The 57,671-nt window shown below is 48.0% G+C and carries 40 protein-coding genes and 4 pseudogenes (1 of these 44 running past the window's edge); 19 read left to right on the top strand and 25 right to left on the bottom strand.

The genetic code is table 11. The features are described from left to right. Window positions 1-39, top strand: the 3' end of a protein-coding gene (locus tag AAC853_RS08635) for an AMP-binding enzyme (protein ID WP_340614296.1). It extends 843 nt beyond the left edge of the window; only the last 39 of its 882 coding nucleotides appear in the window; its start codon lies off the left edge, out of view; the stop codon is at window positions 37-39. Here the strand turns inward: AAC853_RS08635 and AAC853_RS17825 are convergent. Continuing rightward, a complete protein-coding gene (locus AAC853_RS17825) occupies window positions 20-289 on the bottom strand; it encodes a hypothetical protein (protein ID WP_422824200.1) in 270 nt (89 codons plus the stop codon). The two genes, AAC853_RS08635 and AAC853_RS17825, sit on opposite strands and share 20 nt — an antisense overlap. A gap of 42 nt (window positions 290-331) precedes the next feature. Here AAC853_RS17825 and AAC853_RS08625 point away from each other — a divergent pair, with 42 nt between their 5' ends. The 10 genes from AAC853_RS08625 to AAC853_RS08580 all read left to right on the top strand — a co-directional run bounded on the left by AAC853_RS08625 (window position 332) and on the right by AAC853_RS08580 (window position 28,033). Beyond that, entirely contained in the window at window positions 332-577 is a 246-nt protein-coding gene (locus AAC853_RS08625) for a hypothetical protein (protein WP_340614294.1), read from the top strand. Window positions 578-619: 42 nt separating this feature from the next. Further along, a complete protein-coding gene (locus AAC853_RS08620; protein WP_340614293.1) occupies window positions 620-886 on the top strand; it encodes a hypothetical protein in 267 nt (88 codons plus the stop codon). Between the two features lie 252 nt (window positions 887-1,138). Beyond that, on the top strand, window positions 1,139-1,369 hold the full coding sequence (locus AAC853_RS08615) for a hypothetical protein (protein WP_340614292.1): 231 nt from the start codon (window positions 1,139-1,141) through the stop codon (window positions 1,367-1,369). A gap of 88 nt (window positions 1,370-1,457) precedes the next feature. Beyond that, window positions 1,458-1,640, top strand: coding sequence for a hypothetical protein (locus tag AAC853_RS08610; protein WP_340614291.1), 183 nt, complete (start codon window positions 1,458-1,460; stop codon window positions 1,638-1,640). Between the two features lie 3 nt (window positions 1,641-1,643). After that, on the top strand, window positions 1,644-1,853 hold the full coding sequence (locus AAC853_RS08605) for a hypothetical protein (protein WP_340614290.1): 210 nt from the start codon (window positions 1,644-1,646) through the stop codon (window positions 1,851-1,853). Next, window positions 1,847-2,833: an AMP-binding protein gene (locus AAC853_RS08600; RefSeq protein ID WP_340614289.1), complete on the top strand. Its 987-nt coding sequence runs from the start codon at window positions 1,847-1,849 to the stop codon at window positions 2,831-2,833. Before AAC853_RS08605 ends, AAC853_RS08600 begins: the two co-directional genes overlap by 7 nt. Beyond that, window positions 2,715-6,836 (top strand): amino acid adenylation domain-containing protein, encoded by a 4,122-nt coding sequence (locus tag AAC853_RS17970; protein WP_340614288.1) that lies wholly within the window; start codon window positions 2,715-2,717, stop codon window positions 6,834-6,836. The genes AAC853_RS08600 and AAC853_RS17970 overlap by 119 nt, the downstream gene beginning before the upstream one ends. Further along, the gene (locus AAC853_RS08590) at window positions 6,754-16,077 is read left to right on the top strand and encodes a non-ribosomal peptide synthetase (RefSeq protein ID WP_340614287.1); all 9,324 of its coding nucleotides are present in this window, start codon (window positions 6,754-6,756) and stop codon (window positions 16,075-16,077) included. Before AAC853_RS17970 ends, AAC853_RS08590 begins: the two co-directional genes overlap by 83 nt. Before the next feature lie 4 nt (window positions 16,078-16,081). Beyond that, window positions 16,082-16,453, top strand: coding sequence for a phosphopantetheine-binding protein (locus AAC853_RS17965; protein WP_340614286.1), 372 nt, complete (start codon window positions 16,082-16,084; stop codon window positions 16,451-16,453). A gap of 87 nt (window positions 16,454-16,540) precedes the next feature. Beyond that, window positions 16,541-28,033 carry an amino acid adenylation domain-containing protein gene (locus AAC853_RS08580; RefSeq protein ID WP_340614285.1) on the top strand — a complete coding sequence of 3,831 codons (11,493 nt, stop codon included), beginning with the start codon at window positions 16,541-16,543 and terminating at the stop codon, window positions 28,031-28,033. Window positions 28,034-28,237: 204 nt separating this feature from the next. On the opposite strand, the gene sfnG is transcribed toward AAC853_RS08580, so the two are convergent. Continuing rightward, a complete protein-coding gene (gene sfnG / locus AAC853_RS08575; RefSeq protein WP_340614284.1) occupies window positions 28,238-29,320 on the bottom strand; it encodes a dimethylsulfone monooxygenase SfnG in 1,083 nt (360 codons plus the stop codon). A 651-nt stretch (window positions 29,321-29,971) separates the two neighbouring features. On the opposite strand from sfnG, the gene AAC853_RS08570 reads away from it, so the two are divergent. From AAC853_RS08570 to fghA, 3 genes are all read left to right on the top strand, one after another. Continuing rightward, window positions 29,972-31,081: an S-(hydroxymethyl)glutathione dehydrogenase/class III alcohol dehydrogenase gene (locus AAC853_RS08570; protein WP_340614283.1), complete on the top strand. Its 1,110-nt coding sequence runs from the start codon at window positions 29,972-29,974 to the stop codon at window positions 31,079-31,081. A 155-nt stretch (window positions 31,082-31,236) separates the two neighbouring features. Next, window positions 31,237-32,136: an IS982 family transposase gene (locus tag AAC853_RS08565; RefSeq protein ID WP_338882532.1), complete on the top strand. Its 900-nt coding sequence runs from the start codon at window positions 31,237-31,239 to the stop codon at window positions 32,134-32,136. A 64-nt stretch (window positions 32,137-32,200) separates the two neighbouring features. After that, window positions 32,201-33,064 (top strand): S-formylglutathione hydrolase, encoded by an 864-nt coding sequence (gene fghA / locus AAC853_RS08560; protein WP_340614437.1) that lies wholly within the window; start codon window positions 32,201-32,203, stop codon window positions 33,062-33,064. Between the two features lie 23 nt (window positions 33,065-33,087). Here the strand turns inward: fghA and AAC853_RS08555 are convergent, their stop codons facing one another. Then, on the bottom strand, window positions 33,088-33,996 hold the full coding sequence (locus tag AAC853_RS08555) for an alpha/beta fold hydrolase (RefSeq protein ID WP_340614436.1): 909 nt from the start codon (window positions 33,994-33,996) through the stop codon (window positions 33,088-33,090). A gap of 33 nt (window positions 33,997-34,029) precedes the next feature. Beyond that, on the bottom strand, window positions 34,030-35,379 hold the full coding sequence (gene xseA / locus AAC853_RS08550) for an exodeoxyribonuclease VII large subunit (RefSeq protein WP_340614282.1): 1,350 nt from the start codon (window positions 35,377-35,379) through the stop codon (window positions 34,030-34,032). Window positions 35,380-35,552: 173 nt separating this feature from the next. On the opposite strand from xseA, the gene guaB reads away from it, so the two are divergent. The 3 genes from guaB (at window position 35,553) to AAC853_RS08535 (ending at window position 40,093) form a co-directional block, all read left to right on the top strand. Then, a complete protein-coding gene (guaB, locus tag AAC853_RS08545; protein WP_338885381.1) occupies window positions 35,553-37,019 on the top strand; it encodes an IMP dehydrogenase in 1,467 nt (488 codons plus the stop codon). An 81-nt stretch (window positions 37,020-37,100) separates the two neighbouring features. Next, window positions 37,101-38,678 (top strand): glutamine-hydrolyzing GMP synthase, encoded by a 1,578-nt coding sequence (gene guaA, locus AAC853_RS08540; protein ID WP_340614281.1) that lies wholly within the window; start codon window positions 37,101-37,103, stop codon window positions 38,676-38,678. 218 nt (window positions 38,679-38,896) lie between these two features. Further along, window positions 38,897-40,093, top strand: coding sequence for a tyrosine-type recombinase/integrase (locus tag AAC853_RS08535; protein WP_004243389.1), 1,197 nt, complete (start codon window positions 38,897-38,899; stop codon window positions 40,091-40,093). 195 nt (window positions 40,094-40,288) lie between these two features. Here the strand turns inward: AAC853_RS08535 and AAC853_RS08530 are convergent, their stop codons facing one another. From AAC853_RS08530 to AAC853_RS08520, 3 genes are read right to left on the bottom strand one after another with little or no spacing between them, the layout of a single operon-like run. After that, window positions 40,289-40,486 carry a hypothetical protein gene (locus tag AAC853_RS08530; RefSeq protein ID WP_340614280.1) on the bottom strand — a complete coding sequence of 66 codons (198 nt, stop codon included), beginning with the start codon at window positions 40,484-40,486 and terminating at the stop codon, window positions 40,289-40,291. Between the two features lie 2 nt (window positions 40,487-40,488). After that, window positions 40,489-41,130, bottom strand: a complete 642-nt coding sequence (locus tag AAC853_RS08525) for an MT-A70 family methyltransferase (RefSeq protein ID WP_340614279.1) — start codon at window positions 41,128-41,130, stop codon at window positions 40,489-40,491. After that, on the bottom strand, window positions 41,127-41,600 hold the full coding sequence (locus tag AAC853_RS08520) for a class I SAM-dependent methyltransferase (protein ID WP_340614278.1): 474 nt from the start codon (window positions 41,598-41,600) through the stop codon (window positions 41,127-41,129). Before AAC853_RS08520 ends, AAC853_RS08525 begins: the two co-directional genes overlap by 4 nt. Window positions 41,601-41,830: 230 nt before the next feature. Here AAC853_RS08520 and AAC853_RS08515 point away from each other — a divergent pair, with 230 nt between their 5' ends. Beyond that, a complete protein-coding gene (locus AAC853_RS08515) occupies window positions 41,831-42,871 on the top strand; it encodes an IS630 family transposase (protein ID WP_340613247.1) in 1,041 nt (346 codons plus the stop codon). After that, window positions 42,868-44,115 (top strand): hypothetical protein, encoded by a 1,248-nt coding sequence (locus AAC853_RS08510; protein WP_340614277.1) that lies wholly within the window; start codon window positions 42,868-42,870, stop codon window positions 44,113-44,115. The genes AAC853_RS08515 and AAC853_RS08510 overlap by 4 nt, the downstream gene beginning before the upstream one ends. 64 nt (window positions 44,116-44,179) lie before the next feature. Here AAC853_RS08510 and AAC853_RS08505 read toward each other — a convergent pair whose 3' ends face one another. The 18 genes and pseudogenes from AAC853_RS08505 to AAC853_RS08420 form a co-directional block, all read right to left on the bottom strand. Further along, window positions 44,180-45,706 (bottom strand): hypothetical protein, encoded by a 1,527-nt coding sequence (locus AAC853_RS08505; protein ID WP_340614276.1) that lies wholly within the window; start codon window positions 45,704-45,706, stop codon window positions 44,180-44,182. 1 nt (window position 45,707) lies between these two features. Next, the gene (locus AAC853_RS08500) at window positions 45,708-46,628 is read right to left on the bottom strand and encodes a glycosyltransferase family 2 protein (protein WP_340614275.1); all 921 of its coding nucleotides are present in this window, start codon (window positions 46,626-46,628) and stop codon (window positions 45,708-45,710) included. Continuing rightward, window positions 46,628-46,990, bottom strand: a complete 363-nt coding sequence (locus AAC853_RS08495; protein WP_340614274.1) for a GtrA family protein — start codon at window positions 46,988-46,990, stop codon at window positions 46,628-46,630. The genes AAC853_RS08500 and AAC853_RS08495 overlap by 1 nt, the downstream gene beginning before the upstream one ends. Before the next feature lie 92 nt (window positions 46,991-47,082). Next, window positions 47,083-48,120: an IS630 family transposase gene (locus AAC853_RS08490; protein ID WP_340614273.1), complete on the bottom strand. Its 1,038-nt coding sequence runs from the start codon at window positions 48,118-48,120 to the stop codon at window positions 47,083-47,085. 69 nt (window positions 48,121-48,189) lie between these two features. Further along, entirely contained in the window at window positions 48,190-49,404 is a 1,215-nt protein-coding gene (locus tag AAC853_RS08485) for a gp53-like domain-containing protein (protein ID WP_340614272.1), read from the bottom strand. Between the two features lies 1 nt (window position 49,405). Then, a complete protein-coding gene (locus AAC853_RS08480; protein ID WP_338885326.1) occupies window positions 49,406-50,059 on the bottom strand; it encodes a DUF2612 domain-containing protein in 654 nt (217 codons plus the stop codon). After that, a pseudogene (locus AAC853_RS08475) lies at window positions 50,056-51,243 on the bottom strand (baseplate J/gp47 family protein). Before AAC853_RS08475 ends, AAC853_RS08480 begins: the two are co-directional and overlap by 4 nt. Beyond that, window positions 51,236-51,580 (bottom strand): contractile injection system sheath initiator, encoded by a 345-nt coding sequence (locus tag AAC853_RS08470; protein WP_338885324.1) that lies wholly within the window; start codon window positions 51,578-51,580, stop codon window positions 51,236-51,238. The pseudogene AAC853_RS08475 and the gene AAC853_RS08470 overlap by 8 nt, the downstream one beginning before the upstream one ends. Then, a pseudogene (locus AAC853_RS08465) lies at window positions 51,577-52,276 on the bottom strand (Gp138 family membrane-puncturing spike protein). Before AAC853_RS08465 ends, AAC853_RS08470 begins: the two are co-directional and overlap by 4 nt. Before the next feature lie 2 nt (window positions 52,277-52,278). Then, a complete protein-coding gene (locus AAC853_RS08460; RefSeq protein WP_340614271.1) occupies window positions 52,279-53,094 on the bottom strand; it encodes a baseplate hub protein in 816 nt (271 codons plus the stop codon). A gap of 92 nt (window positions 53,095-53,186) precedes the next feature. After that, window positions 53,187-53,369, bottom strand: a complete 183-nt coding sequence (locus AAC853_RS08455) for a phage baseplate plug family protein (protein ID WP_340614270.1) — start codon at window positions 53,367-53,369, stop codon at window positions 53,187-53,189. 12 nt (window positions 53,370-53,381) lie between these two features. Next, a pseudogene (locus AAC853_RS08450) lies at window positions 53,382-54,535 on the bottom strand (IS3 family transposase). Window positions 54,536-54,638: 103 nt separating this feature from the next. After that, a complete protein-coding gene (locus AAC853_RS08445; protein ID WP_340614269.1) occupies window positions 54,639-54,854 on the bottom strand; it encodes a hypothetical protein in 216 nt (71 codons plus the stop codon). Next, window positions 54,854-55,169, bottom strand: a pseudogene (locus AAC853_RS08440) (phage holin, lambda family). Before AAC853_RS08440 ends, AAC853_RS08445 begins: the two are co-directional and overlap by 1 nt. Before the next feature lie 283 nt (window positions 55,170-55,452). After that, the gene (locus AAC853_RS08435; protein WP_340614268.1) at window positions 55,453-55,836 is read right to left on the bottom strand and encodes a hypothetical protein; all 384 of its coding nucleotides are present in this window, start codon (window positions 55,834-55,836) and stop codon (window positions 55,453-55,455) included. 68 nt (window positions 55,837-55,904) lie between these two features. Continuing rightward, window positions 55,905-56,948: a DNA-methyltransferase gene (locus AAC853_RS08430; protein ID WP_340614267.1), complete on the bottom strand. Its 1,044-nt coding sequence runs from the start codon at window positions 56,946-56,948 to the stop codon at window positions 55,905-55,907. A 91-nt stretch (window positions 56,949-57,039) separates the two neighbouring features. Next, window positions 57,040-57,255 (bottom strand): hypothetical protein, encoded by a 216-nt coding sequence (locus AAC853_RS08425; protein ID WP_340614266.1) that lies wholly within the window; start codon window positions 57,253-57,255, stop codon window positions 57,040-57,042. 181 nt (window positions 57,256-57,436) lie between these two features. After that, window positions 57,437-57,671, bottom strand: a 235-nt coding sequence (locus tag AAC853_RS08420) for a hypothetical protein (protein ID WP_340614264.1), incomplete at its 5' end; no start/stop codon positions are given.

The raw sequence follows: 57,671 nt of genomic DNA, 5'->3' as shown, positions 1-57,671 counted from the left end.
CCCGATTTATCGGCAGTCGTTACCCGCAATGGGATATGAAGCGCCACATTGGTGAGACAGAAATCGCTCTGGCGCAAATTTGGCAAAAACTATTGGGATTGAAACAAGCAGCCGCCATGACCATTTCTTTGAACTCGGCGGCCATTCGCTGATGATTGTCAGCCTGATCGAAGAGCTGCGCAATCTGGGCTGGCAACTCCATGTTCGCAGTGTGTTCGCTGCCCCACCATCCTGACGATATGGCACAGGCAATATCCAGCGTGATATCAAATCCTTTCGTGCCACCCAATCTAAAGCATCCCTGAAAGATTGTACGGCCATCACGCCTGATATGCTGCCACTGGTTTCACTGTCCCAAATTGAGATTGATGCCATCGTTGCTAACCAACTCCTCGGCGGGGTCAGCAATGTACAGGATATTTATCCACTGGCACCGTTACAGGAAGGGATCCTGTTCCATCATCTGCGCCAAACACAAGGTGATGCTTATCTGCTACAAAGCCTGCTTGCCTTTGAAACTCGCGAACGTCTTGACACCTTTTCTGGCCGCTTTGCAGCACAGTTATTGACGCCATGATATCCTGCGCACCGCAATTTATTGGCAAGGACTGGATAAGCCGTGCAGGTGGTCTGGCGTCAGGCACCGCCTGTATCGATGAACAACCCGATGACACGGACGATAACGTCCAGTCACAGTTACTGGCTCACACCGATCCACGTCAGCATCGTATTCAATTTGAACCAGGCGCCCCTCTTTGCTGCCGATATCGCCCATGATCCGGCACAGGATGAATGGTTGCTGGCGCTGCGCTTCCATCATCTGGTCAGTGACCATATGACACTTGAGCTGATTTTTGCCGAAATTGCCCAAATACAAGCAGGGTAAGCTGAAACATTGCCACCGCTGCCCTACCGCAACTTTATCGCCCAAACTTTAAGTGTGCCAGGGCAGAGCATGAAGCTTATTTCCGTACCAACTGGCGGATATTGACGAACCCACTGCCCCCTTTGGCATACTCAAATGCAAACGATAACCGCAGATCATCGAACATCCGCTATCGCTTGACCGGCTCTGGCAAAGCATTCCGCGACTCAAGCGCGTCGTCTGGGATGTCAGTCCTGCCAGTGTGTCTGTTCCATGTGGCCTGGGCACGCAAGTGCTGGCTCACTGACCAGCGGCCGCGATGATGTGGTTATTGGCTCCGTACTATCAGGCCGTCTGCAAGGGGTGCAGGGGCTTCCCGAAATACTGGGGATGTTTATCAATACCCTGCCCCTGCGTTCCCTGGATCGATACACGTGTACAAGACATTGTGCAGGAACCTATCACAATTTGACCACTTGCTGGAACATGAACAAGCTCCATTAGCACTGGCCAACAGCAGTGGCGTGGCGCAACCATGCCGCTGTTCAGTACCTTGCTGAATTACCGTCATAGCCAGACGTAACGCCGCTAGATGCCAATTGAAATGCTGGAAGGCATACGGGTGCGCCCCGTTTCGGCTGAAGAACAGACTAACTATCCTATTACCCTGTCAGTCGATGACTTTGGGGATGATTTCCAACTGACCGCACAGACCGTCACGGATATTGATCCGAACGTATCAATACCTATCTGGCCACAGCTATCAGCGGTTTGATCGATGCCTTGGTTCATCACCCGCAACAAGCGCTTCGGGCTATCCCTATCTTACCGGCAAGCAGAACGGCAACAAGTGCTGGTAACTTCAACGCCACTCAAGCCGATTTCCCGCAAAATGCAGTTTATCCACCACCTGTTTGAAACCCAGGCTGCCCATCATCCCGACACGATTGCCGTCGTCTTTGTTTGGCAGAACGCTGAGCTATGGTGAACTTAAACGCCGTGCCAATCAGCTTAGCCCATTACCTGATTGCATTGGGGGTACGTCCAGATGATCGGGTTGCCCTCTGTGTCGAACGCAGTCTGGAAATGGTGATTGGCTTACTGGCTATTCTTAAGGCCGGTGGCGCCTATGTCCCACTCAACCCAGACTACCCGACTGAACGGCTGGCCTATATGCTCAATGATGCCGCACCGGTGGTGTTATTGACCCTGAAAACCCAACTCAACAAGCTGTCCAATACCGTACCGACGGTCTTACTTGATCCTTTATTTGACCGTAAGCAGCCGATATGGGCCACCCAGCCAACGAATAATCCTGACGCACTGGCATTGGGGCTGACATCCCGTCATCTGGCCTATGTGATTTACACGTCAGGTTCAACCGGACAACCCAAAGGCGTGATGGTTGAGCACCGCAATGTCGTTAGCCTTATCATCAATAATGGCTTTGCCGATATAGGACCTGACGACTGTATTGCCCATTGCGCCAATGTCTCATTTGATGCCGCCACCTGGGAGGTGTGGGCGGGCCTGGTTCATGGGGCACGTATTCTGCTCATCCCGGAAAAAACCTTGCTGCAACCGACCCTTTTTGGCCAGCGTCTGTCAACGGAAGGGGTCAGTGCCCTCTTTCTGACTACCGCCCTGTTTAACCAATATGCAAACTTGATTGGGCCGGCCTTATCCGGCTTACGGTATGTCCTGTTTGGCGGGGAACAGGCGGATATTCGTCCGGCCATTCAGGTCAGAACTGAGCATTCCCTCCCAAACATTTACTGCATGTGTATGGACCAACGGAAACTACCACATTTGCCACTAACCTATGAAATTCCCGTTATTGATGATCAAGATGTTGATAGTAAGCTTCCCGATCGGCCACCCGATTGCCAATACCCAGATTTATATTCTGGATACGCAAGGACAACCGGTTCCTGTCGGTGTAGCGGGGGAAATCTATATCGCCGGTGACGGCGTCGCCCGCGGTTATTTGAATCGTCCTGAACTGACCGCCGAACGCTTCCTGACCGATCCATTCTCTTCACAACCCGATGCCCGCATGTACAAAACCGGTGACCTCGGTCGCTGGTTGCCCGATGGCAATATCGAATACCTCGGCCGCAATGATTTTCAGGTCAAACTGCGTGGCTTCCGTATCGAGTTGGGCGAAATCGAAGCCAGACTGACCAATGTGACGGCGTGCGTGAAGCGGTGGTGCTTGTCCCGCGAAGATGAACCCGGACAAAAGCGACTGGTGGCCTACCTGCTACCACAAGAAGGGATTGAACTGGTTCCGGCTGAGTTGCGACAACAACTCGCCCAGCATCTGGCTGACTATATGTTACCCAGTGCCTTTGTCACGCTGGATGCTTTCCCGCTCACCCCCAACGGCAAGCTGGATCGTCAGGCTCTGCCGGCACCGGATTTATCCGCGGTGGTCACGCGCCGCTATGAAGCTCCCGTGGGTGAAACAGAAATCATCCTGGCCGAGATTTGGCAAGATCTGCTCGGACTGGAACATGTCGGCCGTTACGATCATTTCTTCGAACTCGGTGGCCATTCCCTGCTTGCCATCCAATTGGCAGCCCGCATTCGTCAACAATTGGCACGCGAGTTGCCGTTGCAGCAACTCTTTGACCAACCGCTTTTGCGCGATCTGGCTCACTCGCTGGCTGATGCGTCAACCACCACACAGGCCACCATCCCTGTCGCTGACCGTCACCAACCACTGCCCTTGTCCTTTGCTCAACAACGTTTATGGTTCCTCGCTCAGCTCGATCCGGCGGCTAGCCTGGCCTACCATATCCCGATGGCGTTGCGCCTGACCGGACAACTTAATCGCCCAGCCTTAACCCGTGCCCTTGACCTTCTGGTCGCCCGCCATGAAAGCCTGCGTACCCGCTTTGTGCTGGTTTCCGGCCAGCCTTGCCAGCAAATCGATCCGGCTGATAGGGGTTTTGCCCTGTCTTACCACGACTTACGCACATTAACGCCAGATGCCCATAGCAACCATATTGCGGAATTAACGACACTCGAAGCACAGACGCCGTTTGACCTGACTCAAGGCCCGCTGCTGCGGGGGCATTTGCTGCAACTGACTGATGATGAGCATATCTTGTTGCTTACCCAACATCATATTATCTCGGATGGCTGGTCTATCGGTGTGTTACTGCATGAACTCCGCACCCTTTATCGCGCCGCCTTCAGTAACCAGGTTGATCCTTTATCCCCCCTGCCGATCCAGTATGCTGACTATGCGGTCTGGCAGCGTGACAGACTGCAAGAAGCGGCGTTCACGGCACAACGTGATTTCTGGTGCTCCCAGCTTGCCGGCGCACCGGCCTTATTAACGCTGCCGACCGACCGGCCACGTCCAGCAGTACAAACCTATGCGGGCAACCGCGTGCCTGTGCACGTTGATGCAGATTTATTGGCTTCACTGAAAGTGCTTGGACAACGTCACAACACCACGTTGTTTATGACGCTGTTCAGTGCCTGGAGTCTCGTTCTGGCTCGGCTGAGTGGACAGGCGGATATTGTTATCGGCACGCCAGTTGCTAACCGTCCACACCATGAACTGGAAGGATTAATCGGGTTTTTTGTTAATACGCTGGCTTTACGCATTACTTTTCAGGATGGTTTCCGTGTGGCCGATCTGCTGGCCCAAGTGAGGGAGCAAACTTTAGCGGCTTACGCCCATCAGGATCTGCCCTTTGAACAAGTGGTGGAAGTCCTCCAGCCGGAACGCAGCTTGAGTTACAGCCCGCTCTTTCAGGTGATGCTGGCCTTAAACAACACCCCAGCCCAGGAGTTGACCCTACCGGGGCTGCAACTAACGACACTTGATCAAGAACATCGCAGTGCTCATTTTGACTTAACCTTATCACTGACCGAAACCGAAGCTGGCCTGATCGGTGAGCTGGAATATGCCACCGATTTATTCGACACTGCCACCGTTGAGCGGATAGTCGGTTATTTCAACAATGTGCTGGCTGCAATAGTGGCGGATGACACCCAACTTATTGCCACGTTGCCGCTGCTGCCCGTCTCAGAACGGCAACAACTGCTGGTGGATTTTAATGCCACTCAGGCCGATTTCCCGCAAGAGGCGTTGATCCACTCGCTATTTGAAGCCCAAGTCGCACAGCATCCCGACCGCATTGCGATCGTCTATGAAGACCAAACCCTGAGCTACGGTGAGTTAAATCATCGCGCTAATCAGTTGGCTCATTACTTGATGAGTGTCGGCGTGCGGCCGGATGATCAGGTGGCGATTTGTGCTGAACGCAGTCTGGACGCCATCGTGGGCTTGCTGGGTATCCTTAAGGCCGGTGGCGCCTATGTGCCACTCGATCCGGCTTATCCCACCGAACGGCTGGCTTCTATGCTGGACGATGCCGCCCCGGTGGTGTTACTCACCCAGACCGCACAATACGATAGATTGCGTGACAGCGTCACTGCAACGGTGCCTATCATCGTGCTTGATGCGCAGGAAACGTTATTCGAGGCACAACCGATTCACAACCCGCAAGCCCAGACACTGGGGCTAACATCACGCCATCTGGCTTATGTGATTTACACCTCCGGCTCGACGGGGCAACCTAAAGGCGTGATGGTCGAGCACCGCAGTGTCAACCGGCTGGTTATCAACAGCGCGTATGCAGATATCGGCGCCAATCGCGACTGTGTGGCCCATTGTGCCAATATCGCTTTTGATGCCTCGACCTGGGAAATCTGGTCTGCCCTGCTCAACGGGGCACGCCTGCATGTCGTTCCGCAATCCGTTCTGCTCGATCCAGGACGTTTCTGCGAGACACTGATCAAAGGACAAATCACCGCCCTCTGGTTAACGGTGGGCTTGTTCAACGAATATCTCGATAGCCTTAAGCCCCTGTTTGGACAATTACGTTACCTGCTTACCGGTGGCGATGTGCTTGAGCCGAGGAAGATACAACAGGTACAATTGGCTGGGTCCCAACCCGCCCACCTGATAAATGGGTATGGTCCAACAGAAACCACGACCTTTGCTACCACCTACGAGATTACGTCTCCCATTGATGTTACTCGTTCTATTCCTGTCGGCCGCCCGATTGCCAATACCCGAATTTATATTCTGGATGCACATGGCCAGCCCGTTCCTGTCGGTGTGACCGGAGAAATTTATATTGGCGGTATTGGTGTTGCCCGTGGCTATCTGAATCGCCCTGCACTGACCAACGAGCGTTTTCTAGTTGATCCGTTCACGCAGGAACCGGACGCCCGGATGTACAAGACCGGCGATCTTGCCCGCTGGCTGCCCGATGGCAATATTGAATACCTCGGCCGCAATGACTTTCAGGTCAAGTTGCGGGGCTTCCGCATTGAACTGGGCGAAATAGAACTCCAGCTCAGACAATGTCACGGTGTACGCGAAGCCGTAGTATTGGCTCGTGAAGATGAGCCGGATCAGAAGCGTCTGGTGGCCTATTTGCTGCCCCAAACGGGTATCGAACTGGTGCCTGCTGATCTGCGTCATCAACTTAGCCAATATCTCACTGACTATATGTTACCCAGTGCCTTTGTGATATTGGATGCTTTTCCCCTCACCCCTAACGGTAAACTCGACCGTCAGGCCCTGCCAGCTCCCGATTTATCGGCGGTAGTGGCCCGCAACTACGCAGCGCCCATCGGTGAGAGGGAAATCGCTCTGGCGCAGATTTGGCAAAAACTCCTGGGGTTGAAACAAATCAGCCGCCATGACCATTTCTTTGAACTCGGCGGCCATTCGCTGATGATTGTCAGCCTGATTGAGGAGCTGCGCAATCTGGGCTGGCAACTCGAGGTGCGCAGTGTGTTCGCCTCACCTGTCCTTGCCGCTATGGCGCAGGCTATCCAGCAGGGGGGCAGCACCTTTGTCGTGCCCCCTAATCTCATCGCTGAAGATGGCACAACCATTACCCCCGCTATGCTGCCTGGTTTCCCTGTCCCAGATTGAAATTGATGCCATCGTTAATACTGTTCCGGGTGGCGGTGCCAATGTGCAGGATATCTATCCCCTCGCGCCGTTACAGGAAGGGATTTTGTTCCATCATCTGCTACAAACACAGGGGGATAATTATCTGCTGCAAAGCGTGCTCGCGTTCGATACCCGTGAGCGCCTCAATGCCTTTTTAGCGGCGCTACAATTGGTTATCGACCGCCATGATATTCTGCGTACCGCCGTTTGCTGGCGAGAACTGGCACAACCGGTGCAAGTGGTCTGGCGTCAGGCTCCGCTTAAGGTTAACACCTTCACCCCCACTACAACGGGTGACGTTGTCACCCAACTCAAGCGTCATACCGATCCACGCCAGCACCGTATCAATTTAAATCAGGCGCCTCTGTTTGCCGCCGATATCGCCCCAAATCCGGCACAGGATGAATGGCTGCTGGCACTCCGCTTCCATCATCTGGTCAGTGACCATCTGACTCTGGAGCTGATTTTTGCGGAAATCGCGCTTATCTTGCAGGGCAAGACGGAGAGGCTGCCAGCGGTACTGCCTTACCGCAATTTTATCGCCCAAATTCTGGCTACCCCGACCGCTGACCATGAGGCTTATTTCCGCACCCAACTGGAGGATATTGATGAACCCACGGCACCTTTTGGGCTGCTCAAGGTGCATCCTGACAACAACCGCATAACTGAGGCTCGTCTCCCTATCACCCCTGATCTGGCCAAAGCCATTCGCACGCAGGCGCGTCGTTTAGGCGTCAGCCCCAGTGTGCTGTTTCACGTAGCATGGGCACAAGTGCTGGCACAGACCAGTGGCCACGATGACGTGGTGTTTGGCTCCGTGCTATCGGGACGTCTGCAAGGTGGTGCCGGGGCGAACCAAATACTGGGCATGTTTATTAACACCCTGCCCCTGCGCATCTCGCTGGATGGACACACGGTACAAGACATCGTGCAGGATACCTATCACAATCTGACCGCCTTGCTGGAGCATGAACAAGCCCCATTAGTGCTGGCACAACAGTGCAGTGGTGTGGAGCAACCCATGCCGCTGTTCAGTACCTTACTGAATTATCGTCATAGCGCTTTAAATGCAACAGAAGAGGTTGATGCCACTTGGACAGGCATACGTATTTTGTCCGCAGAAGAGAGCACTAACTATCCTATCTCCTTATCAGTCGATGATTTAGGGGACGATTTCCTACTCACTACCTTGACCATAACCGAAATTACGCCAGAACGCATCAACGCCTATCTGGCGACAGCTATCCGCGGTTTGGTCGATGCCTTGGTTCACAACCCGCAACAAGCAATACGGGATATCGCCATCTTACCGGCGGCGGAGCGGCAACAACTGTTGGTGGACTTCAATGCCACTCAAATGGATTTACCACAAGAGGTGTTTATCCACCTGCTGTTTGAAGCGCAGGCCGCACAATGTCCCGACGCGATCGCTGTCGTCTATCAAGACCAGACGCTGAGCTATGGTGAATTAAACCGCCGTGCCAATCAGTTAGCCCATCACCTGATTGGGCTGGGGGTACGTCCCGATGATCGGGTTGCCATTTGTGTCGAACGCAGCCCGGAAATGGTGATTGGCCTGCTGGCTGTCCTTAAGGCGGGAGGGGCTTATGTCCCGCTTTCCCCCACTTATCCGCCCGAACGGCTGGCCTATGTGCTGGATGATGCGACACCAGTGGTATTACTGACCCAGACGTCACTACTTGACAAGCTAGGCAACCGCCTGCCGCTTGTGTTACTTGATGATCTGGTTTTCGACAAGGGTATGGAAGATAACCCTGATCCACAAACGCTAGGGCTGGCTCCACATCATCTGGCCTATGTGATTTATACCTCTGGCTCAACGGGTCAACCCAAAGGCGTCATGGTTGAACACGCCGGGTTCAGAAATTACCTGCAATGGGGGCTGAGTTATTATGTTACGACCAGACCGACCGACAGTATCGTGTCATCCCCGTTTGCGTTTGATGCCACCGTCTCCAGCCTTTATTTACCCCTGCTGTGTGGCGGCAAACTACACCTTATCCGTGAAGGTCAGACGCTGACTGAATTGGTGCCCGCATTGTTATCCCCCTCAATGGCACCCACCACTCTGGTTAATGTCACCCCAACCCATTTCGCGGCAATAGGTAAGGGATTACTGACAGAAAAACGGACGTGTCCTGCCCGTTGCTTCATCGTCGGCGGGGAGGCACTTCCTCAATCCGTCGTCACACTTTGGCGTGATCTGTCACCGGGATCACGCATTATCAACGAATATGGCCCCACTGAAACGGTGGTGGGTTGCATCACGTTTGATACCCGTCATCAGGCAAGTATTGTTGACAACATTCCCATCGGAAAACCGATCGCCAATACCCAGATTTATATCCTGGATGCCCAGGGACAGCCAGTGCCTCTTGGGGTGAACGGTGAGATTTACATTGGCGGTGCGGGTGTGTCCCGCGGTTACTTCAACCGGCCGGAACTGACGGCAGAACGTTTTATTCCCGATCCTTTTTCAACCGCGCCAAATGCCCGCCTGTACAAGACCGGTGACCTCGGTCGTTGGCTGCCCGATGGCAATATCGAATACCTTGGCCGCAATGATTTTCAGGTCAAGATACGTGGTTTCCGCATTGAACTGGGCGAAATTGAAAACCGGCTGGTTGACTGTGAAGGCGTCAGGGAAGCGGTAGTGATCGCCCGCGAAGAGGAAAACGGCGATAAGCGTCTGGTGGCTTACCTTATTCCACAACCGGACGTCACACTCAACCCCACTGAACTGCGCGAACAATTGAGTGCCAGTTTAATGGAATACATGCTCCCCAGCGCCTTTGTCACGCTGGCGTCTTTCCCTCTGACTCCCAATGGCAAACTGGATCGCAAGGCCCTGCCAGCACCGGATTTATCGGCAGTGGTAGCGCAAGATTATGTCGCTCCGGTGGGCGAAATAGAAATCACCTTAGCCCAGATTTGGCAAGCATTGTTAGGCTTAGAACGCGTGGGGCGTCATGATCATTTCTTTGAACTTGGCGGCCATTCCCTGCTTGCTATCCAACTCGTCACACAGATACACCAAAAGTTAGCCCGGGATTTGTCACTACAGCAACTTTTTGACCAACCCGTTTTGATGCATTTAGCACAAACGCTCACTGGTGCTTCGGCAATGGCGCAGATCGTGATCCCCGTTGTTGATCGCAGCCAGCCGTTGCCCCTGTCCTTTGCTCAACAAAGGCTCTGGTTCCTCGGCCAACTCGATCCGGCGGCCAGCCTGGCTTATCATATTCCTGTGGCATTGCGCCTGACAGGGGCGCTTCATCGTTCGGCCTTAACCGGTGCATTCAACCAATTAATCACCCGCCATGAAAACTTGCGTACCCGCTTTGTGCTGGTTGACGGCCAACCTTGCCAGCACATTGATCCGGCGGATATTGGCTTCACCCTGCCTTACCAAGATCTGCGCCTATTGGCACCGCAAGCACAAGATAGTCGCATTGCGGAATTAACGGCACTCGAAGCACAGACGCCTTTTGACTTCACCCAAGAACAGCTGATCCGCGGTCACTTGCTGCAATTGGCAGACGAAGAACATGTCTTGTTGCTCACGCAGCATCATATTATTTCTGATGGCTGGTCCATTGGTGTGCTGATCCATGAACTCAGTGTTTTTTACCGTGCCATCCTTGATGGTCAAGATACGCCTTTACCGCCACTGCCCATTCAGTATGCTGATTATACCGTCTGGCAACGTCATTGGCTGCAAGAGGGCGCACTCACGACACAACGTGATTTCTGGTGCACCCAACTGGCAGGAACGCCTGCCTTACTGACGCTCCCGACCGACCGGCCACGCCCGGCAGTACAATCCTTTGTTGGCAGCCGAGTTCCTGTATACGTTAATGCCGATTTATTGGACTCACTGAAAAAACTGGGACTACGCCATCACTCAACGTTGTTTATGACGGTGCTCAGTGCCTGGAGCCTCGTGCTAGCCCGGCTCAGTGGTCAAGATGATATCGTGATCGGCACACCGGTTGCTAATCGTCCGCACCATGAGTTTGAAGGGCTAATCGGTTTCTTCGTTAATACGCTGGCTTTACGCATCACCTTCAATGATGATCTCAGTGTGGCCGATCTGCTTGCCCAAGTTCGGGAGCGGGCGCTGGCCGCTTATGCCCATCAAGATTTGCCCTTTGAGCAGGTAGTTGAAGCGCTACAACCCGAACGCAATCTCAGCTATAGCCCGATTTTTCAGGTGATGTTGGCCTTAAATAACACCCCTGCCCAGTCGCTGGCATTTCCTGATGTCCAATGCGCGCCAATTGAACAAATGCACCCCAGCGCTCACTTTGATTTGACCTTGTCATTGACCGAAACCGAAACTGGTCTGATTGGTGAGCTGGAATATGTCACCGATTTATTCGACACCGTAACTGTTGAACGCATAGCCGGTTATTTCAACAATGTGCTGACCGCCATGGTGGCAGATGAAACACAACGGATTGCCACGTTGCCAATGCTGCCCGCATCAGAACGGCAACAATTGCTGGTGGGCTTCAATGCCACTCAGGTGGACTTCCCACAAGACGCGTTGATCCACCAGCAATTTGAAGCGCAGGCAGCACGGTGTCCTCAAGCGAACGCCGTTGTTTTTGGGGAACAAACGATCAGCTATGGTGAGTTAAACCGCCGTGCCAATCAGTTAGCCCATTACCTGATTGCGCTGGGCGTGCGTCCGGATGATCGAATCGCCATCTGTGTCGAACGCAGTTTGGAGATGGTGGTGGGATTACTGGGTATTCTTAAGGCAGGGGCAGCTTATGTGCCGCTCGATCCGGCCTATCCGGCCGAACGGCTGGCCTATATGTTGGATGATGCTTCTCCCGTGGCGTTGCTTACCCAAGTGTCGTTAGTTGGGACACTCAGCAGCGACCTGCCTACCGTGCTGCTTGACACCGTCTCTCTCGATACCTGCGCAATCAGTGATCCTGATGCCTGTGCACTGGGGTTAACTCCACACCATCTGGCCTATGTTATCTACACCTCTGGCTCCACGGGTCAGCCCAAAGGCGTGATGGTTGAGCACCGTGGGCTGTACAACCTCACTCAGGCACAAATTGAGGCATTCCATATCACAGCCAATACCCGTCTATTGCAATTTGCTTCTTTCAGCTTTGATGCCTGTATCTCTGAAATTGCTACTACACTGTGCCAAGGAGCCTGTCTTGTCCTGGCATCCCGTGAAGCGCTATTACCCGGTGAAGCGCTGATGAATACCTTGAAAACTCAGGCGATCACGCATGTCACCCTACCACCCGTGGCCGCCAGTGCCTTAACGCCGGATGCTGGATTACCCAACCTGACCACTCTGGTGCTGGCCGGTGAGGCTTGCTCATCGTCGTTGATCAAGCGTTGGGCAACAGAGCAGCGGATCATTATCAATGCTTATGGGCCGACGGAATCCACTGTTTGTGCAACTCTCACCCCATGTGATCCCCAGGATGAAAGAGTCCCACCGATAGGCCGGCCTATCGCGAATACACAAATTTATATTCTGGATACACAAGGTCAACCCGTTCCGCTTGGTGTGACGGGCGAAATTTATATTGGCGGGTTGGGTATTGCCCGCGGTTATCTGAATCGCCCTGAACTCACCGTTGAACGCTTCCTGGCCGATCCGTTCTCTTCACAGCCCGATGCCCGCATGTACAAAACTGGCGATCTCGGCCGTTGGCTGCCCGATGGTAATATCGAATACCTCGGCCGCAATGATTTTCAGGTCAAGTTGCGCGGCTTCCGTATCGAACTGGGGGAAATCGAGGCTCGGCTCATGCAGTGTCACGGTGTGCGTGAGGCGGTAGTGCTAGCCCGCGAAGATGAACCCGGCCAGAAACGGTTGGTTGCTTATCTGCGGCCGCTGGAGGGAATTGAACCCGTCCCCACTGAACTACGCCAGCAACTCGCTCAATACCTCGCTGACTATATGCTACCCAGCGCCTTTGTCATTTTAGAGACTTTCCCGCTCACCCCTAACGGTAAACTCGACCGTCAAGCCCTGCCTGCTCCTGATTTATCGGCGGTTGCCACTCGCAGCTACGAAACTCCTATAGGTGAGACAGAAATCGCCTTAGCCCAAATTTGGCAAAAACTTCTGGGGTTGAAACAGGTCAGCCGCCATGACCATTTCTTTGAACTTGGCGGCCATTCGCTGATGATTGTCAGTCTGATCGAAGAGCTGCGCAAGCTGGGCTGGCAACTTGATGTTCGCAGTGTTTTTGTTGCTCCGATCCTCGTTGATATGGCACAAGCTATCCAGCGAGAGGCCAGCATATTTGTCGTACCACCCAATCATATCCCCAAAGATTGTACGGCTATCACGCCCGATATGCTGCCTTTAATCACGCTCTCCCAAGTTGAGATTGATACCCTCGTTGAGCAGATCCCCAGCGGCGCAGGCAATGTACAGGATATCTATCCACTGGCGCCGTTACAGGAAGGCATCCTGTTCCACCATCTGCTACAAACCCAGGGGGATAATTATCTGCAACAAAGCTTACTCGCTTTCAATACCCGTGATCGTCTCGACAGCTTCCTGAAAGCCTTACAGCAAGTTATTAACCGCCATGATATCCTGCGCACGGCAATTTATTGGCAAGGACTGGAACAGCCAGTGCAGGTGGTCTGGCGCCAGGCACAACTGACTATCCGTGAATTCCCCGCTGCCACGACGGACGATATTCCAGCACAATTACTGGCTCACACCGATCCCCGCCAGCACCGCATCAATTTGAACCAGGCGCCCCTCTTTGCCACCGATATCGCCCATGATCCGGCACAAGATGAATGGTTACTGGCGCTGCGCTTCCATCATCTGGTCAGTGACCATCTGACACTGGAGCTGATTTTTGCGGAAATTGCGCTTATCTTGCAGGCAAAGACAGAGAAGTTGCCACCGATATCGCCTTACCGCAACTTTATCGCCCAAACCTTGAATACGCCAACCGCCGAGCATGAAGCTTATTTCCGCGCCCAACTGGCGGATATTGACGAACCCACTGCGCCGTTTGGGGTACTGAATGTCAAAATTGGCAACGACCTTGTCACTAAAGCGCATCTCGCTATCGCACCGGATCTGGCTAAAGCCATTCGTACGCAGGCGCGTCGTTTCGGTGTCAGCCCCAGTGTGTTGTTCCATATTGCGTGGGCACAGGTGCTGGCACAGACCAGCGGCCACGATGACGTGGTGTTTGGTTCCGTGCTGCTGGGTCGGTTGCAAGGCGGTGCGGGAGCGGATCAAATACTGGGGATGTTTATCAATACCCTGCCCTTGCGTATTTCTCTGGACGGGCGCACGGTACAAGACATTGTGCAGGAAACTTATCACAACCTGACCGCCTTGCTGGAGCATGAGCAAGCCCCATTAGTGTTGGCACAACAGTGCAGTGGCGTGGAGCAACCCATGCCGCTGTTTAGCACCTTACTGAATTATCGTCACAGCTTTTCGAATGGAACGGAAGCAGGGGAAACCGAGGCGGCTGAGAACACTTGGGCAGGTATACGTGTTTTGTCGGCAGAAGAGCGGACTAATTATCCTATCTCCTTATCAATCGATGATTTAGGGGAGGATTTCCAATTAACGGCTCTAACCATCACTGAAATTGCACCAGAACAAATCAACGCTTATCTGGCGACGGCTATCAGCGGCTTGATAAATGCCCTGATTCACAATCCGCAACAAGCGATCCGGGATATTTCCATCTTACCGGCAGCAGAGCAGCAACAAATGCTGACCGATTTCAACGCCACCCAAGTTGATTTCCCACAAGCAACGTTGATTCACCAACTCATTGAGGCACAGGCCGCACAGCATCCTGATGCTCTTGCTGTCATCTACGAAGACCAGACACTGAGTTATGGTGAATTAAACCATCGCGCCAATCAGTTGGCCCATTATCTGATTGCGCTGGGCGTGCGGCCGGATGATCGGGTCGCCCTCTGTACTGAGCGCAGTTTGGAGATGGTGGTTGGCTTACTGGCTGTCCTCAAAGCCGGCGGCGCTTATGTGCCACTCGATCCCGCTTATCCGGCTGAACGGTTGGTCTATATGCTGGAAGATGCCGCCCCCGTGGCTTTATTGACCCAATCAGGGCTGGCCCAGTCAGAATGGCTCGCTCAGATTGATACCTTGCCAACCCTCTTGCTGGATGACCATGAACCGCGCCTGGCACTACAATCCGCTGATAATCCAGATGCACAAACACTGGGTTTGGCATCACACCATCTGGCTTATGTTATTTATACTTCTGGTTCAACCGGGCAACCGAAAGGGGTGATGATTGAACACCAAAGCCTGTGCAATTTGATAGCCACCCAGCAACATACCCTGTCACTCACCACCGACAGTCGCGTCTTACAGTTTGCCTCAAACAGCTTCGATGCCAGTGTCTGGGAATGTTGTATGGCTTTAATGGCGGGTGCTCGTCTCTATCTGGCCAAACGAACCCATTTGTTGCCGGGAGCCATACTGTCCAGTTACTTAACAGACCAGGCCATCAGCCATGTTCTCTTGTCACCGACTGCGTTGGCTGCAATGGATTCCCTGCCCGATACCTTGCAAACCCTACTGGTAGGGGGAGAGGCTTGTCCGCCAACCCTGGTCAAACGCTGGTCACCCGGGCGGCAAATGCTTAATGCCTATGGGCCAACGGAAACCACGATCTGTGCCACACTCTACCCTTGTACCTCTTCCGATGAGAGTGCAACAGATAATCCGCCACCGATTGGCCGCCCGATCGCCAATACCCGAATTTATATTCTGGATCCACACGGCCAGCCCGTTCCTCGTGGTGTGGCAGGGGAAATTTATATTGCCGGTGCCGGTGTGGCGCGCGGTTATCTGAACCGACCTGAACTCACCGCCGAGCGCTTCCTGCCCGATCCGTTCTCTTCGCAACCCGATGCCCGCATGTACAAAACTGGCGACCTCGGCCGCTGGCTGCCGGATGGCAATATTGAATACCTTGGCCGTAATGATTTTCAGGTCAAGCTGCGTGGCTTCCGTATCGAACTGGGGGAAATCGAAACCCGACTCAGCCAATGTGATGGTGTGCGCGAAGCAATTGTGTTGGCGCGCGAAGATGAACCCGGCCAGAAACGGCTGGTCGCTTACCTGTTACCGCAGGAAGGGGTTGAATTAGCACCCGGCGGAGCTGCGCCAGCAACTCACCCAACATCTTGCTGACTATATGTTGCCCAGTGCCTTTGTCACGCTCACGGATTTCCCCCTGACCCCCAATGGCAAACTTGACCGTCAGGCCCTGCCTGCGCCGGATCTGGCGGCTGTGGTCACCCAAGGTTACGAACCGCCACAAGGTGGAATAGAAACCGCGTTGGCGCAAATCTGGCAAGACCTGCTAGGACTGGAGCGTGTCAGTCGCTACGACCACTTCTTCGAACTCGGCGGCCACTCGCTGATGGTCGTCAGACTGATAACCCGCATACAAGACAGATTCTTGGTCAATATCCCTCTGACGGCGTTATTCGTCCCCCACATTAATGGAGCAAGCCAACGTCATTCTCTCAGCGCAAATGAATGTCGTAGGGGGAAACGAACTTGAGTCCATCCAAGACGATCTTGACTCACTGTCAGCAGAAGAATTGATGGCCATTTTAAGCGGGAAAGAGACCCGTGGAGGCAGTAAATAATGACGAAGATCAATATGAATATCGATGAGTTGAAACGTGCGGTTCTGGAGAAAAAACTTGAAGAACAACTGAAAGCCCGCGAGGGGCAACAGCAGCCAACCTTCATCAAACCCGCGGACAGGCATCACCCCCTGCCACTTTCTTTTGCCCAGCAGCGGCTGTGGTTTATCAGCCAGCTCGATCCGGCAGCCAGCCAGGCTTATCATCTGCCAGTGTCATTACGCCTCACTGGCCAGCTAAACTACCCTGTGCTGAAAGCAGCATTGGATCGCCTGATTGCCCGTCATGAAAGCCTGCGTACCCGTTTTGTTCTGGTAGCAGGCCAGCCCCGCCAGCATATCGATCCGGCTGATATCGGTTTTGCCCTGTCCTGCCACGACCTGCGCCTGCTCGATCCCGTCTTGCGTACCCAGCGTGTTGCCGAACTCGCCGATAGCGAGGCACAGGCGCCCTTCGATTTTGCCCAAGGCCCGCTGATCCGTGGACAACTACTGCAACTGGCCGACGACGAACATGTGCTGTTGCTGACCCTGCATCACATTATCACTGACGGCTGGTCTGTCGGTGTGTTGGTGCAAGAACTGGTCACCTTTTACCGTGCAGCCCTTGACGGCCAGCCTGATCCTTTGCCTCCCCTGCCGATCCAGTATGCTGATTATGCGGTCTGGCAACAGGAGCAGTTACAAGGCATGGCCTTCACTAAACAACGTGATTTCTGGTGCACCCAGCTTGCTGACGCGCCGGCCTTACTCACCCTCCCAACCGACCGGCCACGTCCGGCAGTACAAACCTATGCGGGCAACCAAGTGCCAGTGCACATTGATGCAAACTTATTGGCTTCACTGAAGGAACTTGGACAGCGTCATCATACTACCTTGTTTATGACGGTGCTCAGTGCCTGGAGTCTGGTACTGGCTCGGCTTAGTGGGCAGAATGATATTGTTATTGGCACCCCCGTCGCTAACCGTCCACACCAGGAACTGGAAGGGTTGATGGGATTCTTTGTTAATACGCTGGCCTTGCGCATTACCTTCAATGATGATCTCAGTGTGGCCGATTTACTGGCCCAGGTGCGGGAGCGGGCGCTGGCCGCCTATAGCCATCAGGATCTGCCCTTCGAGCAGGTGGTGGAAGCGCTCCAGCCGGAACGCAGTTTAAGCTACAATCCGCTCTTTCAGGTGATGCTGGCCTTAAACAACACCCCAGCCCAAGAGTTGACCCTGCCGGGGTTGCAACTGACGACGATTACCCAGAAGCATTATAGTGCACATTTTGACTTAACCTTATCACTGAGTGAAACCGAGGCCGGTCTGGTTGGTGAGCTGGAATATGCCACCGATTTATTCGATGCCGCTACCGTTGAGCGGATAGTCGGTTATTTCAACAACGTGCTGGCTGCAATAGTGGCGGATGACACCCAACGCATTGCCACGTTGCCCCTGCTGCCCACCTCAGAACGGCAACAACTGCTGGTGGACTTTAATGCCACTCAGGCCGATTTCCCGCAAAACGCGTTGATTCACTCGCTGTTTGAAGCCCAGGCGGCACAGCATCCCGACCGCATTGCGGTCATCTATGAAGAGCAGACCCTGAGCTACAGTGAGTTAAATCATCGGGCTAACCAGTTGGCCCATTACTTGATGACTGTCGGCGTGCGGCCGGATGATCGGGTGGCGATGTGTGCTGAACGCAGTCTGGACGCCATCGTGGGTTTGCTGGGCATCCTTAAGGCCGGTGGCGCCTATGTGCCGCTCGATCCAACTTATCCCACCGACCGGCTGGCTTATATGCTGGACGATGCCGCCCCGGTGGTGTTACTCACCCAGACCGCACAATGCGACAGACTGCGCGACAGCGTCCCTGCAACGGTGCCGGTCATCGTGCTTGATGACACAGAAGCGTTGCTGGAAACCCAGCCAACGCACAACCCGCAAGCCCAGACATTGGGGCTGACATCACGCCATCTGGCTTATGTGATTTACACCTCCGGCTCGACGGGACAACCCAAAGGCGTGATGGTCGAACATCGCAATGTCCTGCGTCTTATCATTAACAGTGGCTTTGCTGAGATTGGCCCTGACGACTGTATTGCCCATTGCGCCAATGTTTCATTTGACGCCGCCACCTGGGAAATATGGGCGGGGCTGGTGCATGGGGCGCGTATTGTGCTTATCCCGGAAAAAGTCTTGCTCCAGCCCACACAGTTTGGTCAGTGTCTGTCATCGGAAGGGGTCACTGCCCTGTTCCTGACCACCGCTTTGTTTAACCAATACGCGGAACTCATTGGGCCATCCCTCTCTGGCTTACGTTATGTCCTGTTCGGCGGTGAGCAGGCGGATAACCGCCCGGCTATTCGTCTCAGAACCGAGCATCCCCCCAGACACTTACTGCATGTGTATGGGCCAACCGAGACAACCACGTTTGCCACCACCTATGAAATTCCTGTTATGGAAAACGAGGGTGTTGAAGGTAAAAACAGAAAAATCCCCATAGGTCACCCCATCGCGAATACCCAAATTTATATTTTGGATACGCAGGGTCAACCCGTTCCTATCGGGGTAGCAGGTGAAATCCATATTGCCGGTGACGGCGTAGCCCGCGGTTACCTCAATCGCCCTGAACTGACCGCCGAACGCTTCCTGCCCGATCCGTTTTCTTCAGAGCCCGATGCCCGGATGTACAAAACCGGCGACCTGGCTCGCTGGCTGCCCGATGGCAATATTGAATACCTTGGCCGCAATGACTTTCAGGTCAAGTTACGGGGTTTCCGTATCGAACTGGGGGAAATCGAAGCCAGGCTCACCCAGTGTGACGGCGTACGCGAAGCGGTCGTGCTGGCGCGCGAAGATGAGCCAGGCCAGAAAAAGCTGGTGGCCTATCTGCGGCCACAAGAGGGGGTTGAACTGGTGCCGGCTGAACTGCGCCAGCAACTGACCCAGCATCTTGCTGAATACATGTTGCCCAGTGCGTTTGTCATGTTAGACACGTTCCCGCTCACCCCCAATGGCAAACTTAACCGTCAGGCGCTGCCGGCACCGGATTTATCGGCCGTCGTCGCCCGCATCTATGCCGCGCCCGTTGGTGAGAAAGAAATCGCCCTGGCACAGATTTGGCAAAAACTCTTAGATCTGAAACAAGTCAGCCGCCATGACCATTTCTTTGAACTCGGCGGCCATTCGTTGATGATTGTCAACCTGGTTGAAGAACTGCGCAATTTGGGCTGGCTGCTCGATGTCCGCAGCGTGTTCGCCTCTCCTGTCCTCACTGATATGGCCCAGACTATCCAGCATGACACCCAGGCTTTCGTGGTGCCACCCAACCTGATCCCGGAAGATTGTACGGCCATTACCCCCGATATGTTGCCATTGGTTTCGCTTTCCCAAGCCGAGATCGATGCCATCGTTGATACCGTTTCCGGTGGAGCCTGTAATGTACAGGATATTTATCCATTATCTCCGTTGCAGGAAGGGATCCTGTTCCATCATCTGTTACAAACACAGGGAGATAATTATCTGCTGCGAAGTTTACTCGCTTTCGATACCCGTGATCGCCTCGATAGCTTTCTAACGGCCTTGCAACAGGTTATCAACCGCCATGATATCCTGCGCACCGCTATCTTCTGGCAAGGATTGGAGCGACCGGTTCAAGTAGTTTGGCGTCAAGCACAACTGGATATTAAGATTTTTACCCCAACTGCTGCGCAAGATGATATTTCAGCACAGTTGCAGGCTTACACCGATCCGCGTCAGCACCGTATCAATCTGAATCATGCCCCACTGTTTACCGCCGATATCGCCCATGATCCGCTACAGGATGAATGGCTGTTGGCCCTGCGTTTCCATCATCTGGTCAGTGACCATCTGACACTGGAGATTATTTTAACGGAAATTGCCCAAATCCTACGGGGCAATGCAAAAACACTGCCCACCATGCTGCCCTACCGCAATTTTATTGCCCAAACATTAAGTGTGCCAGTAGCCGAACATGAAGCCTATTTCCGTGATCAACTGGCGGATATTGATGAACCCACTACCCCTTTCGGCATACTTAACGTACCCAGCGATAATAGCGCCATCAACAAACACCGTCTCCCGCTTAACCCTACGTTAGCGAAGGCAATTCGCTCTCAAGCGCGTCGGCTGGGAATCAGTCCCAGTGTGTTGTTCCATGTCGCCTGGGCGCAGGTATTGGCCCACACCAGCGGCCGCGATGATGTGGTATTTGGCTCCGTGCTACTGGGTCGCCTGCAAGGCGGCGCGGGGGCTGATCGCATACTGGGGATGTTTATCAACACCCTGCCCCTGCGTATCTCTCTGGACGGGCGCTCAGTACAAGACATCGTGCAGGAGACCTACCATAATCTGATCACCTTGCTGGAACATGAACAGGCACCGTTAGTGTTGGCACAACGGTGCAGTGGCGTGGAACAACCCATGCCGCTGTTCAGCTCCTTGCTCAATTATCGTCATAGCCCATCTGGCGAAACAGAGGCGGTTGATACCATTTGGACAGGCATACGGACGTTGTCCGCAGAGGAGCACACTAACTATCCCATCACCCTGTCAGTGGATGATTTAGGGAACGGCTTCCAACTCACGGCGCTGACTGTCAGTGAAATTGCACCGGAACGGATCACCACCTATCTGGCGACTGCCATCAGCGGTTTGATCGATGCCCTGGTTCACAATCCGCAACAGAAGATTCGGGATATACCTATCTTACCAGCGGCAGAGCGGCAACAACTGCTCACCGGTTTTAACGCCACTCAAGTTGATTTCCCACAAGAGACACTGCTCCATCAATTAATTGAAGCACAAGTGGCAAAAACACCCAATGCAACCGCCGTCGTTTGTGGCGATCAGCCTCTCAGCTATGAGGCATTGAACCGTCATGCTAATCGTCTGGCGCATCACCTGATTGAACAGGGTGTCCACCATGACGATCGGATAGCCATTTGTGCCGAACGCAGTCTGGAGATGGTGGTGGGGTTACTGGCTATCCTCAAGGCCGGTGGCGCTTATGTGCCACTCGATCCCGCTTATCCCACTGAGCGTTTGACCTATATGCTGGATGATGCGGCGCCGGTGGTTTTACTGACGCAGGCCACGTTATGCGATAAACTTGACAGCACCGTGCCGGTGATCTTGCTGGATAAGATCCTGAATAACCCTGGATCGTTTCTGGCCGCACAACCGGCTGACAACCCAGACGCACAGACGCTGGGGCTGACATCCCGTCATCTGGCCTATGTTATCTACACCTCTGGTTCCACGGGGCAGCCCAAAGGCGTGATGAATGAACACCGCGGTGTGGTTAACCGTTTACTCTGGGCACAGGAGACTTACCAATTAACCCCGCACGATCGCGTCTTACAAAAAACGCCGTTTAGTTTTGATGTTTCTGTTTGGGAATTCTTCCTTCCCCTGATGTCTGGTGCCCAATTAGTGATGGCTCGTCCCGGCGGCCACCAAGAACCACACTATTTATTGGAAGAGATAGAAAACCGTCACATCACGACGATCCATTTTGTGCCGTCCATGTTGCAAATTTTCCTCCATTACATTCCGGCCGGCCGCTGCCTTTCCCTGCGCCAAATTTTATGCAGTGGGGAAGCACTGCCTTATGCCTTGCAACAACACTGTCTGTCCCACTTGCCTCACAGTGCACTGCACAATTTATATGGCCCCACCGAGGCGGCTATTGATGTCACGGCCTGGCAGTGTGTGCCGGATTGCTATATCGGGCACGTGCCGATTGGACAGCCTATTGCCAATATCCAAATCCATATTCTGGATACCCACGGGAAAATCGTTCCAATGGGGGTGGCGGGGGAAATTTATATTGGCGGGGTGGGTGTCGCCCGCGGTTATCTGAATCGCCCTGAACTCACGGCTGAACGCTTCCTGCCCGATCCGTTCTCTTCAAAACCTGATGCCCGTCTGTATAAAACCGGCGACCTCGGCCGCTGGCTGTCCGATGGCAATATCGAATATCTTGGCCGCAATGATTTTCAGGTCAAACTACGGGGCTTCCGCATTGAACTGGGGGAAATCGAAGCCAAACTCAACCAATGTGACGGCGTGCGCGAGGCCGTGGTACTGGCTCGTGAAGATGAGCCAGGCCAGAAACGGCTGGTGGCCTATTTGCGCCCGTTAGAGGGGACTGAACTGGTTCCGGCTAAACTGCGTCAGCAACTGACTCAGCACCTCGCTGATTATATGCTGCCCAGCGCCTTTGTCACTTTAGCGACTTTCCCGCTCACCCCTAACGGTAAACTCGACCGCCAGGCTCTGCCAGCGCCCGATTTATCGGCGGTTGTTGCTCGCGGCTATGAAGCCCCTGTCGGTGAGACAGAAATCGCCTTAGCCCAAATCTGGCAAAAACTTTTGGGATTGAAACAGGTCAGCCGCCATGACCATTTCTTTGAACTCGGCGGCCATTCACTGATGATTGTCAGCCTAACCGAAGAGCTACGTAAGCTGGGCTGGCAACTCGATATTCGCAGCGTATTCTCCTCACCTGTCCTTACCGATATGGCTCAGGCTATCCAGCGTGAGGTCTGCGCCTTTGTCGTGCCACCCAACCGTATCCCCGAAGATTGTACGGCTATCACGCCCGATATGCTGCCTTTAGTCTCTCTTTCTCAGGCTGAGATCGATACCCTCGTTGAGCAGATCCCCGGTGGCGCAGGCAATGTACAGGATATCTATCCACTGGCTCCCTTGCAGGAAGGTATCCTGTTCCATCATTTGTTACAGGCACAAGGGGATAATTATCTGCTGCAAAGTTTACTTGCTTTTGATACCCGTGAGCGCCTGAATGCCTTTTTAGCGGCGCTGCAACACGTCATCGATCGGCATGATATCCTGCGCACCGCCGCTTATTGGCAAGATCTGGCACAACCGGTGCAAGTGGTCTGGCGCCAGGCACCACTGATTGTCCATGAGTTCATCCCTGCCTCGGCGGATGACATTCCAGCGCAGTTACTGGCTCACACCGATCCACGCCAGCACCGTATCAATTTGAACCAGGCTCCTCTCTTTACTGCTGATATCGCCCCTAATCCGGCACAAGATGAATGGTTGCTGGCGCTGCGCTTTCATCATCTGGTCAGTGACCATCTGACACTGGAGCTGATTTTTGCGGAAATTACGCTTATCTTGCAAGGCAAGACGGAGAAGCTGCCAACGGTACTGCCTTATCGTAATTTTATCGCACAAATTTTGAGCGCATCCACCACCGACCACGAGGCTTATTTCCGCGCCCAACTGGCTGATATTAATGAACCCACCGCACCCTTTGGGATACTTAAGGTACAAACTGACAACGACCTTATTACCGAGGGCCATCTCTCTATCGCACCGGATCTGGCCAAAGCCATCCGTACTCAGGCACGCCGTTTCGGTGTCAGCCCCAGTGTGTTGTTTCATGTTGCGTGGGCACAAGTGTTAGCACACACCAGCGGCCGGGATGATGTCGTGTTTGGCTCCGTACTTCTGGGACGTTTGCAAGGTGGCGCGGGATCTGACCAAATATTGGGGATGTTTATCAATACGTTGCCCCTGCGTATATCTCTGGCTGGGCGCACGGTGCAAGACATCGTGCAAGATACCTATCACAACCTGACCACCTTGTTGGAGCATGAGCAGTCTCCATTGGTGCTGGCACAACAGTGCAGTGGCGTGGAGTTACCTATGCCGCTGTTCAGCACGTTGTTCAATTATCGTCATGGCCCTTCGAATGAAACGGCAGAGGGTGAAACCGAGGCAGTTGACACTACTTGGGCAGGCATACGTATTTTGACCGCAAAGGAACGCACTAACTATCCCATCACCCTGTCAGTGGATGATTTGGGGAACGGCTTCCAACTCACGGCGCTGACTGTCAGTGAAATTGCACCGGAACGGATCACCACCTATCTGGCAACTGCCATCAGCGGTTTGGTTGATGCCTTAATTCACAACCCGCAACAAGCGATCCGGGGTATCCCTATCTTACCGGCGGCAGAGCGGCAACAAGTGCTGGCAGATTTCAATACGACTCAAACCGATTTCCCACAAGAGGCGTTGATCCACCAATTGTTTGAGATGCAAACCGCCCAGCATCCCGAAGCGATTGCCGTTGTCTATGAAGACCAGACACTGAGCTATGGTGAGTTAAACCACCGCGCCAATCAGTTGGCCCATTATCTGATTGCATTGGGCGTGCATCCGGATGATCGGGTCGCCCTCTGTGCCGAGCGCAGCCTGGAGATGGTGGTCGGCTTGCTGGCTATCCTCAAAGCGGGCGGAGCTTATGTGCCACTTGATCCGGCCTACCCGTCCGAACGACTGGCCTATATGCAGGAAGATGCCGCTCCGGTGGCTTTACTGACCCAATCAGGGTTGGTCCAGTCAGAGTGGCTCGTTCAGTTTAACACCCTACCCACCGTCTTGCTGGATAACCCTGAACCGTGCCTGTCAACCCAACCCACCAGCAATCCAGACGCGCAGGCATTGGGTTTAGCATCACACCATCTGGCTTATGTTATTTATACTTCCGGTTCGACCGGTCAACCCAAAGGAGTGATGATTGAACACCAAAGCCTGTGCAACTTAATCACCACCCAGCAACATACGTTGGCACTCACCGTCAACAGTCGCGTTTTACAGTTTGCCTCAAACAGTTTCGATGCCTGTATTTGGGAATCTTGCATGGCCTTAATGGCGGGTGCTCGTCTCTATTTGGCCAAACGGGCTGATCTCTTGCCCGGAACCATACTGTCTCACTACTTAACCGAGCAGGCTATCAGCCATGTTCTCTTGTCACCCACTGCGTTAGCCGCGATGGATTCCCTGCCCGATACCTTGCAAACTTTGCTAGTGGGAGGCGAAGCCTGTCCACCAACCCTGGTCAAACGCTGGTCACCCGGGCGGCAAATGCTTAATGCCTATGGACCAACGGAAACCACGGTCTGTGCCACACTCTATCCCTGTGTTGCCACCGCAGAGGATAATCCACCACCGATTGGTCGTCCGATCGCCAATACCCGGATTTATATTCTGGATGCACACGGTCAGCCTGTTCCGCGCGGCGTAACGGGGGAAATTTATATTGCCGGTGCCGGTGTGGCGCGCGGTTATCTGAACCGGCCTGAACTCACCGCCGAGCGCTTCCTGACTGATCCCTTCGTTTCGCAACCAGGCGCCCGTATGTACAAAACCGGTGACCTCGGCCGCTGGCTACCGGATGGCAATATTGAATACCTTGGCCGCAATGATTTTCAGGTCAAGCTACGCGGGTTCCGCATTGAACTGGGAGAAATCGAAGCCAAACTGACGCAATGTGACGGGGTACGTGAGGCGGCGGTGATTGCCCGCGAAGATGAACCCGGCCAAAAACGACTGGTCGCTTACCTGTTACCGCAAGAAGGGAGTGAATTACTACCTGTGGAACTGCGCCAGCAACTCGCCCAATATCTTGCCGACTATATGCTGCCCAGTGCCTTTGTTACGTTAGACACGTTCCCGCTCACCCCTAACGGTAAACTCGACCGTCAGGCGTTACCTGTTCCCGATCAGTCCGCTTTCGCGGTGCGGGGCTATGAGTCTCCCATCGATAAGACCGAAATCACTTTGGCCAAAATCTGGCAAGATTTACTAGGACTGGAGAGGATTAGCCGTCATGACCATTTCTTTGAGCTTGGTGGACATTCACTGCTCGCGGTACAGTTGTTGAATCACATGCGCGAACAAAATATGCAGGTTTCATTGGCCACCCTGTTCGCCCATCCAACCTTATGTGATCTGGCCTTGACTATTAAGGAACCATTCGTCATGCCCGTATCCCCATTTGATGAAAATCCTGTCCCACTCAGTCCGGCAGGCACGTTGCGGCCTTTATTCTTAGTGCACGAAACTTCCGGCGATCCCTTGGTATATTCTCCTTTGGCTACCCTGTTACCCCCTGAACTTCCGGTCTACGCCTTACAGGCACTTGGTATTCATACATTGGAACATCCTCCAGAGTCGCTTGAAGCACTTGCCACCTGCCATATTCAGGCCATTCGCCACCTCCAACCACAAGGGCCTTATCGTCTGATGGGCTGGTCGATTGGCGGAGAGATTGCCTATGAAATAGCCCAACAATTAACCCGTGACGGTGAAACAGTCGAGTTTCTCGGCATGATCGATTCCTATAATCATTCCCACCAAGAGAATAGTGTACCCTCAATCACTGTCGAATCATCGGTAAACGAGGAAGCAAGACGAATAGAACTCATCATTCACACACTGTATACCCAAAAGATGATTGACGATGAGAAAGCGTTGGCAGAGCTGCGCCATCTCAGTAACGTGGAACAGGTACTTAATCACTGTATCGAACGCCAGTGGTTACCGACAGGTATCACACGCGAAGATATTCTTCTGCGTGTCTATACCGCCGAGATAATTTCACAGCTCGGTCGGAGGCATAGCGCGCAAAAATCCGCCTTACCAGTCCACCTCTATACGGCGGAGGAGTTAGTTAACAGCGACAGTTGGCACGGCTGGCATGGCATTGTCGGTCATGATTCAGTGCTCCACCCTATCGGCGGGACGCATTTTTCCATTATGCACCCGCCCCTGCTCAACCAAATCGTGGATTCAATCACTGAAAATTTACCGGATATGCCTTCCTTCGACCCACGGGTTATGATCCAGCAGGGCACGCCATCCGTATCGCCACTCTTTTGCCTGCCGGGTGCCGGCGCTAGCCCGTCCAGCCTGCTCGAACTGGCCCTATCGTTCCCACCACAACTTCCGGTATATGCTTTACAGGCACGTGGGTTCACGATTGAACGTCATTCCCCTTACCGCAGTGTTGAAGGCGCGGCTCGTGCCTATATCCAAAATATCCGGCAAATCCAACCTCATGGCTCTTATCACCTGCTAGGCCACTCTTTTGGCGGCTGGATTGCTTTTGAAATCGCCTTGCAATTGCAAGCGGAAGGAGAGCAGGTATCCGAGCTGATTCTTATCGATACCGATGAGCCTGACCAGCAAGGGAGTGCCCTCAAGTCAGTTGACCGTATTGAGACAATTATGGAGTTGATCGATATCTATAATATGATATTAAATCAGCCGCTTCCGCTCAGCAGGCAAGATTTTGCTAACCTGGCCGCGGATGAACAAATTCAGTATCTGCACAGTGCCCTGATCAAAGCAGGCCTTTTCCCGGCCAAAACACCAGTATCATTGTTGCAAGGGATTGTTCACGTTATGCAGGCTAATCTGAACACCCGTTATATTCCTCGTGATCGTTATGAGGGGCGTGTCCATCTGGTTAATGCCGAGGAAGGCGATAAGGATGAAAGGAGAACTCGTGAAACCCAATGGCGTCTTCTGGTGGCAGAACTCGATACGATCGTTGTGCCCGGCAATCATATGACCCTATTGTCTGCCCCCCATGTCGAGCAATGGGTAACCCGCTTATGGCAGAATATTGAGAAACTTAGTCAGTTGAATGGATGATCTGATATTTCGATCTCACTTCAAGCTTCAAGATACATATTGTTTCTCCCCCGCTTCGCGGGGGGAGTTAATAAGGCAGGCACCCTTGTAGGTTCCGAGCGTTTCTCCCCCGCTTCGCGGGGGAGAAATCACACGCATCCTGAAGTTAAATTGATATATAGCCAATAGATTTCAAACTGTCGTTTAAAATCAATAAATCGTTATTCAATCGGCTTGTTGTTCCAATTCTCTAACAAGTGGAATGACATTTTTGCCAAAATACTCTAGCTCTTCCTGCATATGCAAAAATCCAAGCAACATCAGGTTTACGCCAACTTTTTTATATTCAATAATTCGTTGGGCTATTTGTAATGGCGTGCCAATAAGGTTGGTTTTAAAGCCGTCATTATACTGCACAAGATCTTCAAAAGTTGATTTTGCCCAGTTCCCTTCTTTTTCTGGTGATGCATTTCCCGCATTTTGCACTTCATGATGGAAACTTTTCACCGCGTCAAAATCACTATTATCTAAAATATCCTGTAATACTGAGCGAGCTTCTTTCTCATTATCACGGGCAATAGCAAAACCATTAACGCCTATTTTTACCTGATGATGATTCAATAACGCCTTAGCTCTGATATCGTCGATTTGTTTTTGAATATATTCCACACTGCCGCCATTAGTAAAATACCAATCAGAAACGCGCGCAGCCATGTCTCTGGCAGCTCTGGAACTCCCTCCTTGAAAAATTTCCGGTAAGGGTGTCTGTGGCTTGGGGTTTAAAATATAATCATGAAAACGATAAAAATCACCAGAAAAACTGAACGCAGGTTGTGACCAGATCCCTTTCAAGCAACGAATAAATTCTTCAGAACGTAAATAGCGTTCTTCGTGATCCAACCACGGTTCACCAATCGCTTTAAATTCACCGCGAAACCAACCGCTAACAATATTAACCGCAATACGGGCGCCATAAAGCTGACTGATTGTTGCTATCTGTTTAGCGGCCAACACCGGTTTCCAGGGCCCAGGTAAAAGGGCAGCAATGATTTTCAATTTATTGGTTACCGAAAGCAGATCTTGCGAAAAAGTCATCGATTCATGCTGGTTTTCAGCACCATATCCAGCAGTAAATCTAATTTGGGTCAATGCGTAGTCAAAACCTACACTTTCGGCGATTTGAGCCAGACTGCGATTATAAGTATGATCCCAGTTGGTACGTTGCTGGATTTTACTTATAACCAATCCACCTGAAACATTTGGTACCCAATAAGCAAATTTAATGGGTTGAGAATTGAATTCAGCCATTAAACCTCCATGATTTGAAATCAGAATATAGAGCTACTTGGTAAGAGCGTTTATACCAATCCAACGTCAAGTTGCAGCTTGCAAATTATAAAACGCATCTTGCAAGACGATTGATATATCATCTTCAATGATTTTTATAGAACGATATAAAATGGGTTAGTCGATGGGCTTATTATTAGCAGGTCTCAATAAAAGTTATCATTTTATTTTAAATAATTTACAAAAGACATTATTCCTCTGTTTAAAGTCAATTGACAACGCTATGGTTATATACCAATCCAACCTCAAATTGCAGCTTAGCGGGAAGATATAAGACGCATCTTGAAAGGCGATTGGTATAGGGTTTTTATGAAAATTGTTCACTTAGCATATCCACTTAACCAAACGCTGATAACAAAAAATATTTGATAAAAATCCATACGATAACTTCGATTTTATTTGTAAAAAAATACACAAACTCGCTAATTTTATTAAGATTGAATTAATTTCAGAAGCCGGCAATATTACATAATGATAGTGATATTGATGTGTATAAATATTTTTTATTGATTGATTGGTCATAGCTCAAAAATAAAATCAAACAATACGGATAATATCCAGACAAATAGAAGCATTAAAATATTCTGTACAAAAAAATCAAAGAGGGATTATATGAAATCACGTGCTGCCGTCGCCTTTGGGCCAAACAAGCCACTCGAAATTATCGAAATTGATGTTGCTCCACCAAAAGCCGGTGAAGTAATGATAAAAATCAGCCATACAGGTGTCTGCCATACAGATGCCTTTACCCTTTCAGGTAGCGATCCTGAAGGCATATTCCCCGTTATCCTGGGGCATGAAGGTGCCGGTGTCGTTGTCGAAGTGGGTGAAGGTGTCACAAGTGTCAAACCCGGTGACCATGTCATTCCATTATATGCGGCAGAATGTGGTAAATGTGAGTTCTGTCAGTCTGGGAAAACAAACCTTTGCATCGCAGTCCGTGAAACACAAGGCAAGGGCCTCATGCCAGATGGCACAACACGCTTTTCTTACAATGGACAACCTGTCTATCACTACATGGGGTGTTCTACATTCAGTGAATACACTGTCGTTGCTGAAGTCTCCGTGGCAAAAATAAATCCAACGGCAAACCATGAACAAGTTTGCCTGTTGGGTTGTGGTGTCACTACGGGTATCGGTGCCGTACACAACACAGCCAAAGTGCAACCGGGAGATTCTGTTGCCGTTTTCGGACTGGGTGGGATTGGCCTGGCCGTTGTTCAGGGCGCTCGCCAGGCAAAAGCCAGACGCATTATTGCCATTGATACCAATCCAACTAAATTTGAACTTGCCAGACAATTTGGTGCCACTGATTGCCTCAATCCCAATGACTACGATAAACCTATCCAGCAGGTCATTCTGGAAATGACCCAATGGGGTGTTGATCATACTTTCGAATGTATCGGTAATGTCAATGTCATGCGTGCCGCTCTGGAATGTGCACACCGAGGATGGGGACAATCAGTCATCATCGGTGTCGCGGGTGCTGGACAAGAAATTTCCACCCGACCATTCCAACTTATTACCGGACGTACATGGAAAGGCACCGCTTTCGGGGGCGTAAAAGGACGCAGCCAGTTGCCGGGAATGGTGGAAAAAGCAATGAAAGGTGAAATCGAACTGGCACCTTTCGTTAGCCATACGATGCCTCTGGAATCCATTAATGAGGCTTTCGATCTGATGCATGAAGGTAAATCAATCCGAACAGTCATTTACTACTGATTCAGTTTGGATCGTTGACAGAAAACCGTGTTGCCAGCCAACACGGTATCTGACAAGTAACGCGATGCTCGACTTTTATGATGAGTTGAAATGACATAGCCGCTCCTTTATAACTTTAAGTCGTCAAAAATAGAGAAATAAAGGAACAAAAGGCTATGTCACAGCAAGATTTTATCATTTGGGTGTTTTGTTGGGTAGATGACAATTTAACGCAGTTACAGCAAGGTATGCGATTCAGAAGCCGGGGATATCCGCCTAAACTGAGCGATGCAGAAGCTATCACGATGGAAGTGGTGGGTGAATTTTTAGGGTTTTCAACAGATAAAGGCATTTGGACGTACTTTAATGGCCACTGGCGCGAATGGTTTCCGGGGCTGGGTTCACGCGCCAATTTCGCTAAACAGATTTCGAATCTTTGGGTTGTTAAACAACAACTGCAAGAAAAACTGGCGAGGTTATTGGGCGCGCTCGACAGGCCGGTACATATTATCGACGGATTTCCATTGCCCGTCTGTGGATTCAAAAGAGCAAAAGGCTGTGCCAACTTCAAAGGACAAGCCGATTATGGGTACTGCGCCGCCAAAAACGAAATTTACTACGGCTTCAAAGGACATCTCATGATAGACGAAACCGGCGTGGTAACCGGGTTTACACTGACGCCCGCCAGTGTCAGTGAGCGTGAAGCAATCTGGGATGTGCTCGGCTCGATAAAAGGCTGTTTGCTGGGTGATAAAGGGTATTTAGGCGTTGAATTTAAGCAGGAAATGAGGGTGGAGGGTATTGAAATGATTACCCCGGTGCGAGCCAATATGGATGATCCCCTCCCCAGAAAAACGAGAAGGATCATTAACGCCAAACGCCGTTTAATTGAAACCGTGATTGGTCAACTCGCCGGACAATTTGCTATCGAGAAGTGCTGGGCACGGGATTTGTGGCATTTGAGTAATCGAATTGCCAGAAAACTGCTTTCTCACACGTTGGGTATTTTTGCCAATGTTAAACAAGGTAAAAATCAACGCGACTGGCTTCAACAAGCCAACGTTATAGGGTGTTAAAGTCGAGCATCGCGTGACAAGTAATAAAATAATCACTGTAACAAATAATTTTAGAGAGGAAGTCATGGAAAGAATCGAACATCACGCCTGTTTTGGGGGATGGCAAGATGTCTATCAACATGAATCAAACGTTTTGGGTTGCCAGATGCGTTTCGCAATTTTCTTACCCCCTCAGATTAAAGAAAGAAAATTGCCTGTTCTTTACTGGCTTTCTGGTTTGACCTGCAACGAGCAAAATTTTATTACAAAATCAGGTGCTCAACGTTATGCTGCTGAACAGGGTATCGTTATTGTGGCTCCAGATACCAGCCCACGAGGGGATGAGGTTGCTGACGACCCCGTCTATGATCTTGGCAAAGGTGCTGGCTTTTATCTCAATGCATCGAAATATCCTTGGGTTTCACACTATCGTATGTATGATTATGTTGTTTCAGAACTCCCCAACCTGATTGAGACACACTTCAAAGTAACGAATATACGAGCAATCAGTGGGCACTCAATGGGCGGTCATGGCGCAATGACCATTGCATTGAAAAATCCAGGACGTTATTGCAGTGTGTCAGCATTTTCACCCATTGTGGCCCCTAGCCAGGTTCCATGGGGAATAAAAGCATTCTCAGCCTATCTTGGTGAAGATATATCAGATTGGAAACAATATGATACGGTGGAACTGATTAAGAATGCGAAAGAACCGCTTCCTATCTTGGTAGATCAAGGCCTCAATGACGACTTTTTGGATGAACAGTTACGCCCCCATTTGTTGCAAGATATTTGCGATGAAACCGGTTATCCAGTGACGATAAATCTTCGGCCAGGATATGATCATAGCTACTACTTTATCGCCAGCTTTATTGAAGATCATATCACTTATCATGCCAAAGCAATGCAAAAGTATACTGAGGAAAAAATGAGCCTCAAACCGAGATAAAACCACAATTTTCGTCTCCGGTATTATTTTGTCTCCCGCAAACTAGACCAATCTTGAGTTAAGTTTTTACATAAGTAAGGAGCAACGGCAAAAATACAATCTAGATGGGAACACCTTGGTAAAACACTCACCTTGAGGTATGAAGAACCATAGCGAGTGGCAAATTCTTTCATCGCCGTGGGAGAAAACAACTCATCCTTTTCAGCAACTAAAAAATGTGAAGGTAAAGACAAAGCAGCCAATTGTTTATCTGGATAGCGCGGCGTCAAGGCATTTGCCATATTGACGCTATAGCGCTCAACAAAACCATCCATAGATGCAAGTGCTTCTTCAGAAAAACGGAATTTAACGGCAAAAGTTTGCCCGCAAAACAGCCCCCTACTCAACGTATTTACGATAAACGGCCATCGGCTTATTTCAGCAAAAGGCGGGGCATCATCAGGCTGGCGTTTAAAGTTGGCAAACGGCCCTAGCTCACATGCCAGCATAAATAAGCCATCAACTTTATGTTGCGGGCGATGACGAGTGAAATAATTCAACAACATGCCTGCACCGCTAGAATGACCAAACAAATAGAGACGCGCCAGTGGGAAAAGACGCTTCATCTCCTGAAGCATAATATCTACATCACGCCAAATTCTCTCTGGATAATCCACCGTGCCTCTTACACCGTCAGATTGCCCATGGCCGCGAATATCTACCAGGCAAACGGCCACAGGAGCCATCGTGCTCAATTTCTGGGCGAAAATACCATAGCCAGCCTGACTGTTTACACCACCTCCATGATAGGCTATAACCACTCCCATCACTTGCTCCATAGATTGGTACAAATTATAACTCAGGCCTTCTACGCTTCCTGCAATACAGTTTGTCTCTCTACCTAATATATGAGTGTAATAAGTGATCTTGTCTATGTAGCCGCTAAAATCCATCAATCTGAACTCCTTCTCTATTTTAATTGGATGTTACTTCGCTTTTTTAACCTGTATCACCTGACTCTCAATACAGCCATCTTGCAACCGTGTTTTCAGCATATCACCTGCTTTCACTTGCTTAACCTGTCTCAGTAACTTTCCATCAGGAGCTTCACTAATACTGTAACCGCGGCTCAACGTTGCCAGCGGGCTAACAGCTTCCAGGTGTGAACAAGAAACCGCAAATTTTTCCCGATAACGCCCCAATTGCCGTTCAATGGCTTGTTTCAAACGAAAATCAAATTGCTGGATAGATTGGCTGTGACGCTGGATCCTCTTCTCAGGATGGATTTGCAGCAATCTCTGATTCAACTTCTCATATGAAATTGAATGCTGTTTTAGACAATGTGAAAAACTATCAATCAATTTTTGCCGTAATTCAGCTAAATGATTCTGCTGACGCGCCAGTTGTAAATCAGGACGTTGTTGCTGGAGGCGATGCTGCAATACATTAACTCTTTGTTGTTTTTGAGCAAAGAAATAATCCATTGCCATTTCCAGGCGTTGTTGCAGGGATTGTATTTGTCGCAATAACTCTATTTGATTGCGGCTAACTAACTCTGCTGCCGCAGAAGGTGTTGGCGCGCGTAAATCAGCGACAAAATCCGCAATAGTGACATCGGTTTCATGACCGACAGCACTAACAATGGGAATATGGCTTTGGAATATTGCCCGTGCCACGTGTTCATCATTGAAACACCACAAATCTTCCAAAGATCCGCCCCCTCGCCCGACAATCAAAACATCACACTCTTGTCGTACATTTGCTAGTTCGATTGCCCGAATAATCTGCAATGGCGCTTCGGCTCCCTGAACAGCCGTAGGATAAATGACAATTGGCAAGGCAGGATCACGGCGTTTCAGGATATGCAAAATATCATGCAGTGCTGCCCCACTGATGGAAGTGATAACACCGAGTCGTTTGGCCGGAGAAGGCAATGATTTTTTATGAATTTGATCGAACAAGCCTTCAGTAGAAAGCTTTTGCTTTAACATTTCAAACTGTTGTTGCAGCAAACCATCTCCGGCAGGCTGGATACTTTCTACAATCAGTTGATAGTCACCCCTAGGCTCATACAATGTGATTTGTGCCCGCACCAATACCTGCTGACCATTTTGTGGACGAAACGTTGCCCTCAAATTGTGGCTGCGAAACATGGCCGCACGAACTTGTGCTCGCTCATCTTTTAATGTGAAGTACCAATGCCCTGACGATGGCTGAGAAAAATTGGATATTTCGGCGGATAACCAAATTCTGCCCATTTCCAGCTCAAGCAACTGACGAACAGTCTGGTTTAAACGGCTAACGGAAAAAATTCCAGTATTGATTGGTAGTGACATGTGAGCTAGATCAAATTTTAAAACAATGACTTAATCGATTGATATTAATCCCATCATATTACTAATCAAGAATTTTTTTCAAAAAATGCTGGAGGCAACCGATTTCGGCCTGTATAATGCCGCGGCAATATTTTATCCCTCTTATTGCTCCATAGCCTGGTGAGATATTGCCCATGTTACGAATTAAAAAAGAAGCATTAACTTTTGACGATGTATTGTTGGTTCCTGCCCACTCAACAGTCTTGCCTAACACAGCAGATTTGTCCACTCAATTAACTTCCGCTATTCGCCTGAACATACCTATGCTTTCCGCAGCCATGGATACTGTGACGGAATCTTCACTGGCAATCGCACTGGCACAAGAAGGGGGCATTGGCTTCATTCATAAAAATATGTCAATTGAACGCCAAGCTGAAGAAGTCAGCCGCGTGAAGAAACATGAAAGCGGTGTGGTGACTGATCCTGTCACTGTCACGCCACAAACGACTCTGCGCGAAGTTCATGAACTGGCCAAACGTAATGGTTTTGCGGGTTACCCAGTGGTAACAGGAAAAAACGAACTAGTAGGTATCATTACTGGTCGTGATGTGCGCTTTGTGACTGATCTGGAACAACCTGTAACTGCGGTGATGACGCCTAAAGAGCGTTTGGTGACGGTAAAAGAAGGTGAAGCCCGTGAAGTGGTTTTGCAAAAAATGCACGAGCAACGTGTTGAAAAAGCGCTGGTTGTTGATGATAACTTCCACTTGCTTGGCTTGATTACCGTGAAAGATTTCCAGAAAGCAGAGCGTAAACCAAACGCATGTAAAGACGAACAAGGTCGCCTGCGGGTTGGCGCTGCGGTAGGCGCGGGTTCTGGCAACGAAGAACGTATTGACGCATTGGTTGCTGCGGGGGTAGATGTTCTGCTTATTGACTCCTCCCATGGCCATTCTGAAGGTGTATTGCAGCGTATTCGTGAAACTCGCGCTAAGTATCCTGATCTGCCCATCATCGGCGGTAACGTAGCGACAGGTGAAGGTGCCAAGGCACTAGTAGAAGCAGGTGTGAACGCCGTTAAGGTAGGTATCGGTCCTGGTTCTATTTGTACAACCCGTATCGTTACTGGTGTCGGTGTTCCTCAAATCACGGCCATTGCAGATGCAGTTGAAGCACTGAATGGCACTGGTATTCCTGTTATTGCAGACGGTGGTATCCGTTTCTCTGGTGACATTGCTAAAGCAATTGCGGCGGGTGCATCATGTGTGATGGTTGGTTCCATGCTGGCAGGAACAGAAGAATCTCCAGGTGAAATCGAACTTTACCAAGGCCGTTCTTTCAAATCTTATCGCGGCATGGGCTCTTTGGGCGCAATGTCCAAAGGCTCTTCAGATCGTTACTTCCAATCTGATAATGCGGCTGACAAACTGGTTCCTGAAGGTATTGAAGGTCGTGTGGCTTACAAGGGGCTGCTGAAAACCATCGTTCACCAGCAAATGGGCGGTTTACGTTCTTGTATGGGACTGACGGGTTGTGCAACCATTGATGAACTAAGAACTAAAGCCGAATTCGTTCGTATCAGTGGTGCAGGTATTCAGGAAAGCCACGTTCATGACGTGACAATCACCAAAGAATCACCAAACTATCGTTTAGGTCTGTAATTTTATTCAGAGTGGCTCATCATTGGGCCACTGACTTTTTTTATTTTTTAATCGCCACTTGTTTTTGGAATTCACCTCAAAATGACAACTAATATCCATCAGCATCGCATTCTGATCCTTGATTTTGGCTCGCAGTATACCCAGCTTATTGCTCGCCGCATTCGTGAAATCGGTGTTTATTGTGAACTTTGGACATGGAATGTCACTGAAGAACAAATTCGTGAATTTAATCCGAATGGTATTATCCTTTCTGGTGGACCAGAAAGTACGACTGAGCACAATAGCCCACGTGCGCCGGAGTATGTTTTCAATGCAGGTGTACCTGTGTTGGGTATTTGCTACGGTATGCAAACCATGTCTATGCAATTGGGCGGTCAAGTTTCCAACTCTGATGAGCGTGAATTTGGTTATGCGCAGGTTGAAATCAAGAATCATTGTGAACTATTCCGCGATATCCAAGATGCCCTGAGCGAAACCGGCAAACCACTGCTGGATGTATGGATGAGCCATGGTGACAAAGTAACGGCAATCCCTGCTGACTTTACAACCATTGCCAGCACAGATACTTGCCCGTTTGCTATCATGGCTAACGATGAAAAACGTTTTTATGGCGTACAGTTCCATCCTGAAGTCACCCATACTCACCAAGGCCTGAATATCCTGCAACGTTTTGTACTGGATATTTGTCAATGTGAAGCTTTGTGGACGCCTGCTTCTATCATCGATGATATCGTAGAACGTCTGCGTACGCAGATTGGTGATGACCATGTTATTTTGGCTCTGTCTGGCGGCGTGGATTCTTCGGTCACCGCACTGCTGTTGAACCGTGCAATTGGTAAGCGCTTAACTTGCGTTTTCGTCGATAATGGTTTGCTGCGTTTGAACGAAGCGGATCAAGTGATGGAGATGTTTGCAGGTAAATTTGACCTGAACATCGTGCATGTTAAAGCGGAAGAGCGCTTCCTGTCTGCACTGGCAGGCATTGATGAGCCAGAAGCTAAACGCAAAACTATCGGTCACGTATTTATTGATGTGTTTGACGAAGAAGCATCGAAACAAACTCAGGTGAAATGGTTGGCACAGGGCACGATTTATCCAGATGTCATCGAGTCCGCAGCATCTGCAACTGGCAACGCCCATGTGATTAAATCTCACCACAATGTTGGCGGCCTGCCAGAAGATATGAAACTGGGTTTGGTTGAACCACTGAAAGAATTGTTCAAAGACGAAGTACGCCGTATCGGTCTGGAATTAGGCCTGCCATATGACATGCTGTATCGCCATCCATTCCCAGGACCAGGCCTTGGTGTTCGCGTATTGGGCGAAGTGAAAAAAGAATATTGTGACCTGCTACGCCGTGCTGATGCTATCTTTATCGAAGAACTGCATAAGGCAGATCTGTACCATAAAGTCAGCCAGGCATTTACCGTATTCCTGCCAGTTCGTTCTGTGGGTGTTATGGGAGATGGCCGTAAATACGACTGGGTTGTATCCTTGCGTGCGGTAGAAACTATTGACTTTATGACCGCTCATTGGGCGCATCTGCCATATGACTTCTTGGGCCGTGTCTCGAACAGAATCATTAATGAAATTGATGGTATTTCACGAGTAGTCTATGACATCAGTGGTAAACCGCCAGCAACGATTGAGTGGGAATAAAATACCGTTTATCAGCAATAGTTGATAAAGGTTAAAAAACCAAGAGCCATCAGTAAGTTACTGGTGGCTTTTTTGTTTTCTATGGTTGCTAATGGTTGACAAGAACCGAAAAAAATGACGGTATAGGAGACGGTATCAAAATATAAATTATAAAATTAAGACACTGATACCGTCATAAATTTGCTGTCATTTGACGGTATCAGCATTGAGGTTATAGCATGCTGACCGATACAAAACTAAGAAGTTTAAAGCCACAAGACAAGCTTTATAAAGTGTCTGATCGAGATGGCTTATACGTTGCAGTGACAAAAAGTGGTGTTATTTCATTTAGATATGATTATCGTTTTAATGGAAGGAGAGAAACAGTTACTTTTGGTCGATACAGTGCTGACGGTATTACACTTGCAGAAGCAAGAGCTGAATTAATTGAAGCAAAAAGGCTACTAAACGCAGGTATATCGCCAGCTTCAAAGAAACGTGACGGTATTGAGAGTAAAAAAATAGGGACGGTATTCAAAGACTATACCGTCAATTTCCTTCGTGATGCTCAATATGCCGACTCTACAAGGGCCATGAAAGAAGCAATTATTGAAAAAGAAATCTATCCTGTATTCGGCAAGCTTCAACTAGAAGAGATCACTACACCACGGCTTAGAGCTTTGTGTGAAAAGATAAAGGATAGGGGAGCAAAAGCGACCGCATTACAAGTGCGTGAGATTATTGGCTCTGTTTTTACTTATGCCATAGATAGAGGTTATGAAATTACTAACCCAGCAGATGCAATAAAAGCATCTTCCATAGGGACTTTTCAGGCACGAGAAAGGGCAATGTCGCCGAAAGAAATCGGTATCTTATTTCGTGAACTAGAAAACTATAGTTGTTATCCAACCTTAAAATTGGCCGTTAAGTTTGTCTTGCTAACATTAGTCAGAAAGTCTGAGTTTATTCACGCTACATGGGATGAAATAGACTTTAAAAATAGGCAATGGGTGATCCCTAAAGGGCGAATGAAGGGGAGAAAAGAGCATGTTATTTATCTCTCTGACCAAGCAATGGATATCCTAACCGGTATGAAAGTTTGCGCGATGGGAAGCAATTACTTAATGCCTGGTCGATATGATATTAAAAAGCCACTTTCTAATGCTGCATTGAATAACGTGATTGATGGAACCGTAAAACGTATCAATGAAAAAGGTATTGAGTTCGAACCGGTTACTGTTCACGATTTACGACGTACAGCCAGCACGCTATTGCACGAAGCCGGTTATAACTCAGATTGGATAGAGAAATGTTTAGCACACGTTCAAAATGGCGTTAGAGCCGTTTATAACAAGGCTGAATATGCTGAACAGCGTAGGAAGATGTTACAAGAGTGGGCTGATATGGTGGATGAATGGATAAAAGAGAAAGATTAACGCTCGGTCATTCTTCGCCAAGTGTTTTATAAGCAAGTAGTGACGATAGATAAAGTACACCAACAACAGGCCAGATTGTGGAGTAAAACAGTCTGGTCACAATATCTTTTATATTGTCGCTTTCGTACTTAGACTCTGAAAATAGGTATCCAGCAAGCCATAAGTACACAGCTAATAATGTGAGTAAAATAATCATTAGCCGTTTTTCCTTTTGTACTGAGCATGATCATCACCACACTCTTTAGAGCAGTAAGCGCTGTTCTCTGTTACAGGCTCTTCACGACACCAGATACAAAACCCAGTTAAGCTTTTTACTGGTGGCTCTCTGTTTGCTAATGCGGTGTTGATTTGTAGGGCCGTTAAGTCATTAGCATCATCTGCGATATCAGGCATATTTATTCCTTACAAATAAAATGAGAGTTGATAAGTTCGATACTGTTGTTAGGACATTGATTGCCCCATGCATCCCAACCTTGTGACATGTCACGAGCAAATAGCTCAATGCGATTAACATCACCGTACAATTGTTCAAGACGGTTTTTTACTTCCCACGGCTTTTCGCTATGCTCACCTAAACAACTAAATACGATTTGTTTAACGCTAGCACTAATGCGCTGTAATCCATTGCCTCGAGTAGCGATTAAAACATCTTCACTATTGGCTCTGGTGTAGTTTCCCCCATTCATTTTTGTTTCAGCATCTAATAGTTCAAACAGGTCGTGATAATCAAATAACTCACTGTTTTGAATCGACTTATCAATTCGTTGCCATGCTAAAGGGTTAAACTTAACCCATGTAAAAGCTTTCATTGTGCGGACTTTAAAGCCCCAAGCTTCAGCTAATTTAATAGCCTCGAGTACAAATTTGCCTGTATACCATATGGCAAGAACTGCGTTATCAGATGCAATAGAATGAATAGGGATATGGGTTAAATCGAAGAGGGAAGTTGTCGGATAATGATTTTTAGCAGCACCGTTTGAAACTTTATTTTTGTAATCCCACGGAGGATCACAATAGATAAGGTCGTATTTTTTCATTTAACCTCCTTAAGAAAAGAGATCCCGTGCGTCTTATCATTTTTTCCTACACGTTGTACTGCTGTTGGTTTTTGGTCTGTTAGTGCTAAAATTTGTTTAACAGGTATTTGGGTTTCATTCCATTTGAACAGCAATGTTCCTCCAGGCCTAAGCACTCTAAATGCTTCACTAAACCCTTTACTTAAATCTTCTCTCCATGAGTCTTTATTTAACGAACCGTATTTTTTAAACATCCAACTATTTTTACCAACTCTAATTAAATGAGGTGGGTCAAATAGCACCTGATAAAAGGTATTATCTGGTAATGGAAGGTTTTTAAAATCAGAAATAATATCTGGTGTTATATTTAAAATTCTTCCATCACATAAAATATGTTCTTCAGCTCTAATGTCATTAAATAAAACTCGGTCGTCTTGTTTATCAAAATAAAACATACGAGAGCCACAACACATATCAAGTATCGGTTTCATTCTCTTCCTCTTTAATCATTACCAATAAACCATGACAGCTGTTGCTAAAAATGCACCCCGAACCCCTTTACTTGATTCATGGTAATATGCTGAATAACCAGGCTTGGGAACTGCTTTGAAATAACAAATAAATAAGCTTTCAAAATAGTAGATCACTTGAAGGGAACTCAGTCCAATTTTTGCGATCTGATTAATCGCCAAATCAAAAAAATCCCAAAATGGACTGAGTGATGCGAATCATAGCACCAATACCCCGAAATGAACGACGTCAGATGAAAAAATTTATTCATAAAACCCGAGATAAAGATTACGCCCGCCGACTCATGGCACTCTTGATGTTACATGAAGGTCAGACCGTTTCTTACATCGCCAGAACCCTTCATTGTTCACGTTCTTCCGTCCATCGTTGGATAAATTGGTTAACGTTATATGGGCTGGAAGGATTAAAAAGCTTACCGAGAGGAAGGCCTACTCGATGGAATTTAGCCCCGATTTTTAGCTTGTTGTCGTTCTTATTATCACACTCCCCGCAGGATTTTGACTGTTTGCGTTCACGCTGGAGTATTGAACTTATCACTCAGATAATCAATGAATTATTAGGGGTATCACTGTCGAAAAGTACGCTTTATCGTTACTTTTGTCAGGTGGGTATTGTCTGGCGAAGAGCGGCGCCTACTGTCAAAAAGCCTGATCCGGAGTATGACGAAAAAATGGCAAAAATCACCGAAGCCTTAGCCAACGCATCAGAGCAACATCTTGTTTTTTATGAAGATGAAGTCGATATCGATCTGAATCCTAAAATCGGGGCAGACTGGTGTCTAAAAGGACAACAAAAACGCGTGATGACACCGGGGAAAAACCAAAAGCACTACCTTGCAGGCTGCCTTGATGCCCGAACAGGTCAAGTGACTTATGTCGGTGGTATAAAGAAAAACGCTGATTTATTTATCAATATGTTAGAGAAAATTAATCGTCAGTATCGTCAAGCCAAAAGTATCACGTTGATTTTGGATAATTATGGTATTCACAAAAGCCATAAGGTCAGGGAATGGCTAAAACAAAATCCTCAATTTAACCTGTTATTTTTACCGGTCTATTCGCCATGGCTAAATAAGATTGAACGCTTGTGGCAATCCTTGCATGAAACCGTCACCCGAAATCATTGCTGTCAGTATATGTGGCAACTCTTAGCGTGCGTTGAAGAATTTATGATTGCATTTTCATTCGGGCAACAACCGGGAATGAAAAAAATGAGTGTATCGTTATTATGAAAGTTTATTTATACGTTACCCCAGTTTCAACTGGCGCATATTCATACTCTGATTCTTTGACAAAGTATAATTTTATGACGGGATCAAGCTCTGCTATGAGTTTTATTGATGATGTAAAAATGTCCACAACATACGGATTTTGTTACGATGGGCATGATAAGCTATATCAAATAGATAGATTCAATCAGCAGCCGAATCAAGATGGTAGGTTTGAGCAAATAAGAGTTTACAGTATAAGCAATATGACATTGATTGCTATAATTCCTATGCCTAGGGAACCAGTTAGAGAGGGGTTTATACAGGCCATTGATTATCATCAAGGTATTTTGTATTTTTATACTGGCGGGGCATATCTTGGTACTGAAACATCAAATAAAGCAGTTACAAGTATATATGCGGCAAGTTTAAACGGGCAAATATTATCAGGTGCACAATATTCTGCATTATCATTTGCATCTCGATTTAAAGAGGATGAGAGTTCAGGTTATAAATATGAGGCGCAAGGAATTTCAGTATTAAATGGAAAGATAAAGGTTTTATGCTATGTAAATGGATTTGCAAATATCCTAGAGTCTTCAGATAAGTTAAGTGGTGTTTTTGTAAGGCAGGGTATTGGCGGGAGTTCGTATATAAGGCCTCTGACCTATAGTTCATTTTCAGATCTTAATGTATCTAATGACGACTTGCTATCATCAGGTGATGCAATTGGGACATTAGCAGATAGGATGTTAGATAACTCTGTTTTAGAGTGCTCTTTAGATCGAACAAATTGGGGGGCAATTACATCTCAGTTGGGTATTTCTAATGGTAATATTAGAATTTATAGGGCCAACGCAAACAGGATTTCAGGAGAGGTTAGTCAATCTGATTCTGATAGGATTCCTTATGTTACTAATTTTAGTGTATATAGTGGCGTTACATCGATATTCTTACGGAATTTAACTACCAGAACAAAATCAAAATTATTATATACTGGGGCTTTAATAGCTACTGTTGGGGACGTTATTAATTTTGATAATCACACATACACCACTATATCAATAGCATGCACCAATTCAACCTCATCAAACCCTTGCGCTATAACCACTTATAATCATGGTAATATTAGTTTTCTTATTGATAATAATGTATCAGTAGCGATATCTAATGGTAATTCTATTTTGCAGTTTGTATTCACATCAACAGGCATAAGGGTTGTTGGAACATCAGGAAGCCCAATTGTTAAATATATATTGGCAGAGTAGGGTTACAATTAAATGAAAAATAGAATAGGCACATATTTATATATGCCTATTCTAAATTAAATATCTATTTTATATCTGTAATAATAGGATTATTATATACAAGAAATATAGTATTGTTATATTTCAATATCTCATCAGCTTTGCCAATTTGCTTTTGCGCGCCTTCTACACATATTTTAACATCAGGGCATGTATCACCACCAGTTTGCCCTGGTGTTATTGCTAAGAATTGTCTTTGTGGTTTTCCATCAATAAACTCTTTTGTATGCCAAGTTGTTAAAGTTTGGATTCTAGTCCATTCAAAGTATACATTTCCAGTTTTAGGATTAAAAAATACAGGAGTAACATGTATTTGATCATTTGAAAGCCAATTTACAGACATTCCCATTGAATACCAAAAGCTACCATAACCATAAGTTAGATTATTTTTTAATAAGAATGACATATAATCAGGTATAGGATTTTTATATTCACCACGCATGAATGGCGAATTTATATAACCTACAACTGAGACACAAATAGTTATTATTAATGGTATTAGATATAATTTTGATAATTTTGAACTGATTGATATTATCATTAAAACTATCGGTGCTATATTAACATAAAATCTTTGATGAGGAACCTGATTACCTATTATTGATGATGAGTAAATACCGAGAACTGATAAAGCACAGCAGATTGCTAATAATCTAACTACTCCACCTTTACGTATACAGGAAATTATTGCTATGAAAAACACAGAGACCCAAATAAAAAAGATAGTATAAGCAGTAAAAATTGTAACATTTGTCCATAATGGGAGCATTTTGGCTGTTAAAATTACTGCGTTATGTGCATTTGATAACATTTGGTCAGTAGTTGTTATAGTAAACTTACCTATTGGTAATCCTAATATATGTTGAACAATATTAAATAATGAAACAAAAAAAGCTAATATTATTATCCCAAGATAAAGCATCCTTTTTTTATTTTGATAGAAATTAAATGTTTCTGTTATTAATATAGGTAAAATAAAAGATGGTAAAATCCAAGGATCAGAAGCAGCAGATATAACGGATAAAAAGAAAATTGATATAGCAGGAAATATTTTTCTACTAGAACTAGTTAGTATATATATAGCTAATATTATAAATCCATAAGCATTAGTAGAATTATGCGAAAACGGGTGAGCATAATAATTTGCATATAAGTCGGATGAAATAAATGTTATAGATATTAACGTTAATATTGCTGTTGTTTTCCCATAGATGTGGTTAGTAATTTTAGCAGCACATAAGCATATAGCAATGATAAAAAGTGCGCTTGATAGTACTAAAGGAACAATTCCATTATTATCAAAAATAAAAAACAACAAAAAATTAACAGGGTAGACAGTAAAATACCAGTTATCAAAAGTCGGCTTCCAATGATGGAAGGCTGAAAATCCATAATCCAAAAACTCTTTCCATACAATAGGGCTATTGGCTGCATCAGGATCTGCTATCCATTTTATACTAAATTTTGATGTTAGAAAAATTGTAATTATACAGGAGAGAATACACATTGTATAATAAGTGTAATCTATTATTTTTTTATTTTTTATAGTCATATTATTTATCTCCCTGTTTTATTAAATACTTAGGTCTTTTTTTGCTTTCAACATATATTCTTCCTATATACTCGCCAAGAACACCGATACCAATAAGTTGAATTCCGCCAAGGAATAAAATAGAAACTAGTAAAGATGGGTAACCTGGAACGGGATTCCCCCAAATCAGTTTATCTATAATCATCCATCCGCCATAAACAAATGAAATTGCGCCAACAAATAAGCCAATGTATGTCCACATACGGAGTGGGAAAGTTGAAAAGCTGGTGATCCCCTCTAATGCAAGATTCCAAAGTTTCCAGCCATTAAACTTGGATTCACCAGCGGAACGCTCAGCACGAGAATATTCGACGATATCTACTTTTCCACCCACCCAAGATAGAACACCTTTCATAAATAAGTTGCGTTCAGGAAGCAATTTAATATTCTCAACTGTTTCACGAGACATTAAACGGAAATCACCTACGTTTTCTTCAATCTTTGGTGTGCTGATTTTGTTATGCAATTTATAGAACCACTCTGCTGTTTTGCGTTTCAACCAACCATCAGTAGATCGGTCAGTTCTTTTTGCTAAAACAACATCAGCACCTTGTTTCCATTTTTCTATTAATTGTGGAATAACTTCTATAGGGTCTTGAAGGTCAACATCAATTGGGATTATTGCTTCACCAGTGGCATGATCTAATCCAGCAAAAAGTGCAGGTTCTTTACCAAAATTTCTAGTAAAATTTAATGCTACTACTTGCTCATCAGCTAATGACAACGCATTAATGATATTTTCAGTTGAATCTTTACTGCCATCATTAATAAAAATAATTTCAACATCATATTTTTTTAGTTCTTCATTTTCACGAACCGTTTTATAAAAAATAGGTATCGCTTCTTCTTCATTGAAAACAGGAACAACTAAAGAAATTTTCATTACTCTATTCCTTTAAAGACAAATAATTTTGAGTAGAAAAAACCAAGAACAAGGCTAATTGCTGAAAATGCAACTAAGGTAATTATTGGCATTGCGTTTAGTTTATCGGCTATAAATCCAGTCAGGTAACTTAGAACCCCCATAAAAACTGTGAATGCTATGTATCTTCCACCAGTTGCTTTCCTTTTAAATGTGAACTTGGCGTTAGCAAAGAAGGAGAAAGTGACTGCAATGATGAATGCGATCAGGTTCGCAGTAGCCTGTGTTGAGGAAACTAAATAAACCAAAATGCCGAACACCACCCAATGCAAGAGTGTGTTAATAACACCAACAGAGAAGTATCGTGCAAATAGCTGGAGCATAATTAAATTATCTATAATAAAAATTGATGAGAGAGTTTATCATTAATGTAAATTTAGGTCAGCATTCTATATGTTTGTTTTATTATACCAATCTAACTTGAAGATGCCGGTTTTAAAATCTGAAAATTGTCAGTCAATCGAGTCGTCAGTTCTTTCGCTTTTTCTGGCAAAGTGACATGAAAAAAGTGACGAAGGGTTTCACGGAACGTCTTCGCATTCGGGAAATAGACATTATTACGCACCTGCTCATTCATATACTTCCACAATCGCTCTATCGGATTGAGGTTTGGGCTGTAGGGCGGGAGGTAATGCAATTCAATATTCAGGACATACGCAATATCTTTCACCCACTCTGCCCGGTGATAACCCGCCCCATCCAGAATAATATGGATCCTTTGCGAAAGCGGGTAAGTTTCCCGGATTGCCCCGAAGAAATACGCGATGTTTTTAGCATTGATGCTCGGATATTCACGGATCACGGTGTCTTCAATACGTTGTAAATTGAGCGCACCCAGAATATTGAGACGGGTACGACTGCCGGTGGTTTCGACCACTTTGACCTGATTTTTTCCTGCTTTCATCCAGCCATAGCTGAGCTTTGTGGACTGGGTAGGATGCACCGCATCAATAAATAGGATAGGTTCACTCTGACCCACTCCGTTTTTCAGCGATTGGTAATCATCAATAAATTGTTGCTGTTTATCCGCATCAAATTTATGCGGAATGCCCTTCGGTTTCTTGTAGCTGAAACCCTGGCGGTGAAGCCATTTTGTCATTCCGCCCACGCTGAAAGACACCTGCCAACGGGCTTGGACATAGGCCACAATTTGAGTGGTCGTATGCATCAAATTGGCCGTCAAATAATCAATCAGGTCGGTGGTTTGTTCGGCAGAGAGATGGCTTTCAGACCCGCCATTTTCCGGGGTGAGCTTTTCCTGAGCGATGAAATCTTTCAGGTGACGGCTGACCGTACTTTCATGAATACGCAAGGCCTGTGCAATCATCTGAGCAGTCCAGCCTTCAGAGGCCAAAAGCACGGCCTTGATGCGATCACAGACTCGACTGTCACGAGTGGTATCATGCATCAATTCGAGGGCACGTTTTTGTTCTGGTGTCAGATGAATTTTCATGGTCGTAAGCATGATCTGGTTTGGGGGATAAATCAAGCATCTTCAATGGCGATTGGTATAGAAGAAATATTAATATCCTATTGCGAAAAAAAATAATGTTCCATATCCTACACCTCTTATCCAATATGTCAATGTCGATTGATTAAATGTTTTTGCATATAACACATACTCATCAGGATTCAGTGACTCTGCATTACATGATACTTGCACAGATAGACATGTGTTAGGGAATCGTCTGGGAAAATTAACATGCTTATCTCCCCAGCCATCATGAAATTGCACACTCCCCCATTGATAAATTATTCCCGTATCCTTACATTCCCACCACCCATTAGCAGAACGATTTGCAGCGCTTTTTACGCCATACCTACTATCACTCTCCCCTCTGGTATAACACTCTCCTCTAACCGCATAATTCCCTGCAGGCTGGTAATTCCCTTTGGGTTGATAACTTCCGGCTGGTTGATAATTCCCTCGTGGCTGATATTTATCATCAGACTCCCTTTTTGTGTAGCTTTCCCCGCGAACGGCGTAATTACCTGCAGGCTGATAACTACCTTTAGGTTGGTACTTATTGTCTGATTCTGATTTAGTGTAACTTTCACCTTTGGGCGCATAACTGCCCGCTGGCGCATAATTACCTTTCGGCTGGAAACGCCCGTCACTCTCATCTTTCGAATAGCTATACCCGGCAGTCAGATAATTCCCCATCGGCTGGTATTTCACATCTGATTCTGACTTAAGATAACTCTCCCCTTTCAGCGAGTAATTACCTGTAGGTTGGTAGTTGCCTTTCGCCTGAAAACGGGTATCGGACTCTTCCTTGCTATAGCTGTGCCCTGCAGGTGTATAGTTCCCCAATGGCTGGAAGCGCTGATTAGCGTCTTCTTTGTTGTATGCACCAACATCATCCGCCGTCAAATCGGCTTTTAACTCAATCCAGGCATTACCAGCAGTTGGCTCTTCCTTGTTATTCTCAATCCGTGACTGCCACAGCTTTTGCTTATGGTAGACCAGCCCACGTAACGGGTAAGGCTGTGCCTCTACTGTCCATTGCGCCGCGCCAAAGGTCTGCATCTCTCCCACCGCTTCGGTGATATCGTGGAAAATGCCATTCATTTTCTCGCGTTCGATATCTTTCGCTGCTGGATCGGTATTCTGATCACGTTCGTAATCGTAGCCGTAACCTTGTGTATAAGAAACTGCGCCGTCTGGCTGGACTTCATTAGGAATAGCAACCTTGTCCCCTTGCGCCGCAAAGGGAGTTTTAAAGATTTTTGTCATATTAAGCTCCGAAGTTACTGCTTAAGTAGTTGGTGTGTTTTTTGCCAAAGCCAAAGGCTTTTTTGGTGACAACGCGGTATTTGACACCCACGCCAGAAGGACGTGGCATCAGGTCAAAGTTTTCCAACAACACCCGCAAGTTTTCATCAGGGTTGAAGTTGAAGACGTAATACATATAGGTCATGTCGAGCGGATCGAGTACAAACACTTTACTGTCATCACGCCAGAAAAAACGCGCCAGAAACGTGTTGATATTGACGACCGTAGGGCTTTGCGTCAGGTTAAAATAACGCATACGAATGATTAGGCGCTTCTGGCTGGTGGTTAGCATCAGGGTGTAATCGGCATTGCGCCGGAAATTCCCCTTAAAGTTGCGTTTCTTGCCGAAACCCAAGCCGATTTTGGTTTTGTCACTGGGTGCCACATCAATACCCAAAGATACATCCAGGATACGCGCCCAGACGGCCAACCCGAAATCGTTAGCGGTGTCGATATTGAAGACATTGCGATACCAGTTGCGCCAGAACGCGACATTGCTCTGCTCAAAATACGCGGCTTTGCGGTGTGCCAGTGTGTTCAGCTTTGGCGCATTTTCATACTGCCAGAGAATGGCCCGCAGCAGGTCAGAATGAAAATCCAATTGTTGTATCTTCATACGATCACCACCTGTACTGAGCCCCGATGCAGCCGTGCTACTTCATTGAGTTTGATGGGGATCGTCCCTATCAACCAGTTCTGACCCTCGGTTGACAGCTCCACCTTGGTGATAAAGAGCCGGGGTTCAATGCTGTTGATCGCGGCGGAGATTTCAAACGGCGACACTTCGCGCCCGACCACCAACCCGCTATCACCTTCCAGCTCCCCCCGTACCCACCGCTCAATAGCGGCGGGAATAATGCTTTGCGCATCCATCGTGGATTTTTTCACGGTAACACGACAGAAGGTAATTTTTTCCGTTGGACGGTCAAAGCGGATCTCATACTCCTGACCACTCACGCGTTCGGTCACGGTGACGATTTCCTTGCCGTTATAGGCTGCACCGATGGTTTTGGTCCGCAATAAGGCCCGGGCAATTTCTTCACGGTCACCCCCTTCCACGCAGACATAGACGCTATGAGGCAACAATTTAATGCCATCAACCGTGATGATTTGAGGGGAATAGTTTTCACGAAATGACAACGAATTCACTCCCTCCAGTTCGTACAGCGACGAGGTGATCGCCTCACCCACGCTGACCGTATTTTTTGCCAGCGTCTGTTTGCGCCGCTGTCGCGCGCTGATATCGGATTCAGCTTCCCGCCCCACCACCGCATGGGTAGGATTGCTGACGGTTTCCCAACCCAGAATAGAACTGACCACCCGTTCAAGGTGGCCGGCCTTACATTCAATTGCGCCGAACAAGACCGCCCGCATATCGCCGGTGGTTTTACCCTCTTTACCGATAATCAGGGTACTGATGGTTTCAAACCGTACACCGGTGACTGATTCCGCCTGCGCTCCTTGAGGGATAACGGTATCGGGCACGCCGCCAAATTCAACATTGGACAGGTAAGAACGGGTGGCCGCAAAGCGACTGCCCCCCATCAACGCCCAAATCGCATCCAGAAATATTCCGCCCGCGATATCGGGGTTAATCTGGTTGGTCAGCTCGGCATTGTTACGCACCATCGCGTCACGGTTTTCGGTTTCCATCGTCACCAGTACACCCTATGGGGTTTCCGGTGACAAATCGATGTCCTGCCCGAACGCTGCGCGAAAATCGGCTTCCACGGCGTCGCGCAAGTCTGCCGTATCCGGCACAATCACGCCCTGTCGGGTAATATAGTGATAATCAGCCATTGAGGGTAAAACTCCCGTAAGTTGAGCGGATCACGGCAACGTAACGCAGTTCGTCATCCGCCATTTCAGCCTGAAAGGAAACAACCTCATCTACCCCGTCCACCTCACGCATCCGCTCACGGAACGCCGCTTCAAACATCGGAATATCCGCGTGACGCCCGAAGGTGGTTTTCCAGTAAGGAATACCCTTATCCACCTTGTGCAGCATCTCGCCCCGTAATGCACGGGCGTAGTGGATACACAAGTTTTTAACCGCCTGTTCACCTTGGCAAAGCGACAGATTACCGTCATCGCCCAGCATTAAATCGTTATTGTCATCCACAGAAAACGTGATCATAGTGGCGTCCCCGTATTGCCATCACCGGTTCGTACCCCGCTGTGTTGATGGGTATCCCCGATATTGTGGCCGTTATGCCGCATTGTGCCGCCATAAGAATCGCTGTTACCGTTGACCGCATGGTTACCATTGATGGTGACATTGCCAGTGAATATCGTTTCAGGCGCGTTGATCTCGAATTTCGGCGTGTCCAGTACGGCTTTATCGCTGTGAAGAGAAAGGCAAACGCGGCCATCCAGCGACTGGATAACCAGCGCATCCAGATTTTTGCCATCAATGGCCCAGCCTTTTATCGTGTCAGGAAAAAACATCGCATCGCTGAACGAATGGAGCCGGGCGGTGTTGGGCTGATCTTCCTGTCCACCGCGCTGGAATATCAGGCTGATATCACGGTCATTGGCTTTCAGCCAGCCAAAATCCCCAGGTTTAAGCGGCACACGTAAAAAGAAACCGCCCCCGCCAAAACGAAACACCGGAATGTTATGCACCGGCGCACGAGATATCGTTTGGCCCTCCGTGGTCGTCATCATCACCAGCGGTTTGATGACGGCTCTATTAGTTAGTCGCCTCGTCATAACTGACGATGGTGGCAGGCAGCATATCTTCGACATTGAGCAGTAGGTTACGGAATGCCGCCATAAACTGCCCGGCGAGACTGCCTTCGCTCGCCATATCGCTATTGGGTTGATTGTTCATCGTTAGGCTCGTTTGCAAGTGGCGGTGTAGAAAAAGGCATCATCATGAGAGGCAATATCGAACTTCAGTTGTTCGATAATGTAATCACCGTTCAGCGACTTATTCAGTTTGCTGTCCAGCCGCAACAGGCCGCCCAGAAAAGATTCACCGTCAATCAGAAAACTGACATCTAAACCCTTTTCGGTGGCTTTGGGAATACCCACCATGCCGGACTTCATGTTCAGAATACGCAAGCGATTTTTCAGCGCCTTATCGCTGTCTTTGACGTACAGCACCTCATCATCAATAAAGACTTTGACGCCGCCTGCTTCCTGTAAGCGGGTAATTTGCGACAAGGCCGCGCCGCAGTAATACCAATTGGCAATCTGCTTATCGGTGGCCTGAAAATCCAGTTTGACCTTACAGTCATTGGCAATGCCCTGTGCTATCTCGGACAGTTTTTTCAGTGCCCCGCCAGAGGAGGAAACAATATCACCACTGCGGCTGTTACCCGTTTTGGCTTTTAATGTCAGTGTGACATCCGGTGGCGAGGCAATTTCAGCGCTGACAATATCGCCAACAAACACCCGAAACAGCCCCGTATTCACCCGCCCGGCTTCCAGTATCAGGCGGCGTGGCTGCTTGCTTTTGGTGTAAGGGCTGGTTTGGGTGAGGAGAAAATCGCGGGGGTCGCTGCTTAAGCCATCAATATTCACGGTGCATTCATTTTGCAGGGGATTGGCGTACTTGGTGCCGGAAGCCGAGATACGCATGCCTTCGTACCAGTTCAGCCGCCCGCTGACTTCAATCCCCAGCCGGATGCGTCGCAGATTTATCATCGGGACTCCAGTAAATTAACGTTTGGGTGGATTCGAACTTTTCCCACCAGGGCAATTCGTGATTTTCGGTCAACAAAACAAAATTGCCGGTGCTAAGGAATTAACCGCGTATTAGGCACTAAGCGGCTACCCTGAACCACTATCACCTCATCGCGCTGGATATCGCATAGCATCATGTTTCTGGCGGCTTTGATGGTGATCACCCAATTGGCATCATCTAATGTCACCGCCAGTCGCTGATTAGGAATAGCCCGTAACGGGATTTCGCGCATCATTGGCTGTTCTGCTCAAGAAAAATCGGACATTTTTACGAAGGCCATTTCATATTCCACAGGAGTTAAATCATTATTAGCCGTGTGTAATCGCGTTAAATTGTAATAATGCAGATAATCCAGCCCATCTTTTTTCATCTCCGCCTGATTTTCATGATGAATTTTGAAGAGCCAATCATGTTTTAAACTGCCAAAGAAACGTTCAACGACTGCATTATCCCAACAGGCCCCCACATCCCCCTGACTCGCTCTCATATCATAACTGTCGAGCAGATTCCGATATGGCTGGCTTGTATATTGGCTGCCTCTATCACTGTGAAGAACACAGCCTTTTGACGGCTGGCGTAAGTGATACGCTTTCGTTAAGGCCTGGCTGATCAGGGTCGTATCTATCTCCGTTGACATCTGCCATCCCACGATACGCCGCGAGTATAAATCCATCACGATGGCCAGGTATAACCAGCCTTCAGGCGTTTTGAGATAGGTAATATCGCCTGCCCAGACTTCATTCGGGGCCAACGGATTAAAGTTCCGGTTAAGCAGGTTACAGGCCGTTGATACAGCTTTCCCTTTGCGTGGAGCCCGGTAGCTTTTACGCTGCCTGACGGATAAGCCGAGCTGTTTCATCAGCTTTCGGGTTCGATAATCACTGATAGTAAAGCCTTCTTTGCGTAATTTTTTCGCCAATACCCGATAGCCTAAGCTTTCCCGGCTTTCTTTAAACAGCGCGGTGGCTTTTTGGTGCAATGCGCGTTGCTCATCGGAAAACAGCCGAACGGGTTTTGCCTGCCAGGCATAAAACGTGGAATGACTGACTTTCATCACGCGACATCACTGGCAAATGGGAAATTGCTCTGCATGTTCTTTGATGAACCAACACCTTACAGCAGTTCTCTCGCAAAGAAGGCGCTCGCCTTTTTTAAGATCTCTTTCTCCATTTTTAGCTGTTTGTTTTCTTTACGAAGCTGCAATAACTCCTGTCGTTCCTCAGGGGTTAACGCTCCGGGTTTGGCTTGCTCCACAGCCTGCTTTCGCCATGTATACAGGAGTTTTGTTGAGATACCCAAAGTTTCAGCCGCCAGTGGGACAGTATAACCCTGTTCAACAACCAGATTGACAGCTTCTCTTTTAAAGTTATCAGTAAATTTTTGGGGTGATTTTCGTTTCATAAAGACACCTTAATTAAAGTCATTCTATTCCTTTACCAAAATGTCCGAATTTATTAAAGCACAACAATATTGCCCGGATTATGATTGCGAATGCCTCTGCTCATCAGATCATTCCCCGTCGTTGTTCATACGCTGCCAACATCCTGATGAATTGGTAGCGTTCGTAAAAATTAAAATAGCCTTTTAACCATTTGTACCGAAGTTCACGAGCGAGCTTTAGAAAAAACTGATCATTACGCCAATGACGACGCAGTTTGCGCAGTGCCCACCAGTGGTGAATCTGACAGATGGTATTTGCGCCGGGCATATATTGGCTCACTATTTATCCCCCAACCGTTTATTGATAGCTCGAACAGCAAACTCGCGTATTTTCTCAACGCCAATAAAAACCAACGGTGCCCCCGATAGCCGGTGCAAAATTGATAGGAATGCCAAACATCTCCAGACCACTGGATACACTCCATGACAAGGCACCACAAAGCAGCGCCTCTACCCAGCGGTTCTTACGTTCCACACCGTCGTAAATTAGTCGGCCGTAACAAATGGCTATTGCCAACACTGAGCCGGATATTTGCGGCCACGAGTTTTTTAGGCCATTTAACATATCAGCCCATAAATCAGGATCTTCTTTCATCTTCATATTCCACCCCATTAGAACAATGGGCGTCCGTGGGGTGAAAATAGGTTCGCCCCTGTGAGTTGTAGTAAGTGGGTTGCCAGCCGCAATAAGAGATACGGAGGTTCTGTGAGTGATTGCGGTGGCAAATTCGATTAATGAATTGATGGCCACTTCTTGTTTTAGCCCCTCAAATGAGGGAGAAAAAACGGAAAATAGTCATAAAAAAGAAAAGGCCGAGCAGGGAGCGCGGCCTTTGCATCGTCAGTTACTCTATTTTGCGATAAAAATAAGCAAACCTTTAACCAAACCAATCCATTACTTCTTTCTTCATTCCTGTAAAATGCTTAAAATATTTAGCATTAGTTGAAGTAACGTGGTAGTACTTAAAACAGTTGAATGCTTCGTCATCCCAATTAACTTCGACTCCAGCTTGCGACATCCATTCATCATACCCATAGGATGGCTTTGGGTTATCGATATTAACAATCAAAGAATTTAATAATGGATACTTATTTTCATAACAAAAATGACCTAAGCAACCTGCATATTTTCCTACTGTTTTACGACTAAAGCCAAAAATACACTGTAGCTCATAATAAGTTACTAACTTCTTATTACGAGCCGCATTGATCATATAGCGTAAGAAAATATTTAATATATTTGGATCAACAGTACTGTACATAAATGATTTCCTTATATCTTAATGAAAATTACATTAAAATATAATCAACTACTCTTATCAATCGTGATTTATCCTTTTAGGAAAATAAGGTCATCGATCTCTTGCTCGGTCTGCTTAAACCGTTCCTCTTCCAGTTCCACACCCAATACACGGCGATTGAGTTTCAACGCTGCTTTCAATGTTGCCCCAGACCCCATAAAGAAATCAGCCACCAGATCCCCTTCACGACTGCTGGACTGAATAATATGTGCCATCAGGTCAGCGGGTTTTTCGCAGGGATGTTTGCCCGGATAATATTGGACAGGCGCAAATTGCCAGACATCGGTATAAGGCACGGCGGTGGTGACGGTGAACGAACGGCGCATTAAACCGTATTCCTGCCGCAGTTCTTCATATTGGCGCGATAATGTCAGGTGAGATCCCACCAACTCATCATAGGGTTTGTTCAGTTCGCCGCACTGGTGCTTTTCTTTAGCGATACGGTCAAATAACACCTGCAGTTTCTGATAATCGACTTCATTGGGTAACTGCCATTGGCTATCGCTGAACCAGTGGCTGGCCATCTGCTTTCCGGTAGCCTTGTGAATGTCTTTCGCCGTGATACCTAACGTTTTCCGGGCATCACGAAAATAATCAATGAGTGGTTTAAATACCGACTGTTTCAGTTCGCGGCATTGCTTGAAATAGCCATCGCCTTTGGGATGATAAGGCCCTTGATAATGCTCGGCAAAAATGATGCGTTCTGTAGCCGGGAAATACATTCGCAGGCTTTCTTTGTTCTGCCTGCGCCATGGGGCAGAAGGCTTCGCCCAAATGATATGGTTCAACACGTTAAATCGTTCACGTACCAGCAGCTCGGTATCAGAGGCCAGACGCGAACCACAGAACATATACAGGCTACCGTTGGGTTTCAGTACCCGCCAGAATTCAGCCAGTAGTTCATCCAGCCACGCAAGGTAAGCCGTAACATCTGCCCACTGGTTATCCCAACTGCAGTCTTTTACCCGAAAGTAAGGCGGGTCAGTCGCGATAAGGTCGATGCAATTATCCGGCAGGGTTTTGATAAATTTCAGAGAATCGTCGTTAATTAATGTGATACCACTTAAATTCACAATATTTTTCCATAAATCGACGCTGGCTAATTCTCTGGAATAACCACAAGGTAAAAGGCTGGTGTGATCACATCCCCCAGCCGCTTACCTCTTAAGAAACTATCCCCTCAAGGGTAACGTTTAAAAACGTGTCGTTGTCCCGGCTTTCCATCAATCCAGCCAGGCAAAATTGAGTTAACAGTAATTGGCAACGCGGCGTGGATAGCCCCGTCAGGGTGGAAATATCGGAAACAGACGCCCAATCATACAGAGGGACTGTTTCCAGAACACAAGCGGCTGCTGTTGTCATATCTTCATGTTTTAGCATGATAATGTTAACCTTTTGGTCAGTTAGTCGGCGTGAACACACATGTAACTCTGACCAGACAAAACAGCAAGCCTTATGTTTATTTCAGGTATAAAAAAACCTCGCGCTTGGCGAGGTTTGTTTGTCACGGTTACAAGTAGCGCAACATATACTGCAATGGTGGCTCATTGGCTCAAAGATGTCAACACGTTCGTGACAATATTTTTAATTTTCTTGTCTGTTCCCGACACGTAAAGGCATCTTGTAGAGGTTGATAAAGTAAATATTCGGTGGCTTTTAATATTTCTTCAACCTCACGGCGGCAGGTTGATAACGAAGGTTTCCGAAAAACTAGCTGACCACTACGGCGTACCATTTTTCTCGGCTTAACGATGTTATGGTAATAACGAGCAATAGCCCGGTCTGAACTGTTAAAT

It is taken from the genome of Xenorhabdus thailandensis, from assembly GCF_037996785.1.
Lineage (GTDB): Bacteria > Pseudomonadota > Gammaproteobacteria > Enterobacterales > Enterobacteriaceae > Xenorhabdus > Xenorhabdus griffiniae.
Note: the sequence above shows the minus strand (reverse complement) of the source record. Positions and strands in the feature narration are given on the sequence as shown.

Bases quoted from the DNA above. Each gene is read 5' to 3' on its own strand.
- fghA (WP_340614437.1), top strand. From the start codon at position 32,201: ATGGAAAGAATCGAACATCACGCCTGTTTTGGGGGATGGCAAGATGTC.
- AAC853_RS08525 (WP_340614279.1), bottom strand. From the start codon at position 41,130: ATGAAAAAATACGACCTTATCTATTGTGATCCTCCGTGGGATTACAAA.
- AAC853_RS08470 (WP_338885324.1), bottom strand. From the start codon at position 51,580: ATGATCACGTTTTCTGTGGATGACAATAACGATTTAATGCTGGGCGAT.
- AAC853_RS08485 (WP_340614272.1), bottom strand. From the start codon at position 49,404: ATGACAAAAATCTTTAAAACTCCCTTTGCGGCGCAAGGGGACAAGGTT.
- AAC853_RS08615 (WP_340614292.1), top strand. From the start codon at position 1,139: ATGTGGCCTGGGCACGCAAGTGCTGGCTCACTGACCAGCGGCCGCGAT.
- AAC853_RS17970 (WP_340614288.1), top strand. From the start codon at position 2,715: ATGTTGATAGTAAGCTTCCCGATCGGCCACCCGATTGCCAATACCCAG.
- AAC853_RS08425 (WP_340614266.1), bottom strand. From the start codon at position 57,255: ATGCTAAAACATGAAGATATGACAACAGCAGCCGCTTGTGTTCTGGAA.
- AAC853_RS08530 (WP_340614280.1), bottom strand. From the start codon at position 40,486: ATGCCTGATATCGCAGATGATGCTAATGACTTAACGGCCCTACAAATC.
- AAC853_RS08570 (WP_340614283.1), top strand. From the start codon at position 29,972: ATGAAATCACGTGCTGCCGTCGCCTTTGGGCCAAACAAGCCACTCGAA.
- AAC853_RS08605 (WP_340614290.1), top strand. From the start codon at position 1,644: ATGCCTTGGTTCATCACCCGCAACAAGCGCTTCGGGCTATCCCTATCT.
- AAC853_RS17965 (WP_340614286.1), top strand. From the start codon at position 16,082: ATGTTGCCCAGTGCCTTTGTCACGCTCACGGATTTCCCCCTGACCCCC.
- guaA (WP_340614281.1), top strand. From the start codon at position 37,101: ATGACAACTAATATCCATCAGCATCGCATTCTGATCCTTGATTTTGGC.
- AAC853_RS08610 (WP_340614291.1), top strand. From the start codon at position 1,458: ATGCCAATTGAAATGCTGGAAGGCATACGGGTGCGCCCCGTTTCGGCT.
- AAC853_RS08455 (WP_340614270.1), bottom strand. From the start codon at position 53,369: ATGATGCGCGAAATCCCGTTACGGGCTATTCCTAATCAGCGACTGGCG.
- AAC853_RS08565 (WP_338882532.1), top strand. From the start codon at position 31,237: ATGTCACAGCAAGATTTTATCATTTGGGTGTTTTGTTGGGTAGATGAC.
- xseA (WP_340614282.1), bottom strand. From the start codon at position 35,379: ATGTCACTACCAATCAATACTGGAATTTTTTCCGTTAGCCGTTTAAAC.
- AAC853_RS08515 (WP_340613247.1), top strand. From the start codon at position 41,831: ATGCGAATCATAGCACCAATACCCCGAAATGAACGACGTCAGATGAAA.
- AAC853_RS08460 (WP_340614271.1), bottom strand. From the start codon at position 53,094: ATGATAAATCTGCGACGCATCCGGCTGGGGATTGAAGTCAGCGGGCGG.
- AAC853_RS08580 (WP_340614285.1), top strand. From the start codon at position 16,541: ATGACGAAGATCAATATGAATATCGATGAGTTGAAACGTGCGGTTCTG.
- AAC853_RS08500 (WP_340614275.1), bottom strand. From the start codon at position 46,628: ATGAAAATTTCTTTAGTTGTTCCTGTTTTCAATGAAGAAGAAGCGATA.
- AAC853_RS08625 (WP_340614294.1), top strand. From the start codon at position 332: ATGCTGCCACTGGTTTCACTGTCCCAAATTGAGATTGATGCCATCGTT.
- AAC853_RS08490 (WP_340614273.1), bottom strand. From the start codon at position 48,120: ATGAAAATTCATCTGACACCAGAACAAAAACGTGCCCTCGAATTGATG.
- AAC853_RS08510 (WP_340614277.1), top strand. From the start codon at position 42,868: ATGAAAGTTTATTTATACGTTACCCCAGTTTCAACTGGCGCATATTCA.
- sfnG (WP_340614284.1), bottom strand. From the start codon at position 29,320: ATGGCTGAATTCAATTCTCAACCCATTAAATTTGCTTATTGGGTACCA.
- AAC853_RS08600 (WP_340614289.1), top strand. From the start codon at position 1,847: ATGGTGAACTTAAACGCCGTGCCAATCAGCTTAGCCCATTACCTGATT.
- AAC853_RS08495 (WP_340614274.1), bottom strand. From the start codon at position 46,990: ATGCTCCAGCTATTTGCACGATACTTCTCTGTTGGTGTTATTAACACA.
- AAC853_RS08535 (WP_004243389.1), top strand. From the start codon at position 38,897: ATGCTGACCGATACAAAACTAAGAAGTTTAAAGCCACAAGACAAGCTT.
- AAC853_RS08480 (WP_338885326.1), bottom strand. From the start codon at position 50,059: ATGAAGATACAACAATTGGATTTTCATTCTGACCTGCTGCGGGCCATT.
- guaB (WP_338885381.1), top strand. From the start codon at position 35,553: ATGTTACGAATTAAAAAAGAAGCATTAACTTTTGACGATGTATTGTTG.
- AAC853_RS08555 (WP_340614436.1), bottom strand. From the start codon at position 33,996: ATGGATTTTAGCGGCTACATAGACAAGATCACTTATTACACTCATATA.
- AAC853_RS08520 (WP_340614278.1), bottom strand. From the start codon at position 41,600: ATGAAACCGATACTTGATATGTGTTGTGGCTCTCGTATGTTTTATTTT.
- AAC853_RS08435 (WP_340614268.1), bottom strand. From the start codon at position 55,836: ATGTACAGTACTGTTGATCCAAATATATTAAATATTTTCTTACGCTAT.
- AAC853_RS08505 (WP_340614276.1), bottom strand. From the start codon at position 45,706: ATGACTATAAAAAATAAAAAAATAATAGATTACACTTATTATACAATG.